At 72.0% G+C, this 54,696-nt stretch carries 54 protein-coding genes and 1 pseudogene (1 of these 55 only partly in view); 24 read left to right on the top strand and 31 right to left on the bottom strand.

What is annotated here, in order from left to right:
- The 5 genes from MKK64_RS02995 to MKK64_RS02975 form a co-directional block, all read right to left on the bottom strand.
- Positions 1 to 512, bottom strand: partial view of an alpha/beta fold hydrolase gene (locus MKK64_RS02995; protein WP_243932181.1) — the 5' portion only. The gene continues 181 nt to the left of window position 1, outside the view; only the first 512 of its 693 coding nucleotides appear in the window; its start codon is at positions 510 to 512; its stop codon lies off the left edge, out of view.
- Between the two features lie 120 nt (positions 513 to 632).
- A complete protein-coding gene (gene surE / locus MKK64_RS02990) occupies positions 633 to 1,397 on the bottom strand; it encodes a 5'/3'-nucleotidase SurE (protein ID WP_243932180.1) in 765 nt (254 codons plus the stop codon).
- Positions 1,397 to 2,794 (bottom strand): serine--tRNA ligase, encoded by a 1,398-nt coding sequence (gene serS / locus MKK64_RS02985; protein WP_243932179.1) that lies wholly within the window; start codon positions 2,792 to 2,794, stop codon positions 1,397 to 1,399. Before serS ends, surE begins: the two co-directional genes overlap by 1 nt.
- A gap of 298 nt (positions 2,795 to 3,092) precedes the next feature.
- Complete coding sequence (locus MKK64_RS02980) at positions 3,093 to 4,592, bottom strand: DUF2336 domain-containing protein (RefSeq protein ID WP_243932178.1); 1,500 nt, start codon at positions 4,590 to 4,592, stop codon at positions 3,093 to 3,095.
- The gene (locus tag MKK64_RS02975) at positions 4,589 to 5,653 is read right to left on the bottom strand and encodes a transglycosylase SLT domain-containing protein (protein ID WP_147858665.1); all 1,065 of its coding nucleotides are present in this window, start codon (positions 5,651 to 5,653) and stop codon (positions 4,589 to 4,591) included. The genes MKK64_RS02980 and MKK64_RS02975 overlap by 4 nt, the downstream gene beginning before the upstream one ends.
- Before the next feature lie 105 nt (positions 5,654 to 5,758).
- Here MKK64_RS02975 and MKK64_RS02970 point away from each other — a divergent pair, with 105 nt between their 5' ends.
- Genes MKK64_RS02970 through MKK64_RS02955 form a run of 4 tightly spaced genes read left to right on the top strand, consistent with a single transcriptional unit; the run spans position 5,759 to position 9,399 of the window.
- On the top strand, positions 5,759 to 6,466 hold the full coding sequence (locus tag MKK64_RS02970) for an aldolase/citrate lyase family protein (protein ID WP_243932177.1): 708 nt from the start codon (positions 5,759 to 5,761) through the stop codon (positions 6,464 to 6,466).
- 28 nt (positions 6,467 to 6,494) lie between these two features.
- Positions 6,495 to 7,559 carry an iron ABC transporter substrate-binding protein gene (locus MKK64_RS02965; RefSeq protein ID WP_243932176.1) on the top strand — a complete coding sequence of 355 codons (1,065 nt, stop codon included), beginning with the start codon at positions 6,495 to 6,497 and terminating at the stop codon, positions 7,557 to 7,559.
- A complete protein-coding gene (locus MKK64_RS02960; RefSeq protein ID WP_243932175.1) occupies positions 7,556 to 8,629 on the top strand; it encodes a FecCD family ABC transporter permease in 1,074 nt (357 codons plus the stop codon). Before MKK64_RS02965 ends, MKK64_RS02960 begins: the two co-directional genes overlap by 4 nt.
- The gene (locus MKK64_RS02955; RefSeq protein ID WP_409566119.1) at positions 8,629 to 9,399 is read left to right on the top strand and encodes an ABC transporter ATP-binding protein; all 771 of its coding nucleotides are present in this window, start codon (positions 8,629 to 8,631) and stop codon (positions 9,397 to 9,399) included. Before MKK64_RS02960 ends, MKK64_RS02955 begins: the two co-directional genes overlap by 1 nt.
- Positions 9,400 to 9,481: 82 nt before the next feature.
- On the opposite strand, the gene MKK64_RS02950 is transcribed toward MKK64_RS02955, so the two are convergent.
- Together MKK64_RS02950 and modA are read right to left on the bottom strand one after the other, a co-directional pair.
- Positions 9,482 to 9,691 carry a molybdopterin-binding protein gene (locus tag MKK64_RS02950; protein WP_147726238.1) on the bottom strand — a complete coding sequence of 70 codons (210 nt, stop codon included), beginning with the start codon at positions 9,689 to 9,691 and terminating at the stop codon, positions 9,482 to 9,484.
- A 28-nt stretch (positions 9,692 to 9,719) separates the two neighbouring features.
- The gene (gene modA, locus MKK64_RS02945) at positions 9,720 to 10,526 is read right to left on the bottom strand and encodes a molybdate ABC transporter substrate-binding protein (RefSeq protein ID WP_243932174.1); all 807 of its coding nucleotides are present in this window, start codon (positions 10,524 to 10,526) and stop codon (positions 9,720 to 9,722) included.
- A gap of 150 nt (positions 10,527 to 10,676) precedes the next feature.
- On the opposite strand from modA, the gene MKK64_RS02940 reads away from it, so the two are divergent.
- Positions 10,677 to 11,108 carry a winged helix-turn-helix domain-containing protein gene (locus MKK64_RS02940; protein ID WP_243932173.1) on the top strand — a complete coding sequence of 144 codons (432 nt, stop codon included), beginning with the start codon at positions 10,677 to 10,679 and terminating at the stop codon, positions 11,106 to 11,108.
- On the opposite strand, the gene MKK64_RS02935 is transcribed toward MKK64_RS02940, so the two are convergent.
- Together MKK64_RS02935 and eno are read right to left on the bottom strand one after the other, a co-directional pair.
- The gene (locus tag MKK64_RS02935) at positions 11,034 to 11,351 is read right to left on the bottom strand and encodes a hypothetical protein (RefSeq protein ID WP_243932172.1); all 318 of its coding nucleotides are present in this window, start codon (positions 11,349 to 11,351) and stop codon (positions 11,034 to 11,036) included. The two genes, MKK64_RS02940 and MKK64_RS02935, sit on opposite strands and share 75 nt — an antisense overlap.
- Positions 11,352 to 11,417: 66 nt before the next feature.
- Positions 11,418 to 12,707 (bottom strand): phosphopyruvate hydratase, encoded by a 1,290-nt coding sequence (gene eno, locus MKK64_RS02930; RefSeq protein WP_147726241.1) that lies wholly within the window; start codon positions 12,705 to 12,707, stop codon positions 11,418 to 11,420.
- A 252-nt stretch (positions 12,708 to 12,959) separates the two neighbouring features.
- On the opposite strand from eno, the gene queF reads away from it, so the two are divergent.
- On the top strand, positions 12,960 to 13,409 hold the full coding sequence (gene queF / locus MKK64_RS02925) for a preQ(1) synthase (protein ID WP_147726242.1): 450 nt from the start codon (positions 12,960 to 12,962) through the stop codon (positions 13,407 to 13,409).
- Positions 13,410 to 13,482: 73 nt separating this feature from the next.
- On the opposite strand, the gene MKK64_RS02920 is transcribed toward queF, so the two are convergent.
- The 3 genes from MKK64_RS02920 to MKK64_RS02910 form a co-directional block, all read right to left on the bottom strand.
- Complete coding sequence (locus tag MKK64_RS02920) at positions 13,483 to 13,797, bottom strand: hypothetical protein (RefSeq protein WP_147726243.1); 315 nt, start codon at positions 13,795 to 13,797, stop codon at positions 13,483 to 13,485.
- Between the two features lie 346 nt (positions 13,798 to 14,143).
- Entirely contained in the window at positions 14,144 to 14,761 is a 618-nt protein-coding gene (locus tag MKK64_RS02915) for a flavin reductase family protein (RefSeq protein WP_243932171.1), read from the bottom strand.
- Between the two features lie 11 nt (positions 14,762 to 14,772).
- A complete protein-coding gene (locus tag MKK64_RS02910; RefSeq protein ID WP_147726245.1) occupies positions 14,773 to 15,336 on the bottom strand; it encodes a nitroreductase in 564 nt (187 codons plus the stop codon).
- Positions 15,337 to 15,537: 201 nt separating this feature from the next.
- On the opposite strand from MKK64_RS02910, the gene MKK64_RS02905 reads away from it, so the two are divergent.
- Entirely contained in the window at positions 15,538 to 16,455 is a 918-nt protein-coding gene (locus MKK64_RS02905; protein WP_243932170.1) for a hypothetical protein, read from the top strand.
- Positions 16,456 to 16,470: 15 nt separating this feature from the next.
- Here the strand turns inward: MKK64_RS02905 and thrS are convergent, their stop codons facing one another.
- Entirely contained in the window at positions 16,471 to 18,498 is a 2,028-nt protein-coding gene (gene thrS / locus MKK64_RS02900) for a threonine--tRNA ligase (protein ID WP_243932169.1), read from the bottom strand.
- A 218-nt stretch (positions 18,499 to 18,716) separates the two neighbouring features.
- The gene (locus MKK64_RS02895; RefSeq protein WP_147726248.1) at positions 18,717 to 20,306 is read right to left on the bottom strand and encodes a catalase; all 1,590 of its coding nucleotides are present in this window, start codon (positions 20,304 to 20,306) and stop codon (positions 18,717 to 18,719) included.
- Positions 20,307 to 20,466: 160 nt separating this feature from the next.
- On the opposite strand from MKK64_RS02895, the gene MKK64_RS02890 reads away from it, so the two are divergent.
- The 4 genes from MKK64_RS02890 to ilvA all read left to right on the top strand — a co-directional run bounded on the left by MKK64_RS02890 (position 20,467) and on the right by ilvA (position 24,837).
- Positions 20,467 to 21,405, top strand: a complete 939-nt coding sequence (locus MKK64_RS02890; RefSeq protein ID WP_147842090.1) for a LysR substrate-binding domain-containing protein — start codon at positions 20,467 to 20,469, stop codon at positions 21,403 to 21,405.
- A gap of 119 nt (positions 21,406 to 21,524) precedes the next feature.
- Complete coding sequence (locus MKK64_RS02885) at positions 21,525 to 22,583, top strand: AbrB family transcriptional regulator (RefSeq protein ID WP_147842089.1); 1,059 nt, start codon at positions 21,525 to 21,527, stop codon at positions 22,581 to 22,583.
- 18 nt (positions 22,584 to 22,601) lie between these two features.
- Complete coding sequence (locus tag MKK64_RS02880; protein ID WP_147727848.1) at positions 22,602 to 22,946, top strand: diacylglycerol kinase; 345 nt, start codon at positions 22,602 to 22,604, stop codon at positions 22,944 to 22,946.
- A 283-nt stretch (positions 22,947 to 23,229) separates the two neighbouring features.
- The gene (gene ilvA / locus MKK64_RS02875; RefSeq protein ID WP_243932168.1) at positions 23,230 to 24,837 is read left to right on the top strand and encodes a threonine ammonia-lyase, biosynthetic; all 1,608 of its coding nucleotides are present in this window, start codon (positions 23,230 to 23,232) and stop codon (positions 24,835 to 24,837) included.
- A 131-nt stretch (positions 24,838 to 24,968) separates the two neighbouring features.
- Here the strand turns inward: ilvA and MKK64_RS02870 are convergent, their stop codons facing one another.
- From MKK64_RS02870 to MKK64_RS02860, 3 genes are all read right to left on the bottom strand, one after another.
- Complete coding sequence (locus MKK64_RS02870; RefSeq protein WP_243932167.1) at positions 24,969 to 25,628, bottom strand: MgtC/SapB family protein; 660 nt, start codon at positions 25,626 to 25,628, stop codon at positions 24,969 to 24,971.
- A 74-nt stretch (positions 25,629 to 25,702) separates the two neighbouring features.
- Positions 25,703 to 26,656 (bottom strand): EcsC family protein, encoded by a 954-nt coding sequence (locus tag MKK64_RS02865; protein ID WP_243932166.1) that lies wholly within the window; start codon positions 26,654 to 26,656, stop codon positions 25,703 to 25,705.
- 10 nt (positions 26,657 to 26,666) lie between these two features.
- The gene (locus MKK64_RS02860) at positions 26,667 to 28,100 is read right to left on the bottom strand and encodes an AmpG family muropeptide MFS transporter (RefSeq protein WP_243932165.1); all 1,434 of its coding nucleotides are present in this window, start codon (positions 28,098 to 28,100) and stop codon (positions 26,667 to 26,669) included.
- Positions 28,101 to 28,397: 297 nt separating this feature from the next.
- Between MKK64_RS02860 and MKK64_RS02855 the strand changes: the two genes are divergently transcribed.
- Positions 28,398 to 29,486 carry a PAS domain-containing protein gene (locus MKK64_RS02855; protein ID WP_243932164.1) on the top strand — a complete coding sequence of 363 codons (1,089 nt, stop codon included), beginning with the start codon at positions 28,398 to 28,400 and terminating at the stop codon, positions 29,484 to 29,486.
- Entirely contained in the window at positions 29,483 to 29,905 is a 423-nt protein-coding gene (locus MKK64_RS02850) for a response regulator (protein WP_243932163.1), read from the top strand. Before MKK64_RS02855 ends, MKK64_RS02850 begins: the two co-directional genes overlap by 4 nt.
- A gap of 7 nt (positions 29,906 to 29,912) precedes the next feature.
- Here MKK64_RS02850 and mutS read toward each other — a convergent pair whose 3' ends face one another.
- Both mutS and MKK64_RS02840 read right to left on the bottom strand, forming a co-directional pair.
- Complete coding sequence (gene mutS / locus MKK64_RS02845) at positions 29,913 to 32,564, bottom strand: DNA mismatch repair protein MutS (protein ID WP_409567838.1); 2,652 nt, start codon at positions 32,562 to 32,564, stop codon at positions 29,913 to 29,915.
- A 226-nt stretch (positions 32,565 to 32,790) separates the two neighbouring features.
- Positions 32,791 to 33,081, bottom strand: a complete 291-nt coding sequence (locus tag MKK64_RS02840; RefSeq protein WP_147729502.1) for a hypothetical protein — start codon at positions 33,079 to 33,081, stop codon at positions 32,791 to 32,793.
- Between the two features lie 179 nt (positions 33,082 to 33,260).
- On the opposite strand from MKK64_RS02840, the gene hrpB reads away from it, so the two are divergent.
- From hrpB to MKK64_RS02810, 6 genes are all read left to right on the top strand, one after another.
- Positions 33,261 to 35,744: an ATP-dependent helicase HrpB gene (hrpB, locus tag MKK64_RS02835; protein ID WP_243932161.1), complete on the top strand. Its 2,484-nt coding sequence runs from the start codon at positions 33,261 to 33,263 to the stop codon at positions 35,742 to 35,744.
- A 106-nt stretch (positions 35,745 to 35,850) separates the two neighbouring features.
- Positions 35,851 to 36,318 carry a PaaI family thioesterase gene (locus MKK64_RS02830; protein WP_147844603.1) on the top strand — a complete coding sequence of 156 codons (468 nt, stop codon included), beginning with the start codon at positions 35,851 to 35,853 and terminating at the stop codon, positions 36,316 to 36,318.
- A 7-nt stretch (positions 36,319 to 36,325) separates the two neighbouring features.
- Positions 36,326 to 36,904: a DUF1285 domain-containing protein gene (locus MKK64_RS02825; RefSeq protein WP_147728898.1), complete on the top strand. Its 579-nt coding sequence runs from the start codon at positions 36,326 to 36,328 to the stop codon at positions 36,902 to 36,904.
- Positions 36,901 to 37,581, top strand: a complete 681-nt coding sequence (locus MKK64_RS02820; RefSeq protein ID WP_243932160.1) for a CoA pyrophosphatase — start codon at positions 36,901 to 36,903, stop codon at positions 37,579 to 37,581. Before MKK64_RS02825 ends, MKK64_RS02820 begins: the two co-directional genes overlap by 4 nt.
- A 38-nt stretch (positions 37,582 to 37,619) precedes the next feature.
- Positions 37,620 to 37,877, top strand: coding sequence for a DUF6111 family protein (locus MKK64_RS02815; protein WP_147843531.1), 258 nt, complete (start codon positions 37,620 to 37,622; stop codon positions 37,875 to 37,877).
- Positions 37,877 to 39,124 (top strand): CCA tRNA nucleotidyltransferase, encoded by a 1,248-nt coding sequence (locus MKK64_RS02810; RefSeq protein WP_243932159.1) that lies wholly within the window; start codon positions 37,877 to 37,879, stop codon positions 39,122 to 39,124. The genes MKK64_RS02815 and MKK64_RS02810 overlap by 1 nt, the downstream gene beginning before the upstream one ends.
- 50 nt (positions 39,125 to 39,174) lie before the next feature.
- Here MKK64_RS02810 and MKK64_RS02805 read toward each other — a convergent pair whose 3' ends face one another.
- The 8 genes from MKK64_RS02805 to MKK64_RS02770 form a co-directional block, all read right to left on the bottom strand.
- Entirely contained in the window at positions 39,175 to 39,576 is a 402-nt protein-coding gene (locus tag MKK64_RS02805; protein WP_147728188.1) for a F0F1 ATP synthase subunit epsilon, read from the bottom strand.
- A gap of 70 nt (positions 39,577 to 39,646) precedes the next feature.
- A complete protein-coding gene (locus MKK64_RS02800) occupies positions 39,647 to 39,895 on the bottom strand; it encodes a hypothetical protein (RefSeq protein WP_243932158.1) in 249 nt (82 codons plus the stop codon).
- Positions 39,896 to 39,899: 4 nt separating this feature from the next.
- Entirely contained in the window at positions 39,900 to 41,357 is a 1,458-nt protein-coding gene (gene atpD / locus MKK64_RS02795) for a F0F1 ATP synthase subunit beta (protein WP_243932157.1), read from the bottom strand.
- Positions 41,358 to 41,405: 48 nt separating this feature from the next.
- A complete protein-coding gene (locus tag MKK64_RS02790) occupies positions 41,406 to 42,293 on the bottom strand; it encodes a F0F1 ATP synthase subunit gamma (protein WP_243932156.1) in 888 nt (295 codons plus the stop codon).
- 71 nt (positions 42,294 to 42,364) lie between these two features.
- On the bottom strand, positions 42,365 to 43,900 hold the full coding sequence (gene atpA, locus MKK64_RS02785) for a F0F1 ATP synthase subunit alpha (RefSeq protein WP_147728192.1): 1,536 nt from the start codon (positions 43,898 to 43,900) through the stop codon (positions 42,365 to 42,367).
- A gap of 74 nt (positions 43,901 to 43,974) precedes the next feature.
- Complete coding sequence (locus tag MKK64_RS02780; RefSeq protein WP_243932155.1) at positions 43,975 to 44,544, bottom strand: F0F1 ATP synthase subunit delta; 570 nt, start codon at positions 44,542 to 44,544, stop codon at positions 43,975 to 43,977.
- 233 nt (positions 44,545 to 44,777) lie between these two features.
- A complete protein-coding gene (locus MKK64_RS02775) occupies positions 44,778 to 45,467 on the bottom strand; it encodes a DsbA family protein (RefSeq protein WP_243932154.1) in 690 nt (229 codons plus the stop codon).
- 112 nt (positions 45,468 to 45,579) lie between these two features.
- On the bottom strand, positions 45,580 to 46,206 hold the full coding sequence (locus tag MKK64_RS02770; protein WP_147729303.1) for a 2-hydroxychromene-2-carboxylate isomerase: 627 nt from the start codon (positions 46,204 to 46,206) through the stop codon (positions 45,580 to 45,582).
- Positions 46,207 to 46,514: 308 nt separating this feature from the next.
- On the opposite strand from MKK64_RS02770, the gene MKK64_RS02765 reads away from it, so the two are divergent.
- On the top strand, positions 46,515 to 47,753 hold the full coding sequence (locus MKK64_RS02765; protein ID WP_147729302.1) for an argininosuccinate synthase: 1,239 nt from the start codon (positions 46,515 to 46,517) through the stop codon (positions 47,751 to 47,753).
- Positions 47,754 to 47,806: 53 nt separating this feature from the next.
- Here the strand turns inward: MKK64_RS02765 and MKK64_RS02760 are convergent, their stop codons facing one another.
- Both MKK64_RS02760 and mtgA read right to left on the bottom strand, forming a co-directional pair.
- Positions 47,807 to 48,349: a hypothetical protein gene (locus MKK64_RS02760; protein WP_147729301.1), complete on the bottom strand. Its 543-nt coding sequence runs from the start codon at positions 48,347 to 48,349 to the stop codon at positions 47,807 to 47,809.
- Between the two features lie 73 nt (positions 48,350 to 48,422).
- Positions 48,423 to 49,031, bottom strand: a complete 609-nt coding sequence (gene mtgA / locus MKK64_RS02755) for a monofunctional biosynthetic peptidoglycan transglycosylase (protein ID WP_405044393.1) — start codon at positions 49,029 to 49,031, stop codon at positions 48,423 to 48,425.
- A gap of 198 nt (positions 49,032 to 49,229) precedes the next feature.
- Here mtgA and MKK64_RS02750 point away from each other — a divergent pair, with 198 nt between their 5' ends.
- Both MKK64_RS02750 and leuB read left to right on the top strand, forming a co-directional pair.
- Positions 49,230 to 50,192, top strand: a complete 963-nt coding sequence (locus MKK64_RS02750) for a polyprenyl synthetase family protein (protein ID WP_243932153.1) — start codon at positions 49,230 to 49,232, stop codon at positions 50,190 to 50,192.
- 268 nt (positions 50,193 to 50,460) lie between these two features.
- The gene (leuB, locus tag MKK64_RS02745) at positions 50,461 to 51,570 is read left to right on the top strand and encodes a 3-isopropylmalate dehydrogenase (protein WP_243932152.1); all 1,110 of its coding nucleotides are present in this window, start codon (positions 50,461 to 50,463) and stop codon (positions 51,568 to 51,570) included.
- A 75-nt stretch (positions 51,571 to 51,645) separates the two neighbouring features.
- Here leuB and MKK64_RS02740 read toward each other — a convergent pair whose 3' ends face one another.
- Together MKK64_RS02740 and MKK64_RS02735 are read right to left on the bottom strand one after the other, a co-directional pair.
- Positions 51,646 to 52,050, bottom strand: a complete 405-nt coding sequence (locus MKK64_RS02740) for a hypothetical protein (protein ID WP_243932151.1) — start codon at positions 52,048 to 52,050, stop codon at positions 51,646 to 51,648.
- 185 nt (positions 52,051 to 52,235) lie between these two features.
- On the bottom strand, positions 52,236 to 53,075 hold the full coding sequence (locus tag MKK64_RS02735) for a hypothetical protein (RefSeq protein ID WP_243932150.1): 840 nt from the start codon (positions 53,073 to 53,075) through the stop codon (positions 52,236 to 52,238).
- A 298-nt stretch (positions 53,076 to 53,373) separates the two neighbouring features.
- Here MKK64_RS02735 and MKK64_RS02730 point away from each other — a divergent pair, with 298 nt between their 5' ends.
- Positions 53,374 to 54,408 (top strand): aspartate-semialdehyde dehydrogenase, encoded by a 1,035-nt coding sequence (locus MKK64_RS02730; protein WP_147729787.1) that lies wholly within the window; start codon positions 53,374 to 53,376, stop codon positions 54,406 to 54,408.
- Between the two features lie 94 nt (positions 54,409 to 54,502).
- Positions 54,503 to 54,696 (top strand): annotated as a pseudogene (locus tag MKK64_RS02725) (PQQ-dependent dehydrogenase, methanol/ethanol family); the annotation flags it as partial.

Here is a 54,696-nt window from a genome sequence, read left to right as displayed (position 1 = left end):
GTCGGGCAGCCGAGCGCACCGAGCCGATCCGCGTCGCCGACCCGCTCGAGCCGGGATTGGCGTAGGAAGGCCTCGCGCCCGAGGCGCTGCCCCATCGCACGGATGCGCTCGATCAGGGCCGCGTCCCCGGCCCGGTCCGGATGCACCGAGGCGGCCGCCGCCGCCCGGCTCAGGCCGCCGAAGTGGCCGGCCTCGACGCCCTCGATGGCGAGGCGCTTGGCGACCGCCTGCTTGCGCGAGTCGGATCGCGACGAGGTCGCGATCAGCACCAGCCCCCGCACCCGCTCCGGCGCGAGCCGCGCCGCCTCGCGGGCGACGTAGCCGCCCATCGAGAACCCGACGAGCACGAAGCGCGCCGGCGCCTCGGCGAGCAGCCGCTGCGCCATCGCCGGGATCGTGTCGTCGTGGGCGAGGCTCGCATGGTGGATCGGGCCTGCGGGCGCCAGCGCCTCGGCCATGTCGTCCCACAGGCTGGCATCGGCCATGTATCCGGGGATCAGGACGAGGCTCATCGGGCGAGTCTCCGGTTCGGGATGCGGTCGCCCCCGAGAGGATGTCCGCTTTCGGCCCCGTCGTTGCGGGGCGCCGCAGGCGAGCCCGGAATTCAGAACCGCCGCGGCTGCGGGATCCGCCTACTGCGCGAAGGCCTGGGCGAAGCGCGTCAGCGTCGGCTCGTCGGTGAGGTCGAGGCGCAGCGGCGTCACCGAGATGCGCTTCTCGGCGATCGCCTTCAGGTCGGAGCCGTTGCCCGGCTCGAACCGGGCCTTGGCGAAGGCGAGCCAGAAATACGGATTGCCGCGCCCGTCGGTGCGCGCGTCGATGGCGAGCAGCGCCTGGTTGCGCTGCCCCTGCGCCGCCACGGCGATGCCGGCGACCTCCTCCGGCTCGCAATCGGGGAAGTTGACGTTGATCACGATGCCCGGCTCGATCCCGGTCTCGAGGATCTTCTTCACCACGATCGGCCCGTGATGGGCGGCGCATTGCCATTTCAGGTTGCCGCGGCCGCCGATCCCGTAGGCCTGCGACATCGCGATCGAGCGCACGTTGAGGATCGTGCCCTCCATCGCGGCGGCGATGGTGCCGGAATAGGTCACGTCCTCGGCGACGTTCTGGCCGCGGTTGACCCCCGACAGCACGAGGTCCGGGCCGTGGTCGGCCAGGATGTGGCGCACGCCGAGGATGACGCAATCGGAGGGCGTGCCCTTCACCGCGAAGCGCTTCTCCGCGATGTGGCGCAGGCGCAGGGGGTCGTTCAGCGACAGCGAGTGCGAGACGCCGGATTGGTCGGTCTCGGGCGCCACCACCCAGACGTCGTCGGAGAGCGTCCGGGCGATGCCCTCCAGCGTCTCCAGGCCCGGCGCGTGGATGCCGTCGTCGTTGGTGACGAGAATGCGCATTACGGGCGTGGTCCTTCGATCCGGTTGAGGCCGCCCATGTAGGGCGCGAGCACGGACGGGATCGTGACGCTGCCGTCCGGGTTCTGATAGTTCTCCATCACCGCGATCAGCGCACGGCCGACCGCGACGCCCGAGCCGTTCAGGGTATGCACGAAGGCGGGCTTGCCGTCCTTACGGTACCGGGCATTCATCCGTCGCGCCTGAAAATCGCCGCAGACCGAGCAGGACGAGATCTCGCGGAAGGTCTTCTGGCCCGGCATCCAGACCTCGATGTCGTAGGTCTTCTGGCTGGCGAAGCCCATGTCGCCGGTGCACAGGGTCATCGTCCGGAACGGCAGGTCGAGCTCCTTCAAGACCGTCTCGGCGCAGGCCAGCATGCGCTCGTGCTCGTCCGCCGACTTCTCCGGGGCGGTGATCGAGACCAGCTCGACCTTGTTGAACTGGTGCTGCCGCAGCATCCCGCGGGTGTCGCGCCCGGCCGCCCCAGCCTCCGCACGGAAGCAGGGGGTCAGGGCCGTGAAGCGGAGCGGCAACTCGTCTTCCGCTAGGATGGATTCGCGGACGAGGTTGGTGAGCGGGACTTCGGCTGTGGGGATGAGCCAGCGCGAACTCTGGTCAAGCCGATCTTGAACTCCGCCCGAAATGAAGTCGGTTGCTTCGCGTTGATGGCCCGCGACGGCAATGATCGAACCAACGCTGCGACGAATGTCTTCAATGGTCGAACCGTCATTAACGGCGAACTGGTCATCGCGAAACTTCGGCAGCTGCGCCGTGCCGAACATCGCCTCGTCGCGCACCAGGATCGGCGGCGCGACCTCGAGATAGCCGTGCTCCTGCGTGTGCAGATCGAGCATGAACTGCCCGAGCGCCCGCTCCAGCCGGGCGATCTGGCCCTTGAGCACGACGAAGCGGGAGCCGGAGATCTTGGTCGCGGTCTCGAAATCCATCAGGCCCAAGGCCTCGCCGAGCTCGAAATGCTGGCGGCCGTCTGCAAGCGTTTCACGCGCGGACGCGAAGCGGCGGTATTCGACGTTGCCGTGCTCGTCGGCGCCCTCGGACACGTCGGCCTTGGGCCGGTTCGGAATCGCGGCGAGCCGGTCGTCGAGGGCCTTGGTGGCCTCGGACTGCGCCGTCTCCAGAGCAGGTGCGACCTCCTTGAGGCCGGCGACCTCGTCCATCAGCGCGGCGGCGCGCGCTTCGTCCTTCACCTTCTTGGCGGCGCCGATCTCCTTGGCCCGCGCGTTGCGGCGCTCCTGATTCTCCTGCGCCGCCGACACGGCCGCCTTGCGGGCGTCGTCCAGCGCGATCAGCTCGGCCGAGAGCGGGCTGAGGCCGCGACGGGAAAGGTCGCGGTCGAAGGCTTCCGGGTTGTCCCGGATGGCGCGGATGTCGTGCATGGGCTGGCTCGGGTCGTGCGGACGGGCACGCTTTGCAGCATCGGTCCGCGCGCGACAAGGCTGGGGCGGGCGATGGCGGGCACGCGCGTCCGCCGTGGACACCGCCCGGCCCGCTTCCGGTCAGGGCATCGAGATGATGCGTCTCGTGACGCCCTCCGCCGAAATCTTTCCCGTCAGCCCGGGGCGCCGAAGGCGAGCCTCGAATCAAGAACCGCAGGTCGGAATTCGGCTTGGCACCCTCGGCGGCTCTGGATCCCGGACCCTGTCGGCGGGAGCCGGCGCTTCGCAACCCCGGCGGTCAGGCCGCCAGACGCCGGCGCTCCGGGGCGTCCTGGGCATCCGACGCGGCTTCGGTCTCCGCGGCGAGGCGCACCCGCTCCTGCTCCTCGCGAAAACTCGCCAGGATCGCTTCGGGCAGCGCGTCGAGGATGGCGCCGACCGGGTCGGTGCGCGGCTCCCGCTCGGCGACGATGTCGGCCTCGGGCGACGCCACGTCCGTAAAGCGCCGGTCGCCGATGCGGTCGCGAGGGTCGAGCGCGATGCGGTCCAAAGCCGTCGGCTCGGGAATGTCGTCGGCCGCGAGCCTGAGCGTGGCCGCCTCCTGCGCCGCGCGCCATTCCGCGGCAGCCTCGTCGGCCTCGCGGCGGGCGGCCTCGCGCGCCAGGGCCTCCTCGGCGATGGCGCGGGCGACCGCGCGGGCCTCGTCGCGGGCGGCCTCGGCCTCGTAGCGCGTCAGCAGCGCCATCACCCCCTGCATCTCGGAGAACGGCATGTCCTCGCAGGCAGTGATCGCCCGCTCGATCATCCGCCGCGACAGGCCGACGCCGCGCAACGTGCTGGTGCCGTCGGCGGCCTCGCGCCAGGCCGAGAGCGCGGCCACCACTGCGGGCAGCAGCGCTTCGGCGAGGCCGGCGCGGCGATGCAGGTCGGCGATCCCGCGCGGCTCGCGCAGCAGCGTGCCGACGCGGGCGTGCTCCAGGCCGGTGAGGTCGGCGAACGCGGTCTCCGCAAAGGCCATCTGCCCCGAGAGGATCGCCCGCAGGATCAGGCCGGCATTGAGCTGGCCCGTGATGCGCAGGTGCTTGACGATCCGCGCGGTGGCGGCGGCGCCCGCGCCGTCGCAGAGCTCGAGCACCGTGCGCTCGCCGGCCTCGCGGCTCATCCGGGCGCTGCGGTCGGGCGAGAGCCAGCCGCACGCGGTCACGAAGTCCGACAGGGTCCGGGCGAGCCGGGCGCCGACGGCGTGGCGCACCTCGATCGGCAGGTCCGCCCGCGCCAGCAGCGCCTCGCGCACGCCGGCGTCGCCGCCGTGGCGCTCGACCATGCGCAGCATGCGGCCCGTGGTGATGCGCGCCGTCGGGTTGCGGGCCAGCACCGCGAGAGTGTCGGCGCCGCCGATCTCGGCCAGGGCCCCGGCCACGGCGTGCGAGAGGTGATGGCGCGCGGCGATCGTCGCGCGGATCGTCTCGCAGCCCATCGCGGCGGCGTCCACGAGGTCGGCATCGGTCAGGACCGGCGATGCGGCGAGCACCAGGCAGGCGACCTCGGTCTGGTCGGAGGCCAGGGCCACGACGAGGGGGCGCGGCGCACGCGCCGAGGCGGCGCAGGCCTCGGCCATGGCGCGGCGCACCACCGGGGCCGGGTCGTCGAGCAGCGCCAGGATGGCGGTCTTGGCCTCCCACGCGGCATCCGCCTCCAGGTTGCCGTACAGGTAGGCCCGCGTCAGCGCGGAGGCGGCCTCGGCCCGGCGCCCCGCCGAGGTGGACTGGGTGCAGGCGAGGAACTGGCGGATGTTCATGGGCCGCTCCGGTTCGTGAACAACGACGCGTTGGGGGCGGCGGCAAGCGACGCCGCGAATTCGGCCGGCCGGCGCGGCGGCAGCGGCGGATCGACGAGCGCGCGGCCCGCCGGAATCGCCGCGGCGATGGCGCCGGTGGTCTCGGGGTCGGCCGAGGCGACCGCCGCGACCGGCACGGTGGAATCGAGGCTCGGGTCGGAGCGCGGGAAGTAGCTCGGGGCCGGCCGGGCGGCCTCCGCCGCGCGGCCCTGGAACAGCTTGGCGACGCCCTCCGAGAGGGCGCCCTGGCGCCGGTCGGTCTGGAACAGGGTGCGCAGGTCGCCCCCGACCGCGGCGTAGGCGCTCGCCGCCGCCGGCGGGGCGACGGCGGCGCCCTGCGTCAGCAGGGTCACGTCGCTGGCGGCGGTGCGGCCGGCGCCCGCCGCGGAGAGGCTGGCATAGAGCTCGGCGGTGGTGCGCGGCCGGCCGGTGCGATCGTAGAACAGGCCGCGGTTGGCGGCGGCGGCCTCCGGCATGTCGAGGGCGGCCGCCCGGTCCGGGGTCGCCCGCGCGGCGGCGATCAGCGTCGTCGCGCCCTTCGCCCCGAGCACGTGGGCGGCGTAGAGGTCGCCCGCGGTCGGCTCGCGCCCGAGCGCCGCCGACAGCGCCTCGCCGTTCTTCTGGGTGAAGGCGCCCGCGAGCGAGGCGGCGATCTTCGGGTCGCGCCGGAGGTCGAGGATCGCCTGGCGCTGGCCGGCATCCGCGACGGTGTAGCTGCCGTCCGGCCGCGCGACGATGGCGTCGGCGTAGGCCTGGAGGCCGAGCTTCGGCCCGGCGGACTTCATCACCCCGAGCCAGGTCTGCTCGATGAACTGGAACAGGCCGGTGGCGGTCGAGGTGCCGGCCTTGGCCGAGGGATCGAGGGCGGATTCGCGCTGGGCCGTGGCGAGCAGGTAGTCGAAGCCGACGCCGCTGCTCTGGGCCCCGTCGCGGATCGCGTCGACGACCGCGCCCTGCGGACCCGCGGCCCGCGGCGGCGCCGCGGCTGGCTGGGGGTTCGAAGGCGTGGTGAACAGGAACATCGATCGCCGCTTCGAGCCGCACGCGCCGGACGGGCGTCGCGTGAGGCGCCGCACGGTGCGCCCCGGATGCGGGGACCTTTGGCCATCATGGTAAAGAAAGCCTAAATGCCCGATGACTCGGCCCTCATGCGCGTCCTGCTGATCGCCTCGCCCGCGGGCGCGCCGCCCGACCTCGCCCACGCCGATGCCCTGGTGCTGGACCATGCCCCGGCCGCCGAGCCCGCCTGGCTCCCGCCCCTGCGGCGGAGGCCCGGCGCATTGCCGCTCTACGTCCGGGTCGCACCGAGCGCGGCCGACCTCGCCGCGGCGCTGGCGCTGCGGCCCGACGGCATCGTCCTGCCGGGTGTCGCCGATGCCGGCGACGTCGCCCGGCTCGGCGTGCGCCTGTCCGTGCACGAGGCCGAGACCGGCATCCCGGACGGTGCGACGCGGATCGTCGCCGGCCTCGACGGCGCCGGCGCCCTGCTCCGCTTCGGCGGCGGCTCGGAAAGGTTCGCGCGCCTCGCCGGCCTGTTCTGCGCGTTCGACGCGCTGGCGCGCGACCTCGGGGTCTCGGCCTCGTCGCGGGCGCCGCAGCCTGCTCCGCTGGCGCAGGCGCGCGGGCTTCTGGTGCTGGCCGCCGCCGCCTTGCGCGTCCCGGCCTTCGACATGCCCGGCCCGTCGCCCGATCGCGCGACGGTGGAGGCGGCCTGCCGCGACGGGTTCCGGGGGGGCTTCGCCGAGACCGCCGCGGCGGCGGCCATCCTCGCCGCGGTGTTCGGGCGGGATCCGAGCGTCGCCGGTGGCCCTCGCGGCGCGCTGCCCCTAGGGTGAGCGGACATCCTCCGATCGAAGCTGCAGCATGCCGCATCCGCGACGCCTCGCCCGCACGACCCTCGGCTTCGCCCTGCTGGCGCTCTTGGCACTCCCGGCGGGGCCGGCCCGGGCCCGCCCGTTCACCGATGCGGCCGGCCGCGTGGTCGAGGTTCCGGAGCGGGCCGCCCGGGTCGTCGCCGCCGGCCCGCCCGCGTCCGTGTTGCTCTACACGCTCGCGCCCGAGCGGATGGCGGCCTGGGTCCGGTCGCCCTCCCCCGCGGAGCGGCCCTACCTCGCCCCGGCGACCTGGGGACTTCCGGCCAGCGGCCGCCTGACCGGGCGCGGCGGCACGGCCAACGTCGAGGCGGTGCTCGCCCTCAAGCCGGACCTGATCGTCGACGTCGGCTCGACGGGGCCGACCTACGCCTCGCTCGCCGACCGGGTCCAGGCCCAGACCGGCATCCCTTACATCCTGCTCGACGGCGCCTTCGCCAGGACCGCCGAGACCTACCGTCGGCTCGGCGCCGTCCTCGGACTGGATCAGGCTGCCGACGGGCTCGCGGCCTATGCCGACCGCACCGTGGCGGAGGTCGCCGCCCGCGTCGCGCAGATCCCGGAGGCGGAGCGTCCGCGCGTGTACTATGCCCGCGGCCCGCGCGGCCTGGAGACGGGTTTTTCCGGCTCGATCAACACCGAGATCCTCGAGGTGGTCGGCGCCCGGAACGTGGCCGTCGGCGGCAACGGCCTCGCCAACGTCTCGCCGGAGCAGGTCCTGGGCTGGAACCCGGACGTGATCGTCGCCCTCGATCCCGCCTTCCGGCCCGCCGACGATCCGCTCTGGCAAGGGGTGAAGGCGGTGCGCGAGGGGCGCGTCTACCGGACGCCGACGCTGCCCTTCGCCTGGTTCGACGCGCCGCCGGGCGTGAACCGCCTAATCGGCGTGCGCTGGCTCGCGCACCTGCTCTACCCGGCGCAGTTCCCCGAGCCCCTGCCGGCGATCGTCGCCGACTTCTACCAGCGGTTCTACCACGTCGCCCTCGCCCCCGAGGCGGTCGACGCGCTGCTCGCCGACGCGGTGCCGGCGCACCGATCACGCGACGCCGGGCGATGACCCAGGGCGCCGCGACGACAGACGCGCCCGCGGCGGCGCAGGCCGTCCCCGGCGCGGGACGGCGTGCCTCGGCGGCCGTGCGAGCCTGCCTCGCGCTGTGCGGCCTCGGCGCGCTCGTCCTCGTCGCCCTCGCCGCGGGGAAATTCCCGGTGCCGGTCGCCGAGGTGTTCGCGATCCTGGCCTCCAAGCTGTTCGGGACCGCGCCGGGCGAGGCGACCGCGCAGGTGGTGGTGCTTCAGGTCCGCCTGCCGCGGGTGGCCGCCGCGCTCGTCGTCGGCGCGGCTTTGTCGTCGGCCGGCGCGACCTACCAGGGCCTGTTCCGCAATCCCCTGGTCTCGCCCGACATCCTCGGGGTCTCGGCCGGCGCCGGCCTCGGGGCGGTGCTCGGCATCACCCTCGCGCTGCCGGTCCTCGCGATCCAGGGGCTGGCCTTCGCTGGGGGCCTCGGCGCCGTGGCGATCGTCTACGCGGTCGGCGCGCTGGTCGGCCGGCACGATCCGGTGCTGACGCTGGTGCTGGCCGGCGTCGCGGTCGGCGCCGTGCTCGGCTCAGGCATCTCGCTGCTCAAGGTGCTGGCCGACCCCTACAACCAGCTGCCCGCCATCACCTACTGGCTGCTCGGCAGCCTGTCCTCCGTCACCCTCAGCGACGTCCTGGCGATCCTGCCGGCGATCGGGCTCGGGCTCCTGCCCCTCGTCCTGCTGCGCTGGCGCATGAACCTGATGAGCCTCGGCGAGGAGGAGGCGCGGGCGCTCGGCATCGAGACCCGCTGGCTGCGCCCGCTCCTCGTCGCGGCGGCGACGCTCGTCACCGCGGCGGCGGTCTCGGTGACGGGGGTGATCGGCTGGATCGGCCTGGTCGTGCCGCACGTCGCGCGCGGCCTCGTCGGCCCGGATTTCCGCCGCCTGCTGCCGGCCTCCGCGCTGCTGGGCGCCGGCTATCTCGTGGCGGTGGACCTCGCCGCCCGCACCCTGGCGCCGATCGAGGTGCCGCTCGGCATCCTCACGGCGCTCGCCGGCGCGCCGTTCTTCCTCTGGCTGCTGGCGGCGGGCAAGCGGGGCTGGTCCTGATGCTGTCCGTCGAGGCGCTGGCCTTCGGATACGGCGCGCGCGAGGTCGGCGCCGGCGTCAGCTTCTCGCTCGGGGCCGGCGAGGTGCTGTGCCTGCTCGGGCCGAACGGCGGCGGCAAGACCACCCTGTTCAAGACCCTTCTCGGCCTGCTGCCGGCCCGCGCGGGCCGCGTCCGGCTCGACGGCGAGGACCTGTCGCGCTGGTCGCGCCGCAGGATCGCGCGCGCGATCGCCTACGTGCCGCAGGCGCATGCGGCGTTCTTCCCGTTCACCGTGCGCGCGGTGGTGCTGATGGGGCGCGCGGCCCGGCTCGCGCCCTTCGCCAGCCCCGGCCGCAAGGACCGCGAGGCGGCGGACGCGGCGCTCGAGAGGCTCGGGATCGCGCATCTCGGCGAGCGCATCTACACCGAGATCAGCGGCGGCGAGCGGCAGATGGTGCTGATCGCGAGGGCGCTCGCCGGCGAGCCGCGCATCCTGGTGATGGATGAGCCGACCGCGAGCCTCGATTTCGGCAACCAGACCCGCGTGCTCGAGCAGGTCCGTCGTCTCTCGGCCACCGGCATCGCCGTGGTGCTTTCGACGCACGACCCCGGCCACGCCTTCCTCTGCGCCGACCGCGTCGCGCTGCTGCACGGCGGCCGCCTCGTCGCGCTCGGAGACCCTGAGGCGACGATCACGCCCGAGAGCCTGCGCCGCGTCTACGGGGTGGAGGTGGCGGTGGTGCCCCTGCCGGGGCACGGGCGCTCGGTCTGCACGCCGATCCTGGCGTGATCCCGAGCCTCGGGGGGCATCGCCCAAGGGGTCGGTCGCCCACGAGGCCGGCGGATGCCCCCGGCCCCATGATCGCAGCCGGTCAGTCGACGGCGACCATCACGTCGGAGGCCTTGACCACGGCGTAGGCCTCGCCGCCGACCGTGAGCTTGAGGCTGTCGACCGCCTCGTTGGTGATCGCCGCGGTGACGATCTGGCCGGCGGCGATCTCGATCTTCACGTGCGCGGTGGTCGCGCCCTTCTCGACGGCGACGACCTTGCCCTTGATGACGTTGCGTGCTGAGATCTTCATCGAACAGCCTCTGTGGATGAAAGAAAAGTCACTTGGTGCCGGGCTCGGCCGGGATCTCGGCGCCCTGCCCGGCCGGGATCACGGAGAAGCCTTGGGCTTCGAAGAACGGTTTGGCCGACGCGCTCTTCAGGAAGTCGAGGAAACGGGCCGCGCCGTCGCCCTTAGCCTCGGACGTGACGGCGAACGGGTACACCACCGGCGGATGGCTGGCCGCCGGAAACACGCCGACCACCTTCACGCCCGGATCGGACTTCGCGTCGCTCTCGTAGACTACGCCGAGGGGCGCCTCGCCGCGCGAGACCAGGGCGAGCGCCGCGCGCACGTTGTCGGCCTGCGCCAGCCGCGGCTGGATCGTCGCCCACAGCCCGAGCGTCTCGAAGGCCGCCTTGGCGTACTTGCCCACCGGCACCGAGCTGACCTCGCCGGTGGCGAGCCGCCCGTCCACGCCGAGCGCCTTGGCGAAGCCCTCTACGGTGAACGCAACCTCGCTCTCCTTGGCGTCCTTCGGTGCGACGACGACGAGGCGGTTTTTGAGCAGGTTCACCCGGCTCTCGGCCCGGATGAGCATCTTCTTGTCGAGGTAGTCCATCCATTCGAGATCGGCCGAGGCGAAGAGGTCGGCCGGCGCGCCCGCCTCGATCTGGCGGGCGAGCGCCGAGGAGGCGGCGTAGCTCGCCTTGACCGCGATCCCGGTCTGCGCGGTGAAGGCCTTGCCGGCGTCGTCCAGGGCGTTCTTCAGGCTCGCGGCACCGAATACCGTGACCGTCTCGGCGGCCTGCGCGGCGGTCCCGAGCAGCAGGGCGGCGACGAGGACGGCGCGCGTGATACCGATCAAGAGGACCTCCGAAACGGCCGCCTCGCAGGGGTCGAGCCGGCCGCACCGCTATATCCCAGCAAGTATAGCGATGGCCAGGGCCGATCGCAGGGTCGATGCCGCTCGCCGTGCCGTCGCCGTCCGGGTTAGGATGCCGGACGAGGGGAACCGATGGCGACGCTGAGCATCCGCATCGATCTCGGGCCGGGCAACCGGCTCGGACCCGGTAAGGTGCAACTGCTGGAGATGATCGCCGCGCACGGTTCGATCTCGGCGGCGGGCCGGGCGCTTGGCATGTCCTACCGGCGGGCCTGGATGCTGGTCGAGGCGATCAATGCCGGGTTCCGGCAGCCGGTGGTCGAGGCGCAGATCGGCGGACGGAGCGGTGGCGGGGCGCGGCTGTCCGCCTTCGGCGCGGAGGTGGTGGCGCAGTACCGCGCGGTCGAGCGCCTGGCTGCGGAGGCCGCCGCCCCGTTGCTCGTGCGCCTCGAAGGCGCGGCGGCGGATCCATCCGGCGATCGGGGAGGATCAGGCGACCGACCGGAGGGCGGCGGCGATGGCGTCCCGCTCGGCGGCGAGATCGCCGGTGGCGACGGGGCGTGAGGCGCGGGCGTACCAGTAGGCCGCGTTGGCCGGGTCGCCCTCGAGACGGTGGAGATGGGCGTGGACCCAGGCGGCATCCGCACCCGCCGCGTCCTGGACGAGCGCGTGGGCGCGGTCCCAATGCGCCGGACCCTTCGCCGCCCACCACAGGGCGGCCAGCGCCGGAGGCAGGTCGTGCGGCGGGGCGTCGGCCGCAGGTCCAGGGTCGGGCGGGGCGGTGGGCGTCGCGTCCGGCTTCGTCATCGTCGGCTCCGGCCTGCGCTGGGCTGCAGGCCGGGATGACGCGGGTGCGGGTACGGAGGTTCCGCCTCAGGCGCGCGCGGATTGGCGCAGCGCGCCGCGCCCGGCGTAGCGCCCCTGCGCGCCGAGGCCCTCCTCGATCCGGATCAGCTGGTTGTACTTGGCCAGTCTGTCCGAGCGGGCGAGCGAGCCGGTCTTGATCTGCCCGCAATTGGTCGCGACCGCGAGATCGGCGATGGTCGCGTCCTCGGTCTCGCCGGAGCGGTGCGACATCACCGCGGTGTAGCCGGCTCGATGAGCCATATCGACGGCGGCCAGCGTCTCGGTGAGCGAGCCGATCTGGTTGACCTTGATCAGGATCGCGTTCGCAGAGCCCTCCGCGATCCCGCGGGCGAGGCGTTCGACGTTGGTCACGAACAGGTCGTCACCGACGAGCTGGCAGCGGTCGCCGATGCGCTGGTTGAGCAGGCGCCAGCCCTCCCAGTCGTCCTCGGCCATGCCGTCCTCGATCGACAGGATCGGGTAGGCGTCGACGAGCTTGGCCAGGTAGTCGACTTGGCTCTCGATCGAGCGGACGGTGCCCTCGCCCTCGTAGTGGTAGGCGCCGTCCTTGAACCAGTCGGTGACCGCGCAGTCGAGCGCGAGCACCATGTCGGTGCCCGGCTTGAAGCCCGCCGCCTGGATCGACTCCATGACGAAGTCGAGGCCGGCTTCCGCCGTCGGCAGGTTCGGGGCGAACCCGCCCTCGTCGCCGACGTTGGTGTTGTGCCCGGCCTTCTTGAGCGCGCTCTTGAGGGTGTGGAACACCTCGGCGCCCATGCGCACCGCCTCGGCGATGGAGGTGGCCCCCACCGGCATGATCATGAATTCCTGGAAGTCGATCGGGTTGTCGGCATGCGCGCCGCCGTTGATGATGTTCATCATCGGCACCGGCAGGACCCGGCCCTGGACGCCGCCGACGTAGCGGTAAAGTGGCAGGCCGGAGGCTTCCGCGGCGGCCTTGGCCACGGCGAGCGACACGCCGAGGATGGCGTTGGCGCCGAGGCGGGCCTTGTTGGGGGTGCCGTCGAGCTCGATCATCGCCTCGTCGACCGCGACCTGGTCCTCGGCGTCCATGCCGCCGATCGCGTCGAGGATCTCGGTCTGGACCGCGTGCACGGCGTTGCGCACGCCCTTGCCGGCGTAGCGGCCCTTGTCGCCGTCGCGCAGCTCCACCGCTTCATGCGCGCCGGTGGAGGCGCCCGACGGCACGGCCGCGCGGCCGAAGGAACCGTCCTCCAGCAGCACGTCGACCTCGACGGTGGGGTTGCCGCGGCTGTCCAGAATTTCGCGGGCGGCGATGTTGGTGATCGCGGTCATGAAGGCTCCTCCCCAAGGGCGCACGCGATCGGCGGCGGGCCCGGATTCGGTCTCGTCGCTGCGGCTTATCCGTCAAGGCGCGGCCTCGGGCAAGGCGGTGCGCGATCGCGCGATGCGACCGGCAAAGTGAATGCAAAAGCCGCCGCCGCCCGTTCCGGTTTCGAGCCCCAGCGGCGATGCCGCGAGCGACGCGCGGCCGAACCATGCACGCGGGTCGGATGCACCGCGGCGAGGCCTGCGGTAAGGAGGGCCATGACCGATGAATCCTTGCAGCTGGGGCAGCCGACGCCCCTCCCCGCCGGCCCGCACGAGGCCCGCCTCGACCGGGTGCCGAACCCGCACCCGGATACGGACTACCTTGCCCGCTTCACCGTCCCAGAATTCACCTCGCTCTGCCCGGTGACCGGCCAGCCCGACTTCGCGATCCTGGTGATCGACTACGTCCCGGATCGCTGGCTCGTGGAGTCGAAGTCGCTCAAGCTCTACCTCGGCGCATTCCGCAACCACGGCGCGTTCCACGAGGATTGCACGGTGGGCATCGCCAAGACGCTCGTCGACCTGCTCGGGCCGCGCTACCTGCGGATCGGCGGCTTCTGGTACCCGCGCGGCGGCATCCCGATCGACGTGTTCTGGCAGACCGGTGCGCCGCCCGCCTCCGTCTGGCTGCCCGATCCCGGCGTCCCGCCCTACCGCGCCCGCTGAGGGAAGCCGTACGAACGAAAAGGGCGACCGGAATGCCCGGTCGCCCCAAATTCACGTGCTGGATGGCGAGCCCTTAGTAGGGCGAGCCGTAGTAGCCGCCGTAGGCCGGGGCGCCGTAGCCGCCGTACGCACCGTAGCCGCGGTTGTAGCCGTAGGCATCGCGTGCTGCGCCGGCGGCGATCGCACCGGCTGCGAGGCCGGCGATGCCGAGGCCAACAGCGGCGCCCGTGCCGATGCCGCGACCGCCGCGGTAGCCGTAACCCCGGCCGTAGCCGCCGCCGTAACCGTGGCCGTAGCCGCCGCGGAAGCCGGGACGCGCATCGGCCGTGGTGGCGGAGAGGACACCAGCCGAGATGATCGCGGCGGTGACGAGAGCGAACTTGCGCATGATGATCCTTTCTCGATGATCCATCGAATTTACAAGCTCAACGCTGAAGCTCGGCGATCGTTCCGAAGGTTCCGTGGCGAAGCGGACCCCAGGGGGAGATTCGGTGCCGGCATTCGCGCCCGGCGAAGGTTAACGAAGCGCGCACAAGACCGGGGTTCGGGCCCGTGCTCCGCTTCAGGGCGCGTCGCCACCGCACGGGGATGCAGGGGCGCGTGCCAGCGATGAGGGTCTAAGCTTTCTTCGACCGCGCACGGGTCTTGCGCGCGCGACCCTGCGCGGGCGGAGATCCGTCGAAGGGCGCCGGGCTGCAGAGCCCGAGCGCGCGCCTGTTCCGCTTCCCTTCGCGTCAGCGCGTGGTGTAGTCGCCGGCGCCCTTGGGGCGCTGCATGGCGAACTTCGCGTCCGGCCCGATCTTGAAGTAGTCGAAGTAGCCGCCGCGCATGATCGGCTGCATCGCGGCCGTGTCGACGAGGCCGTCCTTCACGAAGCGGTCGTCGATGTAGATCGAGACCACCTGCCCGATCACCAGGAAGTTGGCGGCCTCGCCCCCTCCGAGCGGAACCAGCGGCACGGTCTGCAGCCACCGGCATTCGAGGGCGGCGGCGGCTTCCGCCACCCGGGGCGCGCGCACCTTGCGCGACGGGGCCGTGGTCAGCCCCGCGAAATCGAACTCGCTCTCGCCGCGCGGCAATGGGGCCGAGGAGGCGTTCATCGGCTCGCGCAGATCGTAGGTGGCGAGGTTGCAGACGAAATCGCCGCCCTCCTCCGCGAAGGTCAGCGCGTCCTTGCGGCCGGTGGAGGAGAACGCGACCATGTCGTCGCCGACCGCGTTGAAGAACGAGTACGGCGCGAGGTTGAGCTTCCCCTCCCGACTCATGGCACTGATCCACCCGATCGGCCGCGGCGCGACGATCGCCTTCAGCGGGTTGTGCGGCAGGGTGCGGTCGTCGGGGGCGTAATGCATGGGTGCGAGCCTTACAGGCGCGTGACGATCTCGGCGAGGTCCGGCCGCGGCCGGTCCGACGGGATCTCCTCGGGGGCACCGATATGGATGAAGCCCGCGAGCTTCTCGCGCGGGTCGAGGCCAAGGGCTTCGAGCACGCGGCGATCGTAGGCGTACCATTCGGTCAGCCAGGCGGTGGCGAAGCCCTGGGCGTTGGCCGCCACCACGAGGTTCATGCAGGCGGCGCCCGCCGACAGGACCTGCTCCCATTCCGGGATCTTCACGTGCGGCCCGGCCCGCGACACGACCGCGACGACGACCGGCGCGTGCGCGAGGCGCTTGGCCTCGAGGTCGAGCCGCGCGGCGTCGGCCTCCGGGTTGTCGGCGGCGTAGGTCTTCGCGATCACGGCCCCGATCCGCTCGCGCGCCGCGCCCGCGATCACGATGAAGCGCCACGGCGCGAGCTTGCCGTGGTCGGGCACCCGCGAGGCCAGCGTCAGGATCGTGTCGATCTGCTCCGGGCTCGGTCCCGGGTCCGTCATCCGCACGGGCGGCACCGAGCGGCGGGTGCGCAGCATGTCGAGGGTGGCGTTCATCGGGGCGTCTCGGCTGGCCGGTGCGGGGCGGTCCCGCGATCGCGTCGGGATTTCGCACGGGTGGGACCGGCTGGGAAGTCGGGCAGCTTGGCGCGGGAAGCGCGAGGACCCTCGGCGGCCTTGCGCTCGCCACGGTCCGGGATCACACGGGCGAGACGGTGACGTTCGGCCGGTTCGGCCTTTGGGGAGAAGGCTTGCGACATGCGCGGACGAAGGCTCGGGCCCGGATTGGCGCTGCTGGCTGCGGTCGCGCCGCTCGCAGCCGCGGCGCAGTCGCCGGACCCCTTCGGCAACCGCCTCGGCGGCGGCCTTCCCTCGCCCTCGATCACGACGCCGGACCTGCCTCCGAGCCAGCCCGAGGGCGAGGCGACCCTGTCGCTCTCCGCGCTGCTGTCGGGGATCGGCCAGCCGCTGCGGTCCGGCCTGGTCTGGCGGATCTACGAGGATCGCACCGACGGCGTCCGGCCCGCGATCGTCGCGCGCTCCACCGACCCGGCGCCGACGTTCAAGCTCGCGCCGGGCGCCTACGTCGCCTCCGTGACCTACGGCTTCGCCAGCGCGACGAAGAAGATCGCGATGTCCGGCCAGCCGGCGACCGACACCCTGCGGGTGGCCGCCGGCGCGCTCAAGCTGTCGGGCGCGATCGGCGACACCCGGATCGCTCCGGCGCAGCTCTCCTTCTCGGTCTTCGTGCCGATCGGCACCAACTCGGAGGGGCGGCTGGTGCGCAGCGGCGTCAAGGCCGGCGAGCTGCTGCGCCTGCCCGAGGGCACCTACCACGTGGTCTCGACCTACGGGGAATCGAACGCGATCCAGCGCGCCGACCTGAAGGTCGAGAACGGCAAGGTCACCGACGCCACCCTCAACCACCGGGCCGCCACGGTGACGCTGAAGCTCGTCACCAGCCCCGGCGCCGAGGCCTTCGCCGGAACGGCCTTCTCGGTGCTGACGCCCGGCGGCGACACCATCCGCGAGGCGATCGGCGCGTTCCCGCAGGTCACCCTGGCGGAGGGCGACTACGTGCTGATCGCCCGCCACGACGGGCAGGTCTACACCCGCGAGTTCAAGGTCGAGAGCGGGCTCGACCGCGACATCGAGGTCCTGGCCAAGGCGGGGTGAGCGGGCGCCGGCGCCTTAGGGCGTCGGGCTCTCGCCATGCTGCCCGTCGAGCACCGTGCCCGTGCTCGGCACGCTCTCGGCGACGGCCTCGGCCCGGCGCAGGTCGGGCGAGGTCGCCTCGGCGACGAAGCTCGCCACCGCCTCCGCGAGCGGCAGGGTCCGGGTCTGCTGGCTGCCCAGCCGCCGGATCGAGACCGTGCGCTCCTCGGCCTCGCGCCGGCCGAGCGCCAGGATCACCGGCACCTTGGCCAGCGAGTGCTCGCGGACCTTGTAGTTGATCTTCTCGTTGCGCAGGTCCGCCTCGACCCGCAGGCCGGCCCGCATCAGCACCCGGACGACCTCCGCCGCATAGGCGTCGGCTTCCCCGGTGATGGTCGCGACCACCACCTGGACGGGGGCGAGCCAGAGCGGGAAGTGGCCGGCGAAGTGCTCGATCAGGATGCCGGTGAACCGCTCCATCGAGCCGCAGATCGCCCGGTGCACCATCACCGGCGGCACCTTCTGGCTCTCGGCATCGACGTAGAACGCACCGAACCGCTCCGGCAGGTTGAAGTCCACCTGCGTGGTGCCGCACTGCCAGTCGCGCCCGATCGCGTCGCGCAGCACGTACTCGAACTTCGGCCCGTAGAAAGCGCCCTCGCCCGGGTTCACCTCGGTGCGGATGCGGCCGCCCGACTGCGCCTCGATCTGCGCCAGCACGCGGGTCATCACCTCCTCGGCATGGTCCCATAGGGCGTCCGAGCCGACCCGCTTCTCGGGCCGGGTCGAGAGCTTCACCACGATCTGGTCGAAGCCGAAATCGGCGTAGGTCGAGAGGATCAGGTCGTTGATCGTGAGGCACTCGTCGGCGAGCTGGTCCTCGGTGCAGAAGATGTGCGCGTCGTCCTGCGTGAAGCCGCGCACGCGCATCAGCCCATGCATCGCGCCCGACGGCTCGTAGCGATGCACGACGCCGAATTCCGCCATGCGCAGAGGCAGGTCGCGGTAGCTCTTCAGACCGTGCTTGAAGATCTGAACGTGGCCCGGGCAGTTCATCGGCTTCAAGGCGAACCAGCGCTTGTCCTCGGCCTCGTCGCCGGCGCTTTGGGCCGCGAACATGTTCTCGCGGTACCAGCCCCAATGGCCGGAGGTCTCCCACAGGGCCTTGTCGAGGATCTGCGGCGCGTTGACCTCGGCGTAGTCGCCCTTCAGGCGGCGGCGCATGTAGGCGATCAGCTCCTGGAAGATCGTCCAGCCCTTGGCGTGCCAGAACACGACGCCCGGCCCCTCCTCCTGGAAGTGGAACAGGTCCATCTCCCGGCCGAGCCGGCGGTGGTCGCGGCGCTCGGCCTCCTCCAGGCGGTGGAGATAGGCGTCGAGCTCCTCCTTCGTGGCCCAGGCGGTGCCGTAGATGCGGGTCAGCATCGGGTTGCTCGAATCGCCCCGCCAGTAGGCGCCCGCGACCTTCATCAGCTTGAAGGCCGGCCCGACCTTGCCGGTCGAGGTCATATGCGGGCCGCGGCACAGGTCGAACCAGTCGCCCTGGCGGTAGACCTTCAGGTCCTCGCCCGGCGGGATCGCGTCGACCAGCTCGACCTTGTAGGCCTCGCCCCGGTCGGCGAACACCTTGCGGATGTCGTCGCGCTTCCAGACCTCCTTGGTGAAGGCCGCATCGCGGGCCATGATCTCGCGCATCTTCGCCTCGATCGCCGGGAAGTCGTCCGGCGTGAACGGGGTTTCGCGCGCGAAGTCGTAGTAGAAGCCGTTCTCGATCACCGGGCCGATCGTCACCTGCGTGCCCGGCCACAGCGCCTGAACGGCCTCCGCCAGCACGTGGGCGCAGTCGTGGCGGATCAGCTCCAGCGCCCGCGGGTCGGTGCGGTCGAGGAACTCGATGCGGGCGTCGCGCTCGATCGTGTCGGACAGGTCGGCGACGACGCCGTCGAGCGCCATCGCGACGGTGCGCTTGGCCAGCGATTTCGCGATGCCTTCGACCACGCTCCGTCCGGTCACGGCCTCGTCGTAGGCGCGGGTGTTGCCGTCGGGGAATGTCAGGATGGGCATCGTCGCGGTGTCTCCGGGCTCACTCCTGCGTACGCGGCAGGTAAGCGCAAACGAGGGTCGGTCCCCGCGCGGGGCGCGGGAGCGGCCGTTTAGACCGTTTCCGGGCGGGAGGAAACGCCGCGCCGCGCGGCGGCGGGGCTTGCGCCAAAGAAAGAACCCCGCGCGGTCCTTCGACCGCGCGGGGCTGATGTCGTCGTCCGCGCGAAGCGCGAAGCGGGCTACTCGGCGGCGATCTGGTGCGCCTGCGAGCCGTCCGTGTAGGTCTCGGGCGTCAGGCGCTTGCCCGGCGCGGCGCGCCCCGGCAGCGGCGGCAGCGCCAGCGCCTTGGCGAGGTCGATCCCGGCCCCTTCCGCGACCCGGCGGCCGTAATCGGCGTCGGCATGCGAGAAGTGCCAGACCATCCGCAGCTGGATCGCCTCGGGGCACTGCTTCATGTCGCCGACGAGGTTGGCGATCAGGTCGTCGCGCTCCCAATCCTGGAACGAGCGGTAGCGCACGCCGGCCTGGGTGTAGTCGTCCTCGGTGCGCGAGGTCTGGTAGCGGCCGAGGTTGCCCTGCACCGGCTGGTGGTAGTCCTTCGCGGGCTTCGGCGCCTCGCGCAGGCCCTCGGCCAGCGTCGAGGGCTCGTAGTTGATGTGCTTGTTCGGGCCGGTCCCGTCGACGCCGTAGGTCATCTGCCCGTCGCGCTGGTTCGAGTAGACCTTCACGCCCGGCTGCGGCGCGTTGATCGGCAGCTGCAGGTAGTTGGCGCCGACCCGGTAGCGCTGCGTGTCCGAGTAGGACAGCGTCCGGCCCTGGAGCATCTTGTCGTCCGAGAAGTCGATGCCGTCCACGAGCACGCCCGTGCCGAAGGCCGACTGCTCGACCTCGGCGAAGAAGTTGTCCGGCACGCGGTCGAGCACCATGCGGCCCACGGGCAGCAGCGGGAAGTCCTCGACCGGCCACAGCTTGGTGTCGTCGAGGGGATCGAACGACAGGTGGTCGTTCGGGCCGTCCGGCATGATCTGCACGCAGAACTCCCACTCGGGGAAGTTGCCGGCCTTGATGTTGTCGTAGAGGTCACGCGTGGCGTGGCCGACGTCCTTGCCCTGGATCTCGGCCGCCTGGGCCGAGGTCAGGTTGCGGATGCCCTGCTTGGGCTCCCAGTGGAACTTGCAGAGCACCGCCTCGCCCTGGTCGTTGACCAGCTTGTAGGTGTTGACGCCCGAGCCTTCCATCTCGCGATAGTTGGCGGGGATGCCCCACGGCGACTTCAGGTGCGTCACCATGTGGATCGCTTCGGGGTGCTGCGCCACGAAGTCGAAGAAGCGCCACGCCTCCTGGCGGTTCGTCACCGGGTCCGGCTTGAACGCGTGGATCATGTCGGGGAACTTGATCGCGTCGCGGATGAAGAAGACCTTGAGGTTGTTGCCCACCAGGTCCCAGTTGCCGTCGACGGTCTTGAACTTGACCGCGAAGCCGCGCGGGTCGCGCTCGGTCTCCGGGCTCTCCTTGGCGCCGGCCACGGTGGAGAAGCGCACGAACATCGGCGTCTTCACGCCGGTCTCGTTGAGGACGCGGGCGCGGGTGTACTTGGAAGCCGGCTCGTTGCCGATCTTGCCGTAGGCCTCGAAGTAGCCGTGGGCGCCGGCGCCGCGGGCATGCACGACCCGCTCGGGGATGCGCTCGCGGTCGAAATGCGTGATCTTCTCGATGAACTGGTAGTTCTCGAGCGTCGCGGGACCCCGCTCGCCCACCGTGCGCGTGCTCTGGTTGTCGCGGACCGGGTGGCCCTGGCGGGTCGTCAGGATCGGGCGTTGATCGCTCATGCGAAGAATCTCTCCGTGGTGGTGACGAGGCTCGAGGATCGGCGCCTGCGCCCGCGAACGAGGGGACGCCGTTTCCTGGAATCGTTCCGGGCTCTCCTTATGCGCCACTCCGAACCCATTAGCCAATGCATCGTCGCAAAGGGTATGATAGACAAAAACTATGAACCTTGCCGGCTTGTCGCTCCGCGACCTCGAATACGTGGTCGCCATCGCCGACGAGGGGCATTTCGGCCGGGCGGCCGAACGCTGCAACGTCAGCCAGCCGACGCTCAGCGTCCAGGTGCGCAAGCTCGAGGGCGCGCTCGGGCTCGTGCTGTTCGAGCGCTCCAACCGGCGCGTGCTGATGACGGCGCCGGGCCAGATCATCGTGCGTCAGGCTCGCGCGGTGCTGGCCGAGGCGCAGCGCCTGCTCGCGCTGGCCAGCGAGGGCCGCGGCGCGCCGCTCACCGGTAGGCTCGTGCTCGCGGCGATCCAGACGCTCGGGCCGTACTTCTTCCCCCTGGTGCTGCGGACGATGCGCCAGGAATTCCCGATGCTGGCGCTGGCCCTCAGCGAGGGCCGCACCGCCGACATCCTCGCCTCCCTCCGCGACGGGCGGGTCGACGCCGCCCTGGTGTCGCTGCCCCTGCCCGCCTCGGGGCTCACCGTCTCGCCGCTCTTCGTCGAGCCGTTCCGCCTCGCCTGCCCGGCCGACCATGCGCTCGCGCAGGGCGGGGCCCTGCGCGCCGCCGATATCGCCGGGCCGGACCTGCTGCTCCTCGACGAGGGCAACTGCCTGCGCGACCAGGCGATCGCCGCCTGCGGGGCGGGCAGCGCCGCCGGGCGCCATGCCACCAGCCTGGAGACCCTGCGCTCGATGGTGGCGGCCGGGGCCGGCTACACCCTGCTTCCCGCCCTCGCCGTCCCGTCCGGCCCCGATCCGAGCGGGCTCACCGTGATCCGCGGCTTCGACACCGACGGGCCGGGCCGGACCATCGCGCTGGCCTGGCGGGCGAGCGACCCGCGGGCGCCGGGCCTCGCCGCGTTGGCCGCCTTCTTCCGCGCCCAGGCGCCGGCCGGCACCGCCGCCTGCCGCGAGGCGACGATCGCCGCCGGGTGACGAACGGGTCGCACAGGGCTGGGTTGTGCGCCCGTGCGCGTGACAGGCCGGGCGACAGGGTGTAGCGCGGCGCCAGGATCGCGGACCGCCATGCGATCGATCGAACCTGGCGCGTCGCCTTGCCTTTTCCCGCACGGACCATCGCCCTCTGGGCGGCGCTGATCGCCGCCTCGGGCCTGCTCGGCTTCGGCCTGAAGCTCGGGCAGTTCCCGGCCGCGTTCCTGCTCGGGCCGATGATCGCGGCGATCGCGTTCGGGGTGCGGGGGGCGCCGCTCCGGATGCCGCGGCCGGCCTTCCAGGCCTCGCAGGCGATGATCGGCTGCATGGTGGCCCACGCCATCACCGCGGAGATCACCAAGACCCTGATCGCGGACGGCCCGCTGATCCTGCTCGTGGTCGGCGTCACGGTGCTCGCCGGCGCCCTCGTCGGGCTGGTGCTCACGCGCCTGCGGGTGCTGCCCGGCACGACCGCCGCCTGGGGCTCCTCGCCGGGCGGGGCGGCGGCGATGGTGGCGATGGCCGAGGAATACGGCTCCGATCCCCGCCTCGTCGCTTTCATGCAATACGTGCGCGTCGCCGCCGTGGTGCTCTCGGCCTCGCTGGTGGCGCGGCTGCTGACCGATTCCGTGGCGGCCGGCCCGCCGCCGGCGGTCGCCGAGGCGGCGACCGTGCTGCCGGTGCTGGTCACGCTCGCGGTCGCGGCCGCCGGCGCCGGCATCGCGCTGTGGCTCCGCCTGCCCGCCGGCGCGCTGATCGGGCCGATGCTGCTCGGCGCGGCGCTTCACGCGACCGGCGTCGCCAGCATCACCCTGCCGCTGCCGATCCTCGAGCTCGCCTACGCGACGATCGGCTGGTACGTCGGCCTGCGCTTCACCCGCGAGACCCTGCGCGCGACGCTGCACGCGCTGCCCGGCATCCTCGTCGCGACGCTCGCCGTGATCCTGCTCTGCGCCGGCTGGGCGCTCGGGCTGACGCACCTGCTCGCGATCGACTTCCTCACCGCCTTCCTCGCGACCAGCCCCGGCGGCCTCGACTCGGTGGCGATCATCGCGGTCGGCTCGAAGGTCGACGTGTCGTTCGTGCTCGCGGTGCAGACGCTCCGGCTGTTCGTGGTCCTGATCACCGGCCCGGTGCTGGCCAAGTGGATCGCCCGCGCGGTGCCGCAGGAATCGGCGTGAATGGACGAGGCGGCGTGAATGCACGCGCTCTGGCTCGCCTTCCTGAATTCCTGGCGCGGCCTCGTCCACGGCGCCCGCACCGAGCGCGCCGTGCGGCTCGAGCTGGTGCTGCTCGTCGTCGGCGTGCCGGCGGCCCTCGTGCTCGGCGCGAGCCTCTGGGTCCGCGTCGCGCTGATGGCGACGCTTCTGCTGATGCTCGCCGCGGAGTTCCTCAACACCGCGATCGAGAAGCTGTGCGATCACCTCCATCCCGGCCGCCACCCGCGGATCGGCACGGTGAAGGACCTCGCTTCGGCCGGGACGTTCTCGGCGCAGGCGATCGCCGCCCTGGTCTGGGTCGCCGCGCTGATCGACCGGCTCTGACGCCGCGGCGTTCCCGCCATCGTCGCTCCCGAGCCGGGACCGTGCGGACTGCCGAGCGAGCCTTCACCGTGACGCCGTCGCTCGGACGCTCGCGGAACGCCCGAGCCGGCGTCCGGATCGTCACGAAGCCGCTCGCGCTCCGACGTCCCGCCCGGGCGGCGGTGCGGACCATGGTCCCTGCCGCACGTCCGTCGGTCTCCGGCATCCGGGGCCGGGCAGGCATGCGGGGCCGAGCGGGGGCGCGCGCTCGCATCTTGCGCGGCAAGCGGCTATTGCCGGCCGCATGTCCGACACCGTGAAACCCGCAAGTCCTCCGGCCGAACCGGCACCCGACTACATCCGCAAGATCCTCACCGCGCGGGTCTACGACGTGGCGATCGAGAGCCCGCTCGATCCGATGCCGCGCCTGACCGTCCGGCTCGGGCGGCCGGTGCTTCTGAAGCGCGAGGACCTGCAGCCGGTCTTCTCGTTCAAGCTGCGCGGCGCCTACAACAAGATGTCCGGGCTCTCGCCCGAGCAGCTCGCCCGCGGCGTGATCTGCGCCTCGGCCGGCAACCACGCGCAGGGCGTGGCCTTGGCGGCCGCGCGCCTGCAGGTGCGGGCGGTCATCGTGATGCCGCGCACGACGCCCGCGATCAAGGTCGACGCCTGTCGCGCCCGAGGCGCCGAGGTGATCCTGCACGGCGACGCCTTCGACGAGGCGCTGAGCGAGGCGCGGCGCCTGGAGGCCGAGCAGGACCTCACCTTCCTCCACCCCTTCGACGATCCCGACGTGATCGCCGGCCAGGGCACGATCGGCATGGAGATCCTGCAGCAGCATACCGGCCCGATCGAGGCGATCTTCGTGCCCGTCGGCGGCGGCGGGCTCGCGGCGGGAATCGCGACCTACGTCAAGTACCTGCGGCCGGAGACCAAGGTGATCGGCGTGGAGCCGGACGACGCCGCCTGCATGGCCGAGGCCCTGAAGGCCGGCGAGCTCGTGCTGCTGCCGAGCGTCGGGCTGTTCGCCGACGGCGTCGCCGTCCGCCAGGCCGGGGCCGAGACGTTCCGGCTGTGCCGCCAGCACCTCGACGAGGTCATCACCGTCGACACCGACGCGATGTGCGCGGCGGTGAAGGACATCTTCGACGACACCCGCGCGGTGTCCGAGCCGTCCGGCGCGCTCGCGCTCGCCGGCGCCAAGCTCTACGCCGAGCGCGAGGGCGGCGCCGGCACGCTCGTCGCGATCTCCTCCGGGGCGAACCTCAACTTCGACCGCCTGCGCCACATCGCAGAGCGGGCCGAACTCGGCGAGGAGCGGGAGGTCCTGCTCGGCGTCACCATCCCGGAGAAGCCCGGCGCCTACCGGGCCTTCATAAGGGCCCTGGGACCGCGCGCGATCACCGAGTTCAACTACCGCTACGCGCCGGGCGCGCAGGCCAGGATCTTCGTCGGCATCAACCTGCCCGGCGGCCGGCCCGAGAAGCGCGACCTCGTCGCGGGCCTCGTCGCCGGGGGCTACGACGTCCACGACATGAGCGACAACGAGATGGCCAAGGTCCATGTCCGCTACATGGTCGGCGGCCGCGTCTCGGGCCTGGCGCACGAGCGGCTCTACCGCTTCCAGTTCCCGGAGCGGCCGGGCGCGCTGCTGAAGTTCCTCGACGCGCTCGGCGAGGACTTCAACATCACCCTGTTCCACTACCGCAACCACGGTGCCGATTACGGCCGGGTGCTCGCCGGCATCGCCGTGCCCCCCGACGCCAAAGGCCGTTTCGACCGGGCTGTCGAAGCTCTCGGCTTCCCGTGCTTCGACGAGACCGAGAACCCGGCCTACCGGATGTTCCTGGACGGCGAGCCCGCGGCGGCCAGGACCGGCATCGCCGGCTGGTTCGGGCTCAGGAAGGCCTGAGCGACCTCGGGTCCGGCGCGCCCCGAGCATTTTCGAGCGAGGCGGCTCCCAGCTCGCGTGAAGAAAATGCGACTTCACAAGATGCAGCATCTTCGAGCGAGGTGGCCCCCGGCTCGCGTGAAGACGGTGCTCTAGCGCTGCGCCGTCTCGACGCTGACGACGTCGGGGTTCGCCCGCAGGGTCTCGGCGATCGCCTCGACGCTGGTCGCCGACAGGCGCACGAACGCGACCTCGATCTCGTCGAGGGCGGGGTCCTCGGCGGTGCGCGCCACGAACTGGCGCACCCGCGAGGCCCGTTCGCCGGTCGCCGCGTGCAGGGTGTCGATCGACAGCGCCCCGCGCTTGGCGACGAGGCGGAGGGTCCGCGTCTGCATCCGGTCGCGCCAGCGCTCCTCCAGCGGCTTGACGCCCGCGAGGATCGCGACGACGAAGGTCGTGGTCGCCACCGCCGGGACGTAGAGCCCGCCGCCGATGGCGAGCCCGATCGCCGCCACCGCCCACAGGCTCGCGGCGGTGGTCAGCCCCTTCACGACCTCGCCGCGCAGCAGGATCGTGCCCGCGCCGAGGAAGCCGATCCCGGAGACCACCTGCGCCGCGACGCGCGACGGGTCGAGGACGACGTTCCGGGCGCCCAGCGCATCGGCGAAGCCGTAGGTCGAGACCAGCATGATCAGGCACGAGCCGACGCAGACCAGCATGTGCGTGCGCAGGCCGGCCGCCCAGAGCAGGCGCTCGCGCTCGAGCCCGATCACGCTGCCGAGCAGGGCCGCCAGCGCGAGCCGGCCGATCATCTCTCCGTTGCCGAGCAGGGCCGGTCTCCGTTCTGTCCCGCGATCCTCTGGGGACGATAGGCCGGTTCAGCCCGTCATGCGACGCCGAGCGCGGCCTTCTCCACCTCGTAGGCCGCACGCACGGTCGCCTGCCCGTAGGTGCGCTCCAGGCGCCGGACGGTGAAGTGGGCGCGGGCCATCGACTGGAAGTGGCTCATGAAGGCGGTGTTGACCGCCGCGCCGCCGAACGCGCCCAGCACCGGCACCGCCTGCGCGGCGACCTTCTGCGAGACCACGATGCCGAAGCGCGCCGCGATCTGCGCGGTGAAGCGGATCAGCGCCGGCGCCGACTGGTCGAGCAGCGTCTTGCTCCCGGCGTAGCGGGCGGCCTCCGCCATCGTCTTGGCGAGGGCTGCGCGCACCGCGAAGTAGCCGCTCTCGGTCAGGCCGGTGCCCTCGGCCGCGCCCGCCGCATCGCCCTTTCCGCCCAGCGCGAAGACCTGGACGCAGGCGAGCGCACCCTCCGGGTCGTCGAGGTCCTCGCCCTCCTCCCGCGCGATCTCGGCGATCGAGCGCAGCATCAGGGTGGTCGAGACCGGCAGCTCGACGGCCAGCGTCGCGAGGCCGAAGGCGCCTCCGAACGCCCCCGACAGCGCGGCCATGGCCTTGTGGTTGAAGGTGCTCGATCCGGTCAGGCTGCCGAGCAGCGCGCCGAGGCGTCCCTCCGGCTTGACGGCGACGCTCTCGATCTCGGTGCCGGCGGCCGGCGCGACCGCGACCTTCGGCAGGGTCTTGAGCGCAACGCGCAGCGCCCCGCGCATCGCCGCCTCGGTCGAGCGCCCGACGACCTCGGTCACCGGGGCCGGCAGGGACCGGCCGATCATGTCGAGGGGAGCGCCGGCGGCGGCCGAGAGCCGGGCGGCGAGGCCCGGCTGCTCCAGGGCACGGACGGACCGACGCAATGCCGCGAGGTCCGCCTCGTTCAAGGGACGCTCGATGGACTCGGTGGCGGCCGGAAGGACCTCACCGGTCAGCGCGATATCGCTCATGCATTCCTCCTCAAGCCTGGGTTCTCAGGGGCACGCCCGGCGAACCGGTAGGAAGCGGGACGGGCGCGGGAGGGTTCCCGTGCCCGCCCGCGGCGGCCATCCCCGCGTCGCCCGAGGCCGGCACGGGCCTGCGGCTCGGCGTTCTGCCGACGGCGAGGCAGAGCAGCACCACCGGGATGCCGACCGCAGAGGTCAGGACGAAGAAGGTCGGGTAGCCGAAGGCGGCGACGATGTAGCCGGCGGTGCCCGCGACGAGCTTGCCCGGTAGCGCGTAGAGCGAGGAGAACAGGGCGTACTGCGTCGCCGCGTAGCCGGGGGTGGTCAGGCTCGACATGTAGGCGATCAGCGCGATGCCGGCGAAGGAGCCGCAGAAGTTCTCGATCGAGATCGCCACCGTCAGCCGCCAGACCTCCGGCCCGCCGGTCGACAGCCAGGCGAAGGAGAGGTGCGAGGCGGCGGCGAGGAAAGCGCCGGCCAGCAGCGTCGGGAACATCCCGAATCGCGCCATCGCCCAGCCGCCCGCGAACCCGCCCGCGATGCCGACCCAGATGCCGTAGAGCTTGGTGACGGTGGCGATCTCCTTCAGGTCGAAGCCCAGCGTCCGGTACAGCGGGCTCGCCATCACGCCGGAGACGAAATCCGGCATGCGGTAGAGCGCCACCAGCACCAGCACGCCCCACAGGGCCGGCCCCATCCGGCCGTGCAGCTCGACCAGGGGCTCCAGCACGGCCTGGCGGATCGACAACAGCCGCGTCCCGGTCGCCTTCGGCGTCTGCGCGGCTGCGACCGCCGGCTCGGGGCGCCGGGTGTCGAAGGCAGGCGCGAGCAGGGCCGCGATCAGGCCGACGAGCATCAGGGCCGCCATCGTCAGGTAGGCGAAGGTCCAGCCCTTGTCGGAGGCGATGAACAGCGCGCCGGCGCCCGCTGTGATCAGGCCGAGGCGGTAGCCGAGGTTCGAAGTCGCCGCGAGGATGCCCTGGAAGTCGGTGCCGGCGGCGTCGATGCGCCAGCCGTCGACGACCACGTCCTGGGTCGCGGCGCAGAAGGCGACGAGGAAGGCGCCGAGGCCGAGCAGCGCGAGGCTCGTCTGCGGATCGGCGAAGGCCATCAGCACCAGGCAGAGCGCCACCGCGACCTGCGTCGTCACCATCCAGGCGCGGCGGCGCCCAAGACGAGCGCTCAGCACCGGAACGTCGATCCGGTCGATCATCGGCGCCCACAGGAACTTCAGCGAGTACGGCAGCGCCACGTAGCTGAACAGGCCGATCGCCTTGACGTTGATGTCCGAGAAGGCGAGCCGCAGGGTGAACGTCCCGAGCACCAGGAGCAGCGGCAGCCCCGAGGAGAAGCCGAGCGCCAGCATCAGGACGATGCGCCGATCCTCGACGAGGTCGCGGGCCCGCAGCCGTCGTGCGGGCTTGTCGGGTGCGGTGTCCATGGCCATGCGGTGGAACTCCTTGACGCCCTTCCGCCTTGATCCGTGAGAATCGTGGCAGCCTTGCGCCGCCCCCGCATCGGGGGCGATCCGTGCGGGGTGCGGCGGCCGGATCATGGTCGATGTCTGCTTAACGCGACATCGCACATTTGCCTGGGTACAAGCGGGGCGGGGCGGGAACCTTGCCCCTGCGTACCTGTTCGGATGATGCGAGCGTAGCCGTTCCGCTCGCAACGGTCTGCCGCGCTGGCCCGGCGCGGCGGCCATCCCTGCCTCGAGGCTCCTCGCGTACCGATCGGTTACAGGATGATGGAGACCAGCGATCAGGCGGATTATCCGCTCGCTCCGGCGACATTCGCGCGGGCGTTCGACTCGAGCCCGACGCCGATGCTGCTCACGGGGGCGACGCACGATAACAACCCGATCGTCTGGGTGAACGAGGCCTTCCTGAAGCTGTCCGGCTACGACCGCGACGAGCTTCTCGGGCGCAATTGCCGGATGCTGCAGGGCGCCGGCACGGACGCGTCGGAGGTCGCGCGCCTGCGCGCCGCGCTCGAGGCGGCCGAGCCGATCGAGTGCGAGCTCCTGAACTACCGCAAGGACGGCACCGCCTTCTGGAACAGCATGACCGTCAACCCGGTGCGAAACGCCGACGGACGGGTGACGTTCTTCTTCGCCGCGCAGGCCGACATGACCGACAAGCGCACCGTCGAGCAGGCGATGCGCGGCACCAACGACGAGCTGGAGCGCCAGGTCGGGCAGCGCACCGCCGACCTGCAGGCGGCCCTCGAGCAGAAGACCGCCCTGCTCCACGAGGTCGATCACCGGGTCAAGAACAACCTCCAGGTGATCTCGTCGCTGATGCTGCTGAAGGCCCGGCGCACGCCCGAGGGCGAGGCGCGCGATGCGCTCTCGAGCATGGCCGAGCGCATCGGCGCGCTCTCGACCGCCCACCGCATGCTCTACTCGGCCGGCGACGTCACCAAGTTCAACCTGTCGGACTTCACCGACGACTTCCTGTCCGATCTCAACGCCGGGCTCGATGCGGAGCGGACCCGGGTCGAGGCGCGGATCGACTCGATCGCCGTCTCCGCCGCGATGGCCGCGCCGCTCGCCCTGATGATCCACGAGCTGGCGACCAACGCCGTCCGCCACGCCTTTCCCGAGAACCGGAGCGGCCGCATCGGCATCACCGCGCAGCGCACCGACGCCGGCATGCACCTCACGATCGAGGACGACGGCGTCGGCCTCGATGCGGGGCCGGTGAACCCGGCGGGCTTCGGCCGGAACCTCGTCGAGATGGTGGTGCGGCAGCTGCGCGGCACGATCACGTGGCGCGATCGGGCGCCGGGCACCGTCGTCGAGATCGACATTCCCCTGGCGGAGGACGCGTGAGCGCCCCGGCCCTGCGCATCCTCGTGGTCGAGGACGAGGCGCTGATCGCCCTCGAGCTCGAGTTCCTGCTCGACGACCTCGGCTACGTCACGGTCGGCATCGCCGCCAGCTCGGCCGAGGCGATCGCGCTCGGGCAGTCCACCGCACCCGACATCGCGCTCGTCGACATCCATCTCGTCGACGGGCCGACCGGCGTCGACGTCGCCCGCGCGCTCAGCGCCGACCCGCGCACGACGGTGGTGTTCATGACCGCCAACGCCAAGCGCATCCCCGACGACTTCGCGGGCGCCTTCGGCGTGATCTCCAAGCCCTATTCCGAGCGGGTCGTGGCGAGCACCCTCGACTACGTGGCCGGCTGCCGCGCCGGGCGCGTGCCGGCCCCGCCCTGCCCGGACGGGTTCTTCCGCGCGCCCGGTTGAGCCGGGCTCAGCCGGCGGCCGCCTCGCGCTCGCGCTTGAGCCGGTAGAGCGCCTCCATCGCCTCGCGCGGCGTCAGCGCGTCCGGGTCGATCGCGTCCAGCAGCAGGCCGAGCGCGTCGTCCGCCTCGACCGCCGGTTCCGGCAGAGGGGGCGGGGCGAGGCTCGCGAACAACGGCAGGTCGTCGATGCGCGGACGGCTGGGGCGCTCGCGCTCGGCCTTCTCCAGCCCCTTCAGGATCGCGCCGGCCCGCGCGACGACGCTGCCCGGAAGGCCCGCGATCCGCGCCACCTGGAGCCCGTAGCTGCGCTCCGCCACCCCCGGCACCACCTCGTGCAGGAAGACCACGCCGTCCCGGTGCTCGGCGACCTTCAGGGTGGCGTTGTCGAGCCGCGCCAGCCGCTGGCCCAGGGCGGTCAGCTCGTGGAAATGGGTGGCGAACAGCGCGCGGCAGGCGTTCGTCTCGTGCAGGTGCTCGAGGCAGGCCCAGGCGATCGAGAGCCCGTCATAGGTCGCGGTTCCGCGCCCGATCTCGTCCAGGATCACCAGCGAGTGCCGGGTCGCCTGGTTCAGGATCGCGGCCGTCTCGACCATCTCGACCATGAAGGTCGATTGCCCGCGCGCGAGGTCGTCGGCGGCGCCGACCCGGGAGAACAGGCGGTCGACGCGGCCAATCCGGGCCTGGAGCGCCGGCACGAAGGCGCCGATCTGCGCGAGCACGGCGATCAGGGCGTTCTGGCGCAGGTAGGTCGACTTGCCGCCCATGTTCGGGCCGGTGATCAGCCGGATGCGGCCGCGCCCCTCGCCCGAGAGGTCGCAATCGTTGGCGATGAAGGCCGCGCCGGATTTGCGCAGGGCCGCTTCGACCACCGGATGGCGGCCGCCCGCGATGACGAAGCTCAGCGACGCGTCGACCTGCGGTCGGCGCCAGTCGAGCTCCACTGCAAGCTCGGCGTGGCTCGCGGCCACGTCGAGGGCGGCCAGGGCCTCGGCGATGCCGCCGATCGCCTCGGCCTGCGCGACGATGCGGGCGGCGAGGTCGTCGAACACGGCACCTTCCAGGGCAAGCGCCCGCTCGGCGGCCCCGGAGATCTTCTGTTCCAGCGCGCCGAGCTCGACGCTGGTGAAGCGCATGGCGTCGACCATGGTCTGGCGATGCACGAAGTCGCGCATCAGGCCCTTCAGGCAGGCTTCGCCGACCGATTGCGGCACCTCGATGAAGTAGCCGAGCAGGCCGTTGTGCTTGATCCGCAGCGTGCGGCACCCGGTCTCCTCGGCGTAGCGCGCCTGCAGGGCCGCCACGACCTTGCGCGAGTCGCTCCCGAGCAGGCGGGCCTCGTCGATGTCGGGATGGTAGCCGGCGCGGACGTATCCGCCGTCGCGGCGGTTCAGCGGCAGCTCGTCGGCGAGGCTCGCGCGCAGCATGTCGAGCAGATCGCGATCGGCGCGGGCGAGGATGCCGCAGAGCCGCGCCAGATCCTCCGGCAGGTCGCGTCCGTCCGACAGGCGCGCCCCGAGCGCCAGCGCCACGTCGAGCCCGTCGCGGATCGCGGCGAGGTCGCGCGGGCCGGCCCGGCCGAGGCCGGTGCGGGCCAGCGCGCGGGCGAGGTCGGGCGCGCGGGCGAGCGCGTCGCGCAGCGTCGCGCGCAGGGCGCGATCCTCCACCAGCCGCGCCACCGCCTCGTGTCGCCGCGCGATGGCGGCGAGGTCGGTGAGCGGCCCGGCCAGATGCTCGGCCAGGAGCCGCGCGCCGTTGGCCGAGACGGTCCGGTCGATCGCGTCGAGGAGGCTGCCCGCCCGCTCGCCCGAGAGCGTGCGCGTGAGCTCGAGGTTCGCGCGCGTCGCCGCGTCGATCGCCAGCGTCGTCCCGGCCTCCTCGCGGGTCGGCACGCTCAGGGGCGCGCGGGCGGCGAGCTGGGTGCGCGCGACGTAAAGCAGCGCCGCTCCGGCGGCGGCGATCTCGGCGCGGGTGAAGGCGCCGAAGCCGTCGAGCGTCGCGACGCCGTACTGCTCGCGGATGCGGCGCTCGGCCGAGGCCGGCTCCAGCTCCGCCTGGGCCAGGGGCACCACCGCCGCCCGCGTCTCGGCCCAGAGCCGGGCGAGCGCCGGATCGGTGTGGATGGCCTCCGACAGGACGATCTCGCGCGGATCGTGCCGGGCGATCGCGCCGGCGAGGTCGGCGCCCGCAACCTCGCTCAGGGCGAAGCGCCCGGTGGAGATGTCGATCGCCGCGAGCCCGTAGGCGAAGGCCGTGTCCGAGACCTTGCGACGGCCGACCGCCAGCAGCAGGTTGGCGCTGCCCGGATCGAGCAGGCGGTCCTCGGTGATGGTGCCGGGGGTGACGAGGCGCACGACCTCGCGGCGGACCACCGATTTCGGGCCCCGGCGCTTGGCCTCGGCCGGATCCTCGGTCTGCTCGCAGACCGCGACCCTGTGCCCGAGCCCGATCAGCCGGCTGAGGTAGTCGTCGGCGCGCTCCACCGGCACGCCGCACATCGGGATGTCGGCGCCGCCGTGCTTGCCGCGCTTGGTCAGGACGATGCCGAGCGCCCGCGAGGCCGTCTCGGCATCGGAGAAGAACAGCTCGTAGAAGTCGCCCATCCGGTAGAACAGCAGGCAGTCCGGGTTGGCGGCCTTGATCTCGATGTACTGCGCCATCATCGGCGTCGGGCCGGCGACCTCCGCGGTGCCTGATCCGGCGACGTCGGCGAGGTTTCGGGCTGAGCTGCGGGCCATGAGACGGCTCTTAGCAGACGCGTCCGGGTTTGATCAGCGGCCGCCCGCCGGATCGCTGGGGAGAAGGCCGGACGCTGCCGGCGACGCAACGAACGAAGGAAGCCGGCGCCATGGGGCGCCGGCTTCCTCGCATCGCTCCGAGGCGGATCGATCAGTAGCGCGGGCCGCCGACCGTGTTGCCGAGGTTCTGCTGGTAGCCGCGCATCGCCGGGTTGCGCGCATTCGGGTTCCCGTGGCGCATGGTATTGCGGCGGCGCATCATGCGCTCGGCCTTGGTGGAGTGGTGATGACGGTAGTGGCGGCGATAGGCGACCGCGTCGGTCGTGCTGCCGGCGACGATGCCGGCCTGCGGCATCGCGGGCGCGGCGGAGACGGAGATCGACCCCAGGCCGAGGCCGCCGAGAAGCAGTCCGGTCGCAAGGGTCAAGGAAAGACGTGTCATCAAGAATTCTCCAGTCCGCGCTCATGCGCTGCCGGGCTATAAGTTCAAGCGCCTCAAGTCGTTCCAGGCATCGGCCGTGGAATCGTGCCGTCGAAGGAGGATTAATTTCTTGGCTAAATCGGGATTGTTCGCGGACTTGAATCGTAGCGCCGCCCGATCGTCACGGTAGGACGATCGCGATGCCATCCGCCCCGACGTCTGCTCTGTCCCCGCTCAGCCCCCTGCCGATCGATGCGGCGCTTCCCGCCCTGCGCGCGGCGCTGGCATCCTCGAACGCCGCCGTGCTGGTCGCTCCGCCGGGTGCCGGCAAGACGACGCGGGTGCCGCTCGACCTCCTCGACGCGCCCTGGCTCGGCTCCGGCAAGATCATCGTGCTGGAACCGCGCCGTCTCGCTGCGCGTGCCGCGGCCGATCGCATGGCCGGCACCCTGGGCGAGCGCGTCGGCGACACCGTCGGCCTGCGCGTCCGGCTCGGCTCGAAGATCTCGGGCCGCACCCGGATCGAGGTCGTGACCGAGGGGGTCTTCGGCCGCATGATCCTCGACGACCCGGAACTGTCCAGCATCGGCGCGGTGCTGTTCGACGAATTCCACGAGCGCTCGCTCGATGCCGATTTCGCCCTCGCCCTCGCCCTCGACGCGCAGGCCGGCTTGCGCGACGACCTGCGCATCCTGGTCATGTCGGCGACGCTCGACGGCGCCCGCGTCGCGCGCCTGCTCGGCGACGCGCCGGTCGTGGCGTCCGAGGGACGCGCCTTTCCGGTGGAGACCCGCTACGCCGACCGCGATCCGAACCGCCGGATCGAGGACGCGATGACGGACGCGATCCTGCGTGCGCTGCGGGCCGATCCGGGTTCGGTCCTGGCCTTCCTGCCGGGCCAGGGCGAGATCCGCCGCGTCGCCGCGGCGCTGGAAGGCCGCGTCGGGCCCGAGGTCGCGGTCGCGCCGCTCTACGGCGCGCTGATGCCGGCCGAGCAGGACCGGGCGGTGTCGCCGGCCGCACCCGGCGCGCGCAAGGTGGTGCTGGCCACCAGCATCGCCGAGACCTCGCTGACGATCGAGGGCGTGCGCATCGTGGTCGATTCCGGCCTCGCGCGGGTGCCGGTCTACGAACCCGGGCTCGGGCTGACCCGGCTGGTGACCGCGCGCGCCTCCCGCGCCTCGGTCGACCAGCGCCGCGGCCGCGCGGGCCGGACCGAGCCCGGCGTGTGCTGGCGGCTCTGGGCCGAGGCCGGAACTAGCGCGCTCGAGCCGTTCACCCGCCCCGAGATCGTCTCGGCGGACCTGGCCGGCCTCGTGCTCGATTGCGCCGAGTGGGGCGTGACCGATCCCGGCACCCTCGCCTTCCTCGACCCGCCGCCGGCGCCCGCCCTGAAGGAGGCGCGCGCGATGCTGCGCGACCTCGATGCGATCGACGCGGACGGGCGCCTCACCGAGACCGGGCGGCGCCTGCGCGCCCTCCCCCTGCCGCCGCGACTCGCCCGCATGGTGGTCGCCGCCGCCGGCCTCGGCGCCGCGGCGGCCGCCGCCGACCTCGCCGCCGTCCTGGTCGAGCGCGGCCTCGGCGGCGACGCGGTCGACCTCGCCGACCGGGTCGAGCGCTTCCGCCGCGACCGCGGCCAGCGCGCCGCCGACATGCGCCGGATGGCGCAGGGCTGGGCACGGTCGGCCGCGGCATCCGGCGATCGCGAGGCTCCCGAGCCGAGCGCCGGATCGTTGCTGGCGCTGGCCTATCCCGACCGGGTCGCGAAGGCGCGCGGGCGCGAGGGCGAGTTCGTGATGGCCAACGGCCGGGCCGGGCGCCTCGACTCCGCCTCCCCGCTCGCCCGCGAGCCGTTCCTCGTCATCGCCGACATCGTCGGCGCCGCCGGCAACGCCCGCATCCTCGCCGCCGCCGCGATCGACCTCGACGCGATCGAGGCCGGCTTCGCCGACCGGATCGAGCGCGTCACGCAGGTGACCTTCGACGCGGCGGCACGGGCGCTGCGGGCCCGCAGCCTGCGCCGTCTCGGCGCCGTCACGCTCGGCGAGCGCACGCGCCCAGTTCCGCCGGATCTCGACTCGGCCAAGGTCCTCGCCCGCGGCATCGCCGGGCTCGGCCTCGAACGCCTGCCCTGGACCCCGGCACTGACGCAGTGGCGCGCCCGCATCGCGTTCCTGCGCGCGGCGGAAGGCGGCAACTGGCCCGATCTGGCGGACGGCGCCCTCGCCGGGACGGTCGAGGACTGGCTCGCGCCCGCCCTCCTCGGCCGCCTCGGCCTCGACGCCGTCGCCGCCAGCGACCTCGGCGAGGCGCTGCAGGGGCTGCTGCCCTGGCCCCTCCGGGCCCGCCTCGACGCCGAGGCGCCGACCCATGTCGAGGTGCCGACCGGCTCGCGGATCCCGATCGACTACGAGGCCGAGGGCGGCCCCGTCCTGGCCGTGCGGGTGCAGGAGCTGTTCGGGCTGGTGACGCATCCGACCATCGGCCGGGTGCCGCTCGTGCTCCACCTGCTCTCGCCCGGTCACCGTCCGGTGCAGATCACCCGTGACCTCCCGGGCTTCTGGCGCGGCTCCTGGAGCGCCGTGCGCACCGAGATGCGCGGCCGCTATCCGCGCCACCCCTGGCCGGAGAACCCGCTGGAGGCGCCGCCGACCCGCCGCGCCAAGCCGCGCGGCACATGAGCGCGAACGGCAGGTGACCGGTGACAGGTGACAGGCGGCGGGCGCGATGCGACCGTGACACGAAGCCGGGCGCGACCGCCCGCCGCGAGATCGAGACTCCGCCCGCATGCCGACCGAAGAACCGCAGAATCCCGAAGCCGGGCAGCCCGAGGGCGACGGCTGGACGCCGATCCACGACACCGGCTTCATCGCCCATGTCGGCCCGGTCTACGTCCGCGACGGCGCCTACGCGTTCCGGGCCGCCGACAAGCACGCCAACCTGATCGGCGTCGTCCACGGCGGGATGCTGATGAGCTTCGCCGACCGGGCGCTGGGCGAGACCGCGATGCGGGCGGCCGACGGGGCGAACTGCGTGACGATCCAGATGGAGATGCAGTTCGTCGACACCGCGCGGCTGGGCGACTGGATCACCGTGGCGCCGGAGGTGATCAAGCGCACCGGCTCGCTCGTCTTCCTGCGCTGCGAGCTGCGGCACGCGGCGCGCGTCGTCGGCGTCGCCTCCGGCGTCTGGAAGATCCTGCGCCGGCGCCCGGAGGCGCCCCCCGTTCCCGGACCGACCGGCGACGCTATCTGAGAGCGTCATGACCACCTCCGACGATCCGACCCTGAGCCGCCTCGGCGCGGCCCTGGCCGACCTGCCCAGGCGCGGCCTGCCGCCGGTCGAGACCTGGAACCCGCCCGATTGCGGCGCGATCGACATGCGCATCGCCGCCGACGGCACGTGGTTCCACGCCGGCACGCCGATCCGCCGCCCGAAGATGGTCAAGCTCTTCGCCTCGATCCTGCGGCGCGAGCCCGACGGCACCACCGTCCTGGTCACGCCGGTGGAGAAGGTCTCGATCGTAGTGGAGGATGCGGCCTTCGTCGCCGTCGAGATGGCGGTCGACGGCGCGGGCGAGGCGCGCCGCATCAGCTTCCGCACCAACGTCGACGACCTCGTGCCCGTCGACGCCGAGCACGAGCTCCGCTTCGCGCAAGGCGAGGCCGGCGCGCTCAAGCCCTATCTCCACGTCCGCCGCGGCCTCTGGGCGCTGGTGACGCGGGCGCTCACCTACGACCTCGTCGCCCTGGCCGAGGAACGCGACCTCGACGGCGCCCCCTGGCTCGGGATCGCCGCCGGCGGCCGCTTCCACCGCATCGCCCCGGCCGATGCGGCGTGAGCATCGTGGGCAGCCCGACCCGCGACGCGGACCTCGCCGACTTCCTGGCGCGCGCCGAAGCGCGTCTCGCGCGCGACCCGCCCGGGCCGGACGACCCGACCTCGAACCCGCGCGGCGACCACAGCCTGGAGCCCGACGGCAGCGCCGTGATCCCGCCGCCGCCCCATCGCCGGGCGGCCGTGCTGGTGCCGGTCGTCGCGCGCGACGCCGGCCTCGCGATCGTGCTGACGCAGCGCGCCGCCCACCTGCGCGACCATTCCGGCCAAGTCGCGCTGCCCGGCGGCAAGATCGACCCGACCGATGCGAGCCCGCACGCGGCGGCCTTGCGCGAGGCCGAGGAGGAGATCGGCCTGTCGCCGGCGCGCGTGCGGATGCTGGGCTACCTCGATCCCTACCTGTCCGGCACCGGGTTCCTGGTGGCGCCGGTGATCGGTCTGATCGACCCGGAGGCGCGCCTCGCGCCGAACCCGGCCGAGGTCGACGCGATCTTCGAGGTTCCCTTGGCGGTGCTCGCCGACCGCGCGCGCTACGAGCTGCGGATGCGGGTGTGGCAGGGGCGCGAGCGGCGATTCTACGCCCTCCCCTACGGCGAGCGGCTGATCTGGGGTGTGACAGCGGGCATCCTGCACAACCTCGCCGAACGGCTCGATTTCGGGCGGCCGAAGGCCCAATCTTAAGCCGCGCGGGGATCGCCCGCGCCCAACGATCGGGTGCCATGCTGCGTCGCTTCGTGGAGGAGTTCGGGCTCTTCCTGCTGCCCTTCGGGCTGTTCTTCGCCTACCTGCTGCTCGTCGGCCGCAACCCGCTGCAGCGGGCGCACTGGGACGCGCAGGCCTTCCGCCTCGTCCTGGCCGGCTTGGCCGTGGTGATCGCCTCGATGGTCGCCTCGGGCCTGTTCTCCGAGCGCCATGCCGCCGGCTTCGTGCCGACCCACATGGAGAACGGCCGCCTGGTGCCGGGCGAGTTCCGCTGATGCGCAGCCTCGACCCCGAGGGCCCGGCACGGCTGCTCGCCAGGCCGGAGGTGCGGGCGGCGCTCGGCGCCCTGGACCAGGCCGGCGAGGAGACCCGCCTCGTCGGCGGCTGCGTCCGCGACGCGCTCCTCGGGATCGACGCCGCCGACATCGACCTGGCGACGACGCTGCTGCCCGACGCCGTGATCGCCCGCGCGCGGGCGACGGGCCTCAAGGCGGTTCCGACCGGGATCGAGCACGGCACCGTCACGCTGGTCGTCGCCGGCCGACCGGTCGAGGTCACGACCCTGCGCGAGGACGTCGAGACTGACGGGCGGCACGCGGTCGTCCGCTTCGGCCGCGACTTCGTGCGCGACGCCGAGCGGCGGGACTTCACGGTCAACGCGCTCTCGCTCGGGGCCGACGGTACGCTGCACGACACCACCGGCGGCCGCGCCGACCTCGCGGCCGCCCGCGTCCGCTTCATCGGGGACCCCGCGACCCGGATCCGCGAGGACGCCTTGCGCATCCTCCGGTTCTTCCGCTTCCATGCCCGCTTCGGCGAGGGCCGACCGGACGCGGACGCGCTCGCCGCCTGCATCGCCGCGCGGGCGGCCCTCGACGGCCTGTCGCGGGAGCGCGTGCGATCGGAATTCCTGAAGCTTCTGGCCGCGCCGCATGCGCTCGAGGCAGTCGATGTCCTCGCCGAGACCGGCCTCCTGGCCCGCATCACCGGGGGCGTCGCCGAGAGGGGGCGTCTGTCGCGCGCGATCGCGGCCGGCGCTCCGACGATCCACCGGCTCGCCGCCCTTTCCGTGACGACGCGGGCGGATGCCGAGCGCCTCGCCGAGAGCCTGCGCCTGTCCAAGGCCGAGCACGTCGCCCTCGAGGCTTATGCCCGCGCCCTCGCCGCGCTGAAGACCCGGGCCGTGATCGACATTCCGGCGCTGCGGGCGCTCGCGGCCGAGCACGGAACGGCGGCCCTGGGGGCGGCGCTGGCCGTCGTCGCCGGCGAGCCGCGGCCGGTGATCGGGGCCGACGCCGCGGCTGCCTGGAGGGACATGAAGGACGGCCCGGCCCCGGTCCTGCCGGTGACCGGCGCGATCCTCGTCGCCCGCGGCATCCCGGCCGGGCCGCGGATCGGGCTCGCCCTGGCGGCGGCGCGCCGGCGCTGGCTCGACCAGGGCTGTCCCGTCGGCCCGGAAGCGGCCGAGGCGCTGATCGCGCACGTCCTCGACATGGAAAAGCCCGCCGAACCGCACCGGTGACGGCGGTTCGAGCGGGCTTCGGGGAGCCTCGGCCGAGAGCGGCGAACGGCTCAGAGCTTGAGGAGGTTCTTGGTCTCCTGGAGCTGGACGATCTGGCCGTTCAGCTCCTCGCGCTTCTGCAGGTCCTCGGTGGCGTCGCGCTGCAGCTCGGCCGCCTCGATGTCGCGGTCGAGGGATTCCGGGGTCAGCTCCTCGATCGGCGCCGCGCGCTCGGCCAGCACCGTCACCCCGGTCGGGCCGATGTCGGCGAAGCCGCCGCGGACGTAGATGCGCTTGCCGCTGTTGGCGCGCTCGGTGACCACGATCACGCCGACGCGGAGCGAGGTCAGGACCGGAGCGTGGCCGGCGAGGACGGTCATCTCGCCCTCGGTGCCGGGAAGCTGCACCGACTCGACCTCGCCGGAATACAGCGACCGCTCGGGGCCGACGAAATCGAAGTGGAAGGTGGCCATGCGCTCGGAATCCCGACGTTTGTCATTCCCGGCACGCGGCCTGCTGAAGGCTGCGTGCCGACCTGAGAGGTTAGGCCCTGCGCCGGTCCGTGGCGAAGCCGAGGCCGAAGCCGACCAGAGCGCCGATGCCGGCGAACAGGCCGATATGCTGCATCTGACCGGTGGCCAGCTCGCCGCCTCGGGCACCGGCCGGGCGGTCGCCCTGCACCTCGACCGAGAGCGGCCCGATCTTGAGCTCGGCCGCCTCGGGCCGCGTGACGTAGCCGACGAGGCCGCCGGCCAGGAGGCCGACGACCAGAAGGACGATCTTGCCGTTCAAGACCTCAGGCGGCCTTCAGCTTCTTGGCCTTGGCCTGGGCGTCCTCGATGGTGCCGACCATGTAGAAGGCCGCCTCCGGCAGGTCGTCGTACTTGCCCTCGACGAGGCCCTTGAAGCCCTTGATGGTGTCTTCCAGCGGCACCTGGATGCCCGGCGAGCCGGTGAAGATCTCGGCCACCGAGAACGGCTGCGAGAAGAAGCGCTCGATCTTGCGGGCGCGGGCCACGGTCAGCTTGTCCTCTTCCGACAGCTCGTCCATCCCGAGGATGGCGATGATGTCCTGGAGCGACTTGTAGCGCTGCAGCGTCTGCTGGACCTTGCGGGCCACCTCGTAGTGCTCCTCGCCGAGGATCGCCGGCGAGAGCATGCGCGAGGTCGAGTCGAGCGGGTCCCCCGCCGGGTAGATGCCCTTCTCGGCGATCGAGCGCGACAGCGTCGTGGTCGCGTCCAAGTGGGCGAAGGAGGCGGCGGGCGCCGGGTCGGTCAGATCGTCGGCCGGCACGTAGATCGCCTGCACCGAGGTGATCGAGCCCTTGTTGGTGGTGGTGATGCGCTCCTGCAGGGCGCCCATGTCGGTGGCCAGCGTCGGCTGGTAGCCCACCGCGGACGGGATGCGGCCGAGCAGCGCCGACACTTCCGAGCCGGCCTGGGTGAAGCGGAAGATGTTGTCCACGAAGAACAACACGTCCTGGCCCTGGTCGCGGAAGTCCTCGGCGATGGTGAGGCCGGTGAGCGCGACGCGCGAGCGGGCGCCGGGCGACTCGTTCATCTGGCCGTAGACCAGCGCGCACTTGGAGCCCTCGGCCGAGCCGTTATGCTCCTTCGGGTCCATGTTGACCTTGGACTCGATCATCTCGTGGTAGAGATCGTTGCCCTCGCGGGTGCGCTCGCCGACGCCGGCGAAGACCGAGTAGCCCGAGTGCACCTTGGCGATATTGTTGATCAGCTCCATGATCAGCACGGTCTTGCCGACGCCGGCGCCCCCGAACAGGCCGATCTTGCCGCCCTTGGCGTAGGGAGCGAGCAGGTCGACCACCTTGATACCGGTGACGAGGATCTGCGACTCGGTCGACTGGTCGGTGTAGTCCGGCGCCGGCTGGTGGATGGCGCGCAGGCTGTCGGACTGGATCGGGCCGGCCTCGTCGATCGGCTCGCCGATGACGTTCATGATGCGGCCGAGCGTGTTGTGGCCGACCGGCACCATGATCGGCGAACCCGTGTCCGTGCATTCCTGCCCGCGGGTCAGGCCCTCGGAAGTGTCCATCGCGATGCAGCGCACGGTGCTCTCGCCGAGCTGGGCGGCGACTTCGAGAACGAGGCGGGCGCCGTTGTTCTTGGTCTCGAGCGCGTTTAGGATCTCCGGCAGGTGGCCGTCGAACTGGACGTCGACGACGGGGCCGATGACCTGGGTGATCTTGCCGACCTTGTTGGAGCCGGCGCCGGGGAGAGCGGTGTTTGCCATGATTGCGTGCCCTTGAAAGGTATGCGGTCGGTGCGCCGGTGAGGGCGCTTAGAGGGCTTCGGCGCCCGAGATGATCTCGATGAGTTCCTTGGTGATCATCGCCTGACGCGTGCGGTTGTAGATCAGCGTCTGCTTCTTGATCATCTCGCCCGCGTTGCGGGTCGCGGAATCCATGGCGCTCATGCGGGCGCCCTGCTCGGAGGCCGCGTTCTCTAGGAGCGCCCGGTAGACCTGGACCGTGAGGTTCTTCGGCAGCAGCGTCTCGAGGATCGCTTCCTCGGACGGCTCGAACTCCAGGGCCGAGTCGGCTGGCGCGCCGGTGGTGCTGGCGACGCCCTCGGGCAGCTCCGCCGGGATCAGCCGCTGCGCCGTCGGGATCTGCGAGATCACCGAACGGAACTCGGAGAAGAACAGCGTCGCGACGTCGAACTCGCCGGCCTCGTACCGGGTCAGGATCTTGTCGGCGATCTCGGCGGCGAAGGGGTAGTCCACCGGGCGGTTGCCGCGGATGTCCTGGCTCTCGACGATCTGCTCGCGGAACTGGCGGCGCAGCTGGTCGAGGCCCTTCTTGCCGACCGTCATCATCTTGACGGTCTTGCCCTCGGACGTGAGCTTGTCGGCATGGGCCCGCGCCAGGCGCGCGATCGACGAGTTGAAGGCGCCGCACAGGCCGCGGTCGCCGGTGCAGACGATCAGCAGGTGCGTCTGGTCTTTGCCGGTGCCGGCCAGCAGCTTCGGGGCGCCGACGCCGCCGACGAGGTTCCCGGCGAGGTTGCCGAGCACGGCCGCCATCTTCTCGGCGTAGGGCCGGCCGCTCTCGGCGGCCGTCTGGGCGCGCCGCAGCTTCGCGGCGGCGACCATCTGCATCGCCTTGGTGATCTTCTGCGTCGCCTTCACCGAAGTGATGCGGTTGCGCAGATCCTTCAAACTCGCCATCGGGTGGTCCGGTCTCTCAGGGCCTGTTCACGATCGGGCGCCCGTCGCCGGGCGCCCGATGCGGCGGGTTCTCAGTTCGCGAGCGACTTGGCCACGCCCTCGACCACGCTCTTCAGCTTGGCGGCGCTGTCGTCCGACAGGTCCTTCGAGTCGCGGATGGTGGAGAGCAGGTCGGCGTGCTTGGAGCGCAGCGCGGAGAGCAGCGCGTCCTCGAACGGGCGGACCTTCGCCACCGGCATCTTGTCGAGGTAGCCGTTGACGCCGGCGTAGATCACCGCGACCTGCTCTTCCATCTTCAGCGGCGAGAATTGCGGCTGCTTCAGGAGCTCGGTGAGGCGCGAGCCGCGGTTGAGCAGCTGCTGGGTCGAGGCGTCGAGATCCGAGCCGAACTGGGCGAAGGCCGCCATCTCGCGGTACTGCGCCAGCTCGCCCTTGATCTTGCCGGCGACCTTCTTCATCGCCTTGGTCTGGGCCGAGGAGCCAACGCGCGAGACCGAGAGGCCGACGTTCACCGCCGGGCGGATGCCCTGGTAGAACAGGTCGGTCTCCAGGAAGATCTGGCCGTCGGTGATCGAGATCACGTTGGTCGGGATGTAGGCCGAGACGTCGTTGGCCTGGGTCTCGATGACCGGAAGGGCGGTCAGCGAGCCGTTGCCGGCGGCATCGCCCATCTTGGCGGCGCGCTCGAGCAGGCGCGAGTGCAGGTAGAACACGTCGCCGGGATAGGCCTCGCGGCCCGGCGGGCGGCGCAGCAGCAGCGACATCTGGCGGTAGGCCACGGCCTGCTTGGAGAGATCGTCGTACGAGATCACGGCGTGCATGCCGTTGTCACGGAAGTACTCGCCCATGGCGCAGCCGGCGAACGGCGCGATGAACTGCATCGGCGCGGCGTCCGAGGCGGTGGCGGCGATGACGATCGAGTACTCCATCGCGCCCTGGTCCTCGAGGACCTTCACGAACTGGGCCACCGTCGAGCGCTTCTGGCCGATCGCGACGTAGATGCAGTAGAGCTTCGAGGTCTCGTCGCCGCCCGCGGCGTGGCCGGGCTTCTGGTTCAGAATCGTGTCGAGCACGATCGCGGTCTTGCCGGTCTGGCGATCGCCGATGATCAGCTCGCGCTGGCCGCGGCCGACCGGGATCAGGGCGTCGACGGCCTTGAGGCCGGTCGCCATCGGCTCGTGCACCGACTTGCGCGGGATGATGCCCGGCGCCTTCACGTCGACGCGGCGACGCTCGGTCGACTGGATCGGGCCCTTGCCGTCGATCGGGTTGCCGAGCCCGTCCACGACGCGGCCGAGCAGGGCCTTGCCGACCGGCACGTCCACGATCGCGCCGGTGCGCTTGACGGTCTGGCCTTCCTTGATGTCGCGATCGGAGCCGAAGATCACGATGCCGACGTTGTCCTGCTCGAGGTTGAGCGCCATGCCGCGCACGCCCGACTCGAACTCGACCATCTCGCCGGCCTGGACGTTGTCGAGGCCATAGGCGCGGGCGATGCCGTCGCCGACGGACAGGACCTGGCCGACCTCGGAGACTTCGGCTTCCTCGCCGAAGTTCTTGATCTGGTCTTTCAGGATCGCGGAGATCTCGGCGGCGCGGATGTCCATCGTCGGGCCCTTCAGTTCGTTCGAATCAGGTGTTTACGTGTGATGGCGGGAGCCGGAGCGTCCTCTCGGACGGCCTAGCGCGCTTCCCGCATCGCGAGACGGATGCCGTTGAGCTTGGTCCGGAGCGAGGCGTCGACCATGCGCGAGCCCATCTTCACGATGAGGCCGCCGATCAGGCTCGGGTCGACGTGCAGGTCGAGGTCGATCTCGGACTTGGCGACGTCGCGCAAGCTCGCCTTGATCTCTTCCAGCACCGCGTCGGAGGGACGCTCCGCCACCCGGACCTCGGCGCGGAGAATGCCCTTCGACTCGCGCACCAGGCTGCGGAACGCGGAGATCATGCCGGGCAGCGCGAACAGGCGGCGGTTGGCGGCCGAGAGGCGGATGAAGTTGGCGGCCAGGCCGGTGATGCCGGCCTTCTCGAGGATCGCGCCGATCGCGGCGGCCTGCTCCTCGCCGGAGAAGACCGGGCTGCGCACGAGGCGGCGGAGATCGGCGCTCTCCTTGAGCAGGGCGTCGAAGCGCTCCAGGCCCTCGGCCGTCGCATCGACCTGACGCTCGTCACGGGCGAGATCGAACAGGGCGGAGGCGTATCGACCCGACACGCCGCCGACCAGGGAACCCTCGGAACCGTTCTGCGCCACCCGTCGCTCTCTCTTGTTCCTTGGCCCTTCGGTTCCGACCGGGCCGCGCCGTACTGAGGGCGCCGGGCCGGAGACCGTCGGGAAATGGGATTGTGCCGGGCGGTCGGGGACCATGAAGATCCCTCGGCCGGCGCGGCGACCGCCTAGCATGGCAACCGGAGCCGCGCAAGGCGATCGGCCAGCCGCGGCGCCCCGGCCGAGCTTGCGCGAAAGCCGCGATCCGCAGGTGTCGATCAGCAGGCGAGGCGATCGCACCGGCGCGTGGCGGCGATCATCTTCGCCATCGCCCGCGCGCCCGGATGGCCGAGGATGCCGGCATTGCCGAGCACGTAGGACGGGGTCGCGTAGAGGCCGAGATCGGCCGCGATCCGCATCTGGCTCTTGAGCGCTTCGCGGACCTCGTCGCTGTCGGCGATCGTCTCCAGATCCGGGCCGGCGATGCCGAGCGCGGTGCCGGCGGCGAGCGCGCCGGGGCCGTCGATCTTGCCGGGCTTGCCGAGCAGCTGGCCGTAGAAGGCCCAGGCGGCCTCGGAGCCGAGCTTGCGCTGGACGGCCAGCGCCACCTTGGCGGCCTGCGCCGATTGCGGCGACAGGATCGGGTTCTGCACCAGGCCGATCCGAAGCGCCGGGTCGGCGGCGTGCAGCGCGATCACGTCGGCGGCGGCCTTGCGGCAGTAGGGGCAGTTGAAGTCGAAGAACTCGTACAGCGTCGTCTCGGCCTCGCGCGGGCCGACATAGGTGACGCCGCGCAGGGACGCGATCTGCCCGGTGATCTCGCCGGGCAGCACCGAGTTGGCGACCGCCCTGCCCTCGTCGCTCGTCACCGCGACCCGCTGCCCGTAGGACTGGGCGCGGGCGGCCCCGGCGAGGGCGACGCCGGCGGCGGCCGAGGTCGCGAGGAGGTGGCGGCGGGTGAAGGGCATGGCGGCGTCCGGGCGGCGGTGTCGAGCCCGCGCATCAGCCCGGCGATTCAGGCGATGTCGGGGCCTTCGGCCGGATTGTTTCGCCGCGGGATCCGTTCGGCGCGAATTCTCGTCAGCGCATGTCGCCCGGCCGCTCGCCGGCGGCCCAGGCCAGCGCCTGCTCGAGCCGGTCGTTGCCCCAGAAGAGCTCGCCGTCGTCGGTCAGGAAGGTCGGGGCGCCGAAGATGCCGCGCGAGCGTGCCTCCTCGCCGACGACGCGGAGCTTGGTCTTGTTGGCCTCACTCGCCGCCGCCTTGAGCTGCTGCGTCCCGTCGAGGCCGAGGCCGTTGAGGATCTCGACCACCGCCGCGGGCTCCGCGATCGAGCGGCCGTGCGCGAAGCAGGATTCGAACACCGCCTTCGAGAACGGCACCAGCCAGTCCTGGTCCTGCCCGAGGATCGCGGCGCGGGTCGCGCTGAGGCTGTTCTGCGGGAACGGATCGGGGCGGCGCACGGGCGGCAGGCCGCAGCGCGCGGCTTCGCGCTCCAGGTCGCGCCACATGTTCCGGCCCTTGGCCGGGTAGAGGTTGAAGGGGGAGCTGGTCCAGCCCTGCGAGGCGAAGATCGGCCCGACCAGGAACGGGCGCCAGCGCACGGCGACGCCGGCCGCCGCGGCCAGTCCCTCGATCCGGGCGGCGGCGAGGTAGGAATAGGTCGAAGCGAACTCGTACCAGAACTCGAGGGTCGGCTGGCGCGCCATGGTGATCGCTTCTCCGGGTCTGGATGTCGGCACGCAAATCTCGCACCCGTCGGTGTCGGGAGCGAGGCGGCATCGGGCGCGTGGACGAGGGTCCGCGACGCCCCGCACGCCTGATCGAACGTCCGTCCCGGCATGCCGGTTGCAGGCCGTTCCGGTTGCAGGCTTCGGGACGGCGCGATAAGCCGCCGCAACCCCCGGCCCGCCGCCCTTGGCCCCTCGCCTCCGGTCCGTCGCCCGAGGCCCTCGCCCCAGTCCATCGCCCCAAGTCCCTCGCCCCTGCCCATCGCCGCGAACACCCGAAGGTCCGCATGTCCGAGCCCGACAAGAAGCCCGTGAACAAGGTGGTGCTGGCCTATTCCGGCGGCCTCGACACCTCGATCATCCTGAAATGGCTGCAGACGACCTACGGCTGCGAGGTGATCACCTTCACCGCCGATCTCGGGCAGGGCGAGGAGCTGGAGCCGGCCCGCCGCAAGGCGGAGCTGCTCGGGATCAAGCCGGAGAACATCTTCATCGAGGACCTGCGCGAGGAATTCGTGCGGGACTACGTGTTCCCGATGTTCCGCGCCAACGCGGTCTACGAGGGCGTCTACCTGCTCGGCACCTCGATCGCCCGGCCGCTGATCGCCAAGAAGCAGATCGAGATCGCCGAGCGCCTCGGCGCCGACGCGGTCTGCCACGGCGCCACCGGCAAGGGCAACGACCAGGTCCGGTTCGAGCTCGGCTACTACGCCCTGAAGCCCGACGTGACGGTCATCGCCCCCTGGCGCGAATGGGACCTGAAGAGCCGCGAGCAGCTGATCGCCTTCGCGGAAGCGCATCAGATCCCGATCGCCAAGGACAAGCGCGGCGAGAGCCCGTTCTCGGTGGACGCCAACCTCCTGCACGCCTCCTCCGAGGGCAAGGTGCTGGAGGACCCGGCCGACGAGGTGCCGGACTACGTCTTCTCGCGCACGCTCTCGCCCGAGGAGGCGCCCGACACGCCGACGATCATCACCGTCGGCTTCGAGAAGGGCGACGCGGTCTCCATCGACGGCGAGGCGCTGTCCCCGGCCTCGCTCCTGGCCAGGCTCAACCAGCTCGGCCACGACAACGGCATCGGCCGGCTCGACCTCGTCGAGAACCGCTTCGTCGGCATGAAGAGCCGCGGCATGTACGAGACGCCCGGCGGCACCATCCTGCTGCCGGCCCACCGCGCGATCGAGTCGATCACGCTGGACCGGGGCGCGGCGCACCTGAAGGACCAGATCATGCCGCAATACGCGGAGCTGATCTACAACGGCTTCTGGTTCTCGCCCGAGCGCGAGATGCTGCAGGCGCTGATCGACAAGAGCCAGGAGAAGGTCACCGGCGAGGTCCGGCTGAAGCTCTACAAGGGCGGCGTCCACGTCATCGGCCGGACGAGCCCGCACTCGCTCTACGACCAGGACCTCGTCACCTTCGAGGAAGGCGCCGTCGCCTACGACCACCGCGACGCGGCGGGCTTCATCAAGCTCAACGCGCTGCGGCTGCGGACCCTGGCGCAGCGCAAGAAGCGGGACGCCTGAGGGCCTGCACCCTCCCCCGCGAAGGGGGAGGGAAGCCGCCGGGCGACCGCGGCCTAGGCGTAGTCGCCCGGCGCGATGTCGGCGTAGCGCAGGAAGATCTGCAGCGCCGGCTGGATCTCGTGGTGCAGGGCGGAATCCGGCACCGGCGTCGCGCCGTAGGGCGCCTCCGCGTCGACGCAGGGCACGTCCAGCGCATCGCTCCAGCGCACGGCGAGGTGCGGGATCAGCGCGAGGTGCTCGGCGGTGACGTCGAAGGTGATGTGCTCCGGCGTGGCGCCGTCCGCGTCGCGGAACACGTCGCCGGCCCGGCCCGGATCGAGCTTGGCCAGGGGGTTGTGGTACTGGTAGCGCCCGGGCTTGAGCACCGCGTGGCGGACGAAGGCGGCGAACGCCGCGCCGACCGCCCGGTGCTCCGCGTCGGCCCCCTCGTCGTCGCCGGTGACGTTGGCGATGTCGTCGTCCCGCGCGGTCGAGCCGTAGGGCGCGTCCGGGTGGATCATCGGCGCTCCCGCCCCGTCGGCGTTCCAGCCGACGACGAGGCGGCGGATCAGGGCGATCCGCTCCAGGGTGATCTCTGTGGTGCCGGTCTCGGCCATGGCGCTCGTTCTCGTTCGGATCACGCTCCCTAACCGCATCGGGCCGGCCTGCGAACCGGGGATCTGAAAAAACTCACCCCCTCAGGCAGCCCATCAGGCCCTCGACCTGCCCCATTCGGCCCTGGATGCGCTCGGCCTGCGCCCGCACCCCGCGCGAGGGCCGCCCGGCGCTGCGCCGGATCGGGTTCGGCAGGGTCGCGGCGAGCAGGGCCGCCTCGCCGCGGGTGAGGTCGCGGGCGTTCTTGCCGAACCAGTGCCGGGCGGCGGCCTGCGCGCCGTAGACGCCGTCGCCCCACTCGGCGACGTTGAGGTAGATCTCCATCATCCGCCGCTTGCCCCAGAGCGCGTCGAGGAGAAACGCGAGCGGGATCTCCAGCGCCTTGCGGAGGTAGGACCGGCCGGGCCAGAGGAAGACGTTCTTCACCGTCTGCATCGCGATCGTCGAGGCGCCGCGGCTCGGGCCGTCCTCGTCGTCGACCACGTCGCGCAGGGCCCCGACGTCGACCCCGTTGTCGAGGCAGAAGCGCTGGTCCTCGGAGGCGACCACCGCCTGGACCAGCGCCGGCGCGATCGCCGACAGCGGCACCGCCTCGCGAGCCACCGGCTGCAGCGTCAACCATCGCCCGAGCATCAGGGTTGAGGGCGGCGTCACCGCGCTATAGAGCAGCGCCAGCGCGAGCATGAGGACGATCCCGACCGCCGGGACGAGCAGGATGCGCCCGACGAGCTTCCGGACCCGCCGCGACGGTGGCGGCAGCTGCGGGCGCCCCAGCGACCTCAGGTCCCGCGCCTCGGTACTCTGCGCGTCGCGACCCGGCGCCGCTTTGCTATCGTCCGCCCGCACCGTGTCGCGTCCCACTCCCGCCAAGGCCCGTTCCCGATGACCTCAACGCAGGCTCACCCCGCTCCGGTCAAGTCGCAAGCCGCAGGCGACGGGTTTTCCCACAAGCTCGCCCGCGTGGCCGACACGGTGGAGACCTTCCTGGTCGAGCGCCTCGGCCCCGAGGTCGGCCCGGGCGAGATCGTGCGCCCGCCCCGCCTGATGGAGGCGATGCGCCATGCGGTGCTCGGCGGCGGCAAGCGCCTGCGCCCGTTCCTCGCGGTCGAGACCGCGCGCATGCTCGGCGGCTCCGAGGCCGGCGCGCTCGCGGCCGGCGCCGGCGTCGAGCTGGTGCACTGCTACTCGCTCGTCCACGACGACATGCCGTCGATGGACGACGACGACATGCGCCGCGGCAAGCCGACCGTGCACAAGGCCTACGACGAGGCCACCGCGATCCTCGTCGGCGACGCGCTGCAGACCCTGGCCTTCGAGATCGTGGCCGACCCGACCTGGCAGCCCGACCCGTCGATCCGTGCCGACCTCGTGCTCGGCCTCGCCCGCGCCTCGGGCTTGGGCGGCATGGTCGGCGGCCAGCTGCTCGACCTGACGGCGGAAGGCCGCTTCGGCCCGGTCTCCCTCGACGTGGACGACACGCTGCGGATGCAGGCGATGAAGACCGGCGCCATCCTCGCCTTCTCGGTCGAGGCCGGCGCGATGGTCGGCGGCGCCACTAGGGATGAGCGCGCCGCGCTGCTGCGCTACGGCCTCGCGCTGGGCCAGGCCTTCCAGATCGCCGACGACATCCTCGACCGCGAGGCCTCGCCGGAGGCGATGGGCAAGGCCACCGGCAAGGACAAGGACGCCGGCAAGGCGACCCTCGTCGACCGCCTCGGGCTCGACGGCGCCCGGGCCGAGTGCGACCGGCTGGTCGGCGTCTGCGAGGAGGCGGTGGCCCGCTGGGGCGACCGGGCGCGGACCCTGTGCGAGGCGGCCCGGTTCACGGTGACGCGGAAGGTGTGACGTTTCCAAAACGGTCGAATCAGGGCGCGCGTTTCGCGCCGGTTCGATCGGATCGTCCCACCCACGCCCTCATCCTGAGGTGCCCGCGTGAGCGGGCCTCGAAGGAGTTCTCCAGCACCCTCGCGATCTCTGGAGCGTTCCTTCGAGGCCTCCGCTTCGCTCCATCGCCTCAGGATGCGGAAGTGGGGTGGGACAGTCGAAGATCGGTAAGGCCGGTCGAAGTGAGTCGTTACGGCTCTCAATGACCCATCGATAAGAGGCGAACTCCATGACCACCTACAAGCTCCTGCTCCTGCCCGGCGACGGGATCGGCCCCGAGGTGATGGCCGGCGTCGAGACAGTGCTGACGGCGCTGGCCGAGACCGGGCTCGCCACCTTCGAGACCGAGACCGACCTCGTCGGCGGCTCGGCCATCGACGCCCACGGCAAGCCGCTCTCGGATGCGACGCTGGCCAAGGCCGACGCGGCGGACGCGATCCTGCTCGGGGCCGTCGGCGGGCCGAAGTGGAACGGCGTGGCCTACGAGATCCGCCCCGAGGCCGGCCTGCTGCGGCTGCGCAAGGACCTCGGCCTGTTCGCGAACCTGCGCCCGGCGATCTGCTACCCGGCGCTGGCCGACGCCTCGGCGCTCAAGCGCGAGCTGGTCGAGGGCCTCGACATCATGATCGTGCGCGAGCTCACCGGCGGCGTGTACTTCGGCGAGCCGAAGGAGATCACCACCCTGCCCGACGGCTCGAAGCGGGCCGTGGACACGCAGGTCTACACCACCGCCGAGATCGAGCGGATCGCGCACGTCGCCTTCGATCTCGCGGGCAAGCGCTCCGGCCGGGTCGCCTCCGCCGAGAAGCACAACGTGATGAAGTCCGGCGTGCTGTGGAAGGAGGTCGTCACCGAGGTGCACGCCCGCCACTACGCGGGAATCGCTCTGGAGCACGTGCTCGCCGACAACTGCGCGATGCAGCTGGTGCGGCGCCCGAAGCAGTTCGACGTGCTGGTGACGGACAACCTGTTCGGCGACGTGCTCTCCGACGTCGCCGCCATGCTCACCGGCTCGCTCGGGATGCTGCCCTCGGCCTCGCTCGGCGCGGTCGACGCGCGCGGAACCCGGAAGGCCCTCTACGAGCCGGTGCACGGCTCGGCGCCCGACATCGCCGGCCAGGACAAGGCCAACCCGATCGCGATGATCGGCTCGCTCGCCATGTGCCTGCGCTACTCGTTCGGCCTCGGCGAGGCGGCCGACCTCGTCGACGGCGCGATCACCGCGGCGCTGGCCGGCGGCGCGCGCACGGCCGACATCGCGAGCGACGGCGCCCCGGTGCTCGGCACCCGCGCGATGGCCGAGCTGATCGCGTCCGAGCTGCGCGTCCGCGCGGCCTGAGCGGCGGGACGCCACGCATGAAAAAGGGCGCGCAGCCCGTGCTGCGCGCCCCGATCGACTAGGTCCCGTGTCGGCTTAGTACGGGTTGCCGTAGCGCGCGACGTAGGAGGTCGGATCGATCGCGTCGATCGCCGAGAAGTCGACGTTGCGGATCGCGCTCGACCGGGCGCCGATGAACGGGCCGTTGGTGATCGGGTCGGGCAGGATGCCGCCGCCGTAGCCGTCGTTGCGGCCGTAGACCGGGTTGAGCTGGTTCGACTGCGCGATCAGGACCGGGTTGGTGGCCGGGTTGCTCACCGAGCCGTTGCCCGGCTCGACGACGTTGCCGGCATCGAGCCAGCTGCGCGGGCGGATGCGGATCGGCAGCGGACGGCTGACGCGGTAGCCCGGGGCGTAACCGTCCTGGGCCTGGACCGGCGCGGTGAAGCCGAGGCCGGTGACGGCGAGGGCGCCCAGCAGGGCGATCTTGATCAAGCGCATGACGCACCTTGTTTGAATGCGGGGTCGGGTATGGCGCCGAGAGATTAAGAATCCGGTGCCTGTTGCGGGGTAGACGCCCGAGCGCGGCCGCGGTTCCGGAAAAACGGCTCAGCTTGCGTGTTTTGCCGCATTGTCGCCCCAATCGCGCAAAGGGGCTCGCCGCCCCGATCACGCGAAGGGCTCGCTCAAGGGTGCTGCGGTTTCCGCGCGGGCGGCGTGCGGCGCGGCACGATCGAGCCGGTGCGGCCTTCCGGCTCCCCGGACGACAGCGCCCGGATCGGGTCGCAGTTAGCGTCGCGGCGGCCCTCCGCGTCGGCGAAGACCGCGCTCGTGGCCGGGTCGGCGCGCGCGTCGAAGGTGAGCGCGTCGAGGGTGCAGGCGAGCGTGCGCGGCTCGGGCGGCTGCCCGAGGGGCGCACAGAGCCAGCCGTCGATCCGCGCCGGCTGGGCCTCCAGGGTGACGAAGCCGGTGCAGATCCGGCGCCCCGCGCCCGACAGCGTCGCCTCCAGCGTCTCGACCGCACCGAATTTCGTGGCGATCCGCCCGCGCTGGCCGGTCCGGATCACCGAGAGGTTCGGGCCCTCCGCCGCCCGCCGGGCCAGGGTCACGAACAGGCCGGGCTGCGGCTCGGGGGCGTCCAGTGTCAGGGTGAGGCGCAGATGCGTCTCCTCGATCGCCGCGAAGTCGCCGCGGCCCAGCGTCTGCTCCTGCGGGCCGTGCCGCGGTTCGATCCGGGCGGCCTCGCCCGCCAGGTCGAGGCGCAGGCGCCCGGCCGTCTCGGCCGGGACGGCGGGCCGTGGCGCGAGCGTCATGGCCGGCACGAAGGCGATCCCGAGATCGGTGGTCGTGACGGAGGCCGGCGCCGGCTCGGGCGGACGCGTCCGGGCCGTCTCGCAGGACAGCACGCTCAGCGCGCCGATCGTCAGCACGGCGCCGACCGCTCGGCCGGCGAAGGCGACGAGCCGCCACCGCCGCGGCGCGGCCGCCGCGGGCGCGAGGCCGGGGAACGTCTCGTCTGTGGCCATCGGATGCGGTTGCGCCTCGGGAAAGCACCTGCATCCTCCGCCCGGATCCCTTCCCCGGTGGTTTCGATCCGCCGCCCGAGGCCGGCTTTCTCGGCACGCGGTGAATCGAACCTTGCCGCGGGGATGCATGACGAAGCGCGGGAGGCATGACGCCGCCTCCCTTGACAGGCGAGCGACCCCGGCGCCTTGCTCCCGCCTTCCGCAGGTCCCACCTTGCGACGTCGCGGGGCCGGCGGGTCATGGCCCGACGCGGGCGGCGGATGCCGGGATCGCGCGCGGCAAGCGGAGTCTGATCGAGATGGGTTACAAGGTCGCCATCGTCGGCGCCACGGGGAACGTGGGCCGCGAGATGCTGGACATCCTCGCCGAGCGGGCCTTCCCCGCCGACGAGGTCGTGGCTCTGGCTTCGCGCCGCAGCCAGGGCCAGGAGGTCTCCTTCGGCGACAAGATCCTCAAGGTCAAAGCCCTCGACACCTACGACTTCTCCGACACCGACATCTGCCTGATGTCGGCCGGCGGCGAGACCTCGAAGGAGTGGTCGCCCCGCATCGGCGCGCAGGGCTGCGTGGTGATCGATAACTCGTCGGCGTTCCGCTACGAGTCGGACGTGCCGCTGATCGTGCCCGAGGTGAACGCCGATGCGGTGGTCGGCTTCTCCAAGCGCAACATCATCGCCAACCCGAACTGCTCGACGGCGCAGCTCGTGGTCGCCCTGAAGCCGCTGCACGAGGCGGCGACGATCAAGCGCGTGGTGATCTCGACCTACCAGTCGGTCTCCGGCGCCGGCAAGGACGCGATGGACGAGCTGTTCAACCAGACCCGCGCCGTGTTCACGGCCGGCGAGGTGAAGCAGGAGAAGTTCACCAAGCGCATCGCCTTCAACGTCATCCCGCACATCGACGTGTTCATGGAGGACGGCTACACCAAGGAAGAGTGGAAGCTGGTGGCCGAGACCAAGAAGATGCTCGACCCCAAGATCAAGCTCACGGCCACCGCCGTGCGCGTGCCGGTGTTCATCGGCCACGCGGAGGCCGTCAACGTCGAGTTCGAGCGACCGATCTCCGCCGAGGAGGCGACCGCGATCCTGCGCTCGGCGCCCGGCATCCTGGTGATCGATAAGCGCGAGAACGGCGGCTACATGACCCCGCACGAGGCGGCGGGCGAGGACGCCACCTACATCTCCCGCATCCGCGAGGACGCGACGGTGGAGAACGGCCTGAACTTCTGGTGCGTCTCGGACAACCTGCGCAAGGGCGCCGCCCTGAACACGGTCCAGATCGCCGAGCTCCTGATCAACCGCAAGCTGATCGGGCGGGACAGGAAGGCCGCCTGAACGTCGTCCGACGATCGGGATCCATGATTGATCGAGGCGCCGTCCCGCTGGTCGGGCGGCGCCTTTTCATTTTTGCAGATCAGGCTGCCGAGCGATGAATCTCGATCTTGGACCGCACCTGCTCCTCGTCGCTCTCGCATCGACCAGCCCGGCGATCGCGAACGACGATCTGATGAAGCATCTGGCGAACCCGGCCGAGCAGGTGCTGCAGACGGTCGACTACGCCAACACGCGCTATTCGAAGCTCGACCAGATCAACGCGGGCAACGTCAAGAACCTCCAGGTGGC

The organism is Methylobacterium sp. E-025, from assembly GCF_022829705.1.
In the GTDB taxonomy this organism is placed as follows: Bacteria; Pseudomonadota; Alphaproteobacteria; order Rhizobiales; family Beijerinckiaceae; genus Methylobacterium.
This window is presented reverse-complemented; position numbering and strand designations above follow the sequence as displayed.

Coding starts and splice junctions, on each gene's coding strand:
- surE (WP_243932180.1), bottom strand. CDS start 1,397: ATGCGCATTCTCGTCACCAACGACGACGGCATCCACGCGCCGGGCCTG.
- serS (WP_243932179.1), bottom strand. CDS start 2,794: ATGCACGACATCCGCGCCATCCGGGACAACCCGGAAGCCTTCGACCGC.
- MKK64_RS02980 (WP_243932178.1), bottom strand. CDS start 4,592: ATGAACATCCGCCAGTTCCTCGCCTGCACCCAGTCCACCTCGGCGGGG.
- MKK64_RS02975 (WP_147858665.1), bottom strand. CDS start 5,653: ATGTTCCTGTTCACCACGCCTTCGAACCCCCAGCCAGCCGCGGCGCCG.
- MKK64_RS02970 (WP_243932177.1), top strand. CDS start 5,759: ATGCCCGATGACTCGGCCCTCATGCGCGTCCTGCTGATCGCCTCGCCC.
- MKK64_RS02965 (WP_243932176.1), top strand. CDS start 6,495: ATGCCGCATCCGCGACGCCTCGCCCGCACGACCCTCGGCTTCGCCCTG.
- MKK64_RS02960 (WP_243932175.1), top strand. CDS start 7,556: ATGACCCAGGGCGCCGCGACGACAGACGCGCCCGCGGCGGCGCAGGCC.
- MKK64_RS02955 (WP_409566119.1), top strand. CDS start 8,629: ATGCTGTCCGTCGAGGCGCTGGCCTTCGGATACGGCGCGCGCGAGGTC.
- MKK64_RS02950 (WP_147726238.1), bottom strand. CDS start 9,691: ATGAAGATCTCAGCACGCAACGTCATCAAGGGCAAGGTCGTCGCCGTC.
- MKK64_RS02940 (WP_243932173.1), top strand. CDS start 10,677: ATGGCGACGCTGAGCATCCGCATCGATCTCGGGCCGGGCAACCGGCTC.
- MKK64_RS02935 (WP_243932172.1), bottom strand. CDS start 11,351: ATGACGAAGCCGGACGCGACGCCCACCGCCCCGCCCGACCCTGGACCT.
- eno (WP_147726241.1), bottom strand. CDS start 12,707: ATGACCGCGATCACCAACATCGCCGCCCGCGAAATTCTGGACAGCCGC.
- queF (WP_147726242.1), top strand. CDS start 12,960: ATGACCGATGAATCCTTGCAGCTGGGGCAGCCGACGCCCCTCCCCGCC.
- MKK64_RS02920 (WP_147726243.1), bottom strand. CDS start 13,797: ATGCGCAAGTTCGCTCTCGTCACCGCCGCGATCATCTCGGCTGGTGTC.
- MKK64_RS02915 (WP_243932171.1), bottom strand. CDS start 14,761: ATGCATTACGCCCCCGACGACCGCACCCTGCCGCACAACCCGCTGAAG.
- MKK64_RS02910 (WP_147726245.1), bottom strand. CDS start 15,336: ATGAACGCCACCCTCGACATGCTGCGCACCCGCCGCTCGGTGCCGCCC.
- MKK64_RS02905 (WP_243932170.1), top strand. CDS start 15,538: ATGCGCGGACGAAGGCTCGGGCCCGGATTGGCGCTGCTGGCTGCGGTC.
- thrS (WP_243932169.1), bottom strand. CDS start 18,498: ATGCCCATCCTGACATTCCCCGACGGCAACACCCGCGCCTACGACGAG.
- MKK64_RS02895 (WP_147726248.1), bottom strand. CDS start 20,306: ATGAGCGATCAACGCCCGATCCTGACGACCCGCCAGGGCCACCCGGTC.
- MKK64_RS02890 (WP_147842090.1), top strand. CDS start 20,467: ATGAACCTTGCCGGCTTGTCGCTCCGCGACCTCGAATACGTGGTCGCC.
- MKK64_RS02880 (WP_147727848.1), top strand. CDS start 22,602: ATGCACGCGCTCTGGCTCGCCTTCCTGAATTCCTGGCGCGGCCTCGTC.
- ilvA (WP_243932168.1), top strand. CDS start 23,230: ATGTCCGACACCGTGAAACCCGCAAGTCCTCCGGCCGAACCGGCACCC.
- MKK64_RS02870 (WP_243932167.1), bottom strand. CDS start 25,628: ATGATCGGCCGGCTCGCGCTGGCGGCCCTGCTCGGCAGCGTGATCGGG.
- MKK64_RS02865 (WP_243932166.1), bottom strand. CDS start 26,656: ATGAGCGATATCGCGCTGACCGGTGAGGTCCTTCCGGCCGCCACCGAG.
- MKK64_RS02860 (WP_243932165.1), bottom strand. CDS start 28,100: ATGGCCATGGACACCGCACCCGACAAGCCCGCACGACGGCTGCGGGCC.
- MKK64_RS02855 (WP_243932164.1), top strand. CDS start 28,398: ATGATGGAGACCAGCGATCAGGCGGATTATCCGCTCGCTCCGGCGACA.
- mutS (WP_409567838.1), bottom strand. CDS start 32,564: ATGATGGCGCAGTACATCGAGATCAAGGCCGCCAACCCGGACTGCCTG.
- MKK64_RS02840 (WP_147729502.1), bottom strand. CDS start 33,081: ATGACACGTCTTTCCTTGACCCTTGCGACCGGACTGCTTCTCGGCGGC.
- hrpB (WP_243932161.1), top strand. CDS start 33,261: ATGCCATCCGCCCCGACGTCTGCTCTGTCCCCGCTCAGCCCCCTGCCG.
- MKK64_RS02830 (WP_147844603.1), top strand. CDS start 35,851: ATGCCGACCGAAGAACCGCAGAATCCCGAAGCCGGGCAGCCCGAGGGC.
- MKK64_RS02825 (WP_147728898.1), top strand. CDS start 36,326: ATGACCACCTCCGACGATCCGACCCTGAGCCGCCTCGGCGCGGCCCTG.
- MKK64_RS02815 (WP_147843531.1), top strand. CDS start 37,620: ATGCTGCGTCGCTTCGTGGAGGAGTTCGGGCTCTTCCTGCTGCCCTTC.
- MKK64_RS02810 (WP_243932159.1), top strand. CDS start 37,877: ATGCGCAGCCTCGACCCCGAGGGCCCGGCACGGCTGCTCGCCAGGCCG.
- MKK64_RS02805 (WP_147728188.1), bottom strand. CDS start 39,576: ATGGCCACCTTCCACTTCGATTTCGTCGGCCCCGAGCGGTCGCTGTAT.
- atpD (WP_243932157.1), bottom strand. CDS start 41,357: ATGGCAAACACCGCTCTCCCCGGCGCCGGCTCCAACAAGGTCGGCAAG.
- MKK64_RS02790 (WP_243932156.1), bottom strand. CDS start 42,293: ATGGCGAGTTTGAAGGATCTGCGCAACCGCATCACTTCGGTGAAGGCG.
- atpA (WP_147728192.1), bottom strand. CDS start 43,900: ATGGACATCCGCGCCGCCGAGATCTCCGCGATCCTGAAAGACCAGATC.
- MKK64_RS02775 (WP_243932154.1), bottom strand. CDS start 45,467: ATGCCCTTCACCCGCCGCCACCTCCTCGCGACCTCGGCCGCCGCCGGC.
- MKK64_RS02770 (WP_147729303.1), bottom strand. CDS start 46,206: ATGGCGCGCCAGCCGACCCTCGAGTTCTGGTACGAGTTCGCTTCGACC.
- MKK64_RS02765 (WP_147729302.1), top strand. CDS start 46,515: ATGTCCGAGCCCGACAAGAAGCCCGTGAACAAGGTGGTGCTGGCCTAT.
- MKK64_RS02760 (WP_147729301.1), bottom strand. CDS start 48,349: ATGGCCGAGACCGGCACCACAGAGATCACCCTGGAGCGGATCGCCCTG.
- mtgA (WP_405044393.1), bottom strand. CDS start 49,031: ATGCTCGCGCTGGCGCTGCTCTATAGCGCGGTGACGCCGCCCTCAACC.
- MKK64_RS02750 (WP_243932153.1), top strand. CDS start 49,230: ATGACCTCAACGCAGGCTCACCCCGCTCCGGTCAAGTCGCAAGCCGCA.
- leuB (WP_243932152.1), top strand. CDS start 50,461: ATGACCACCTACAAGCTCCTGCTCCTGCCCGGCGACGGGATCGGCCCC.
- MKK64_RS02740 (WP_243932151.1), bottom strand. CDS start 52,050: ATGCGCTTGATCAAGATCGCCCTGCTGGGCGCCCTCGCCGTCACCGGC.
- MKK64_RS02735 (WP_243932150.1), bottom strand. CDS start 53,075: ATGGCCACAGACGAGACGTTCCCCGGCCTCGCGCCCGCGGCGGCCGCG.
- MKK64_RS02730 (WP_147729787.1), top strand. CDS start 53,374: ATGGGTTACAAGGTCGCCATCGTCGGCGCCACGGGGAACGTGGGCCGC.